Origin of the sequence: Kitasatospora sp. NBC_01300, from assembly GCF_041435235.1 — a bacterium.
Lineage (GTDB): Bacteria > Actinomycetota > Actinomycetes > Streptomycetales > Streptomycetaceae > Kitasatospora.
Genome location: NZ_CP108408.1, coordinates 2,096,728 through 2,154,398, shown reverse-complemented (window position 1 = coordinate 2,154,398; position 57,671 = coordinate 2,096,728). Strand labels below are relative to the sequence as shown.

Below are 57,671 nucleotides of genomic sequence, written 5' to 3'. Positions count from 1 at the left end.
GCAACCTCGGCAGCCTGCTGGAGACCTTCCTGCCCTGGATCGGCCTGGCCGTCCCGGTGCTGCTGGTCCCCGCGCTGCTGCGCCGTTCCGCCACCGCGCTGATCGCGCTGCTGCTGCCCGTCGCGATCTGGCTCAACCTGTTCGGCGGCCTGCTCAGCGACAAGAGCGGCGGCACCGGCGACTGGACGGTGGTCAGCCACAACGTCGCCGCCGCCAACCCCGACGTGCCGGGCACCGTCCGCGGCCTGGTGGCCTCCGGCGCCCAGATCGTCGCCCTCCAGGAACTGGCCGGCAAGCCGCTGCGCGACTACGAGAGCGGGCTCGCCGAGGCGTACCCGTACCACGAGGTGGAGGGGACGGTCGGCCTCTGGTCGAAGTACCCGATCAGCGGAGTCTCGCCGGTGGACCTCAAGATGGGCTGGACCAGGGCGTTCCGGGCCCAGGTCGCCACCCCGCAGGGCCCGGTCGCGGTGTACGTCGCGCACCTGCCGTCGGTGCGGCTGAAGGCCGAGGGCGGCTTCACCGTCGACCAGCGGGACGTCAGCGCGCAGGCGCTCGGCGACGCGATCCAGGCCGAGCCGGTGAAGAAGGTGCTGCTGCTCGGCGACCTCAACGGCACCATGAACGACCGCAGCCTGGCGCCGGTCACCTCGCAGATGCGCTCGGCCCAGGGCGCCGCCGGGGACGGCTTCGGCTTCAGCTGGCCGGCGTCCTTCCCGATGGCCCGGATCGACCAGATCATGAGCAAGGGCGGCCTCGCGCCGGTCGACTCCCGCACCCTGCCCCGGGACGGCAGCGACCACCTCGCGGTGGCCGCCACCTACCGGTTCAACTAGCTGGGTCAGCCCCGCCGCCAGCGGTTGGTGATCGGCAGGCGGCGGTCCCGGCCGAAGTTCTTGACCGAGATCTTGGGGCCCGGCGGGTACTGCCGCCGCTTGTACTCGGCGGTGTCGACCAGCCGGACCACCCGGTCCACCACGGCCGGGTCGAAGCCGGCCGCGACGATCGCGTCCCGCCCCTCGTCGCCCTCGATGTAGCGGGCCAGCACGCTGTCCAGCAGGTCGTAGTCGGGCAGCGAGTCGCTGTCCTTCTGGTCCGGCCGCAGCTCGGCGGACGGCGGCTTGGAGATGGTGTTCTCCGGGATCGGCGGCACCTCGCCGCGCCGCTCGGCCTCCTCGTTGCGCCAGTGGGCCAGCCGGAAGACCAGCGACTTGTAGACGTCCTTGATCGGCCCGAACGCGCCCACCGAGTCGCCGTACAGGGTCGAGTAGCCGACGGCCAGCTCGCTCTTGTTGCCGGGCGCGAGCACGATGTGCCCCTCCTGGTTGGAGATCGCCATCAGCAGGGTGCCGCGCAGCCGGGACTGCAGGTTCTCCTCGGCCAGGCCGGTCAGCTCGGTCGCGCCCAGGTAGGCGTCGAACATCGGGGCGATGGAGACGGTGCGGTAGTGCAGCCCGGTACGGCGGGCCAGCTCGGCCGCGTCGTCCCGGGAGTGCTGCGAGGAGTAGCGGCTGGGCATCGAGACGCAGTACACGTTCTCGGCGCCGATCGCGTCCACCGCGATGGCGGCCACCAGTGCCGAGTCGATGCCGCCGGAGAGGCCGATCAGCACCGAACGGAAGCCGTTCTTGGTGACGTACGCCCGGGTGCCGGAGACCAGCGCGGCCCAGATCTCCGCCTCGTCGGACAGCCGCGGCGCCACCTCGGGGGTCGGGGTGTCCGCGGGCGCGGCCTGCGGCTCGCCGCCCAGCTCGGTGCGGACGAGGTGCAGGCCGTCGCTCAGCAGCAGGCCGTCGGTGTGGTCGCCGCCGGCGGCCGGCAGGTCGAGGTCCAGCACCAGCAGGTGCTCCTCGAACTGCGGGGAGCGGGCCAGCACCACGCCGTCCGCGCCGACCACGATCGAGTCGCCGTCGAAGACCAGCTCGTCCTGGCCGCCGACCATGTTGACGTAGGCCAGCGGGCAGCCCGCCTCGGCGGCCCGGCGCCGGACCAGCTCCAGCCGCTGGTCGTCCTTGTTCCGCTCGTACGGCGAGCCGTTGACCACCAGCAGCAGCCCGGCCCCGGCCTCGCGGGCCGCGGTGACCCGGCCGCCGTCCTGCCAGATGTCCTCGCAGATGGCCAGCGCGACGTCCACTCCGTGCAGCCGCAGCACCGGCAGCTGCTCGCCCGGGACGAACCAGCGGTACTCGTCGAACACGCCGTAGTTGGGCAGGTGGTGCTTGGCGAAGCGGGTCACCACCTCGCCCCGGTGCAGCACGGCGGCGCAGTTCTGCGGGGAGCCGGCCGGGCGGCCGAACCTCGGCGAGGCGTGCTCGGAGCGCCCGAGGTAGCCGACCACCACCGGCACCTCGCCCAGCCCGTCGGCGGCCAGCCGCCCGGCCAGCTCGACCAGCGCGCCCCGGGACGCCTCGACGAAGGAACTGCGCAGGGCGAGGTCCTCGACGGGGTAGCCGGTCAGGGCCATCTCGGGGAAGGCGACCAACTGGGCGCCGGCCTCCACGGCCTGCCTGGTCCAGCGCACCACCTCATCGCTGTTGCGGGCGATGTCACCGACCCAGGGGTCGATCTGGCTCAGGGCGAGACGGAGATTGGGCATGCCTCCGAGTGTAATCGTCGATCTGACGCAATGTGCTGCCCGGGGGGTCGGACCGGGGTCCGGACTGCCGTCCCGCGCGGTGATCGGCCATGATGGGGGCAGTCGCGTCCGGGGGTCTTCCGGGCGTAACACGAGCGTAAAGAGCAGAGGTGAGACTGTCCCCATGGGCAAGCAGCAGCAGTTCGTGCTTCGGACGCTTGAGGAGCGTGACATCCGGTTCGTCCGGCTGTGGTTCACCGACGTGCTCGGGTTCCTGAAGTCGGTCGCGGTGGCTCCGGCCGAACTGGAGCAGGCCTTCGAGGAGGGCATCGGCTTCGACGGCTCGGCGATCGAGGGCTTCGCCCGGGTCTACGAGTCCGACATGATCGCCAAGCCGGACCCGACCACCTTCCAGATCCTGCCGTGGCGCTCGGAGACCCCCGGCACCGCCCGGATGTTCTGCGACATCCTGATGCCCGACGGCTCGCCGTCCTACGCCGACCCCCGGTTCGTGCTCAAGCGCACCCTGGAGAAGGCCTCCGCCCAGGGCTTCACCTTCTACACCCACCCCGAGATCGAGTTCTTCCTGCTGAAGAACCTGCCCGGCGACGGCACCCCGCCGATCCCCGCCGACCAGTCCGGCTACTTCGACCACACCCCGCGCGGGGTCGGCCACGACTTCCGCCGACAGGCCATCACCATGCTGGAGTCGATGGGCATCTCGGTGGAGTTCTCCCACCACGAGGGCGCCCCCGGCCAGCAGGAGATCGACCTGCGCTACGCCGACGCGCTGTCCACCGCCGACAACATCATGACCTTCCGTCTGGTCATGAAGGAGGTCGCGCTGGAGCAGGGCGTGCACGCCAGCTTCATGCCCAAGCCGTTCTCCGACCACCCCGGCTCGGGCATGCACACCCACCTGTCGCTGTTCGAGGGCGACCGCAACGCCTTCCACGAGACCGGCGCCGAGTACCAGCTCTCCAAGGTCGGGCGCTCCTTCATCGCCGGCCTGCTCAAGCACGCCGCCGAGACCGCCGCCGTCACCAACCAGTGGGTGAACTCCTACAAGCGGATCTGGGGCGGCTCCCAGCGCACCGCCGGCGCCGGCGGCGAGGCCCCGTCCTACATCTGCTGGGGCCACAACAACCGCTCGGCGCTGATCCGGGTGCCGATGTACAAGCCCGGCAAGCAGGGCTCCACCCGGATCGAGGTCCGCTCCCTGGACACCGGCTGCAACCCGTACCTCGCCTACGCCGTCACCCTCGCGGCCGGCCTCAAGGGCATCGAGGAGGGCTACGAGCTCCCGCCGGGCGCCGACGACGACGTCTGGGCGCTGTCCGACTCCGAGCGCCGCGCCCTCGGCATCCAGCCGATGCCGCAGAACCTCGGCGAGGCGATCGACCTGATGCAGCGCAGCGAGCTCGTCGCCGAGACCCTCGGCGAGCACGTCTTCGACTTCTTCCTGCGCAACAAGCGGCAGGAGTGGGAGGAGTACCGCTCCGAGGTCACCCCGTTCGAGCTGCGCAAGAACCTCCAGGTGCTGTGAGCACCTGAGGCTCCCAAACACCTCCGGGCCCGCTGTCGTTCGATCGGATGACAGCGGGCCGTCCGCTGGGGTGGGATCGCTTCCCCAATGGCGGTATGTGAAGATCCTGTGACGGACAGTTGTGGTCCGATGGGCGTGCTCGTCCGTTCCGTCCCGAGAGGATCCCATGCCCTCCTCCGCTGTCAGCCGCGCCGCCGCGGCCCGCCTGCTCGCCCGCCGGGCCGTCGTCGCGGGCGCCGCCCTCGCCGCCGTCGCGAGCCAGCTGCTGGCCACCCCGGTCGCCGACGCCCGTGGCTCCGGCTCCGGTTCGTCGAACCCGCGCCCGCGCGCCGAGACCATCGCCGAGAACCCGCTGCCGTTCACCACCCGCTTCCAGGGCGACTTCCACGGCTCCGTCACCAGGATCAGCAACTCGCTGATGACCTGTGACGAGACCAAGCCGCCGGTCGACCCGGCGCAGCCGCCCTGCGAGGACGCCCGCAAGGGCCTCGGCAGCATGCCGATCAACAACAAGTACGAGATGAAGTACATCAACATCGACCCGGGCTCCATCGGCCCGCTCGGTGACCCGATCTACTCCGCCAGCTCCGCCGACCTCGGCCTGATCGACGGCTCCAAGGTCAAGTACGCCCGGCTGTACTGGGGCGGCACCCGAGGCATCGGCGACACCGTGCTGCCGGAGAACCAGATCGACGAGGTGTACCTCAAGGTCCCGGGCGAGAAGCAGTACCGGGACATCGCCAACGACCAGCCGTCCATCGGCTACATCACCACCGACGTGGAGAGCAGCTACCAGGCCTCCGCCGACATCACCGACCTGGTCAGGAACGCCGGCAACGGCACCTACACCGTCGCCAACATGGACTCGGTGGTGAAGCCGCACAGCTGGGGCGGCTGGACGATCGTCGTCGCGTACGAGAACGACTGCAAGCCGATGCGGCACATCCACCTGTGGGACGGCTTCCAGGTCGAGCTGCCGGACAGCCCGACGCGGCAGATCAAGCTCACGGGGCTGCAGACGCCGCAGAGCGGTCAGCTCCACGGCAAGCTCGGCTGGGTGGTCTACGACGGCGACCTCAAGTGGACCGGTGACACCCTGTCGGTCAAGTCCACCAACGGGCCCGAGACGCTGTTCTCCGACATCAACCACGCGCCGGACGACGCCTTCAACTCCACCATCGAGGAGCTGACCCCGGAGGACCAGTTCGCCCGCAACCCGTACAACCGCAACAACTTCGGCTACGACTCCAACCGCTGGGACATCTCGCCGTACCTGCGCAACGGGGACACCGACCTCACCACCACCTTCAACACCCAGAAGGACGGCTACGACATCGGCGTCTTCTACGCCTACGTCAACCTGGACGGCTCCACCGACGCCTGACCGGCCGCCGCCCGGCGCCGCTGCCGACCCACCCGCACCGCGCGGGCCGGCAGCGGCGCCGCCGCGTTCCCGCCGGGCCGGCGCGGCGAGCCGCGCAGCAGCCGCTCGCACGGCCGCTCCACCCAGCGGTACAGGCCCGCCGCCACCGCCAGCGACCCCCCGGCCAGCAGCAGCCAGACCCCGAGCGCCGCCGCCCCGGGCGCCGGGCGGCCCGACTCGGCGAGCCAGCAGCGGATGCCGATCTCGTGCACCAGGTACCAGGCGTAGGACCACTCGCCGAGCCGCACCGCCGTCCGCCCGGCCAGACCTCGCCCGACCGGTCCCCGTCCGGCCGGTCCCCGTTCGCCCGGCGGCCGGGGTGCCGCACCGGCCGCGTCCCGCTGGGCCGCCGCCACCAGCAGCGCCGCGAACAGGGCCGCCGGCACCAGCTGGGAGGCGCTGTACGGGCCCCACCACAGCGCGTCCGGGACGGCCGCGTGCCAGGGCGCCAGCAGCAGGTGCCAGCCCGCCACCGCCGTGGCCGCCGCGCCGAGCCGCACCCGGGGGAGCAGCCCGTGCCGCACCGCCAGCCCGACCGCCACCCCGAGCACGAACTGCGGGGTACGGGCCAGCGGCAGGTAGTCCAGCAGCCAGCCGCGCACCGTCGGATCGGCCGGCAGCAGCGGGCCCGCCGCCCACAGTGCCGGGCCGAGCGCCGCGCACACCGCCGCCACCGGCAGCCAGGCGCGGCGGCGCGGCGCCAGCAACCGCAGCAGCAGCGGGAACAGCAGGTAGAACCAGGCCTCGGCGCCCAGCGACCAGGACGCCGGATTGCCGCCGTACACCGTCGCCTGCGCCCACGGGTGCACCAGCAGCAGCGACCAGAGCGCGGCCGCCACCGGCAGCGCCGTGCCGATCGCGGCGTCCGCGCCCAGCGACAGCACGGTGCTCAGCACGTGCAACGGCCAGATCCGGGCGAACCGGCGGCGGGCGAACGCCCCGGCGGGGACGGGCGAGCCGCCGTACGTCCAGGCCAGGACGAAACCGGACAGGACGAAGAAGAACGTCACCCCCGAGCGCCCGTACCAGGCGAGCGGATCGAGTACCGGCAGCCCTCCGACCTTGCGGGACAGGTGGTAGAGCACCACCAGCAGGGCCGCCCAGAAGCGCAGCCCGGTGAGCGAGGGCAGGCGGCTGGGCATCGGCGCTCCGGGATGGGACGGGATGGGCGGGGTGAGGCGGTCGGCGCCGGGAGAACGAGCGCGGCGGGCCCGAGGTCACGGACGGGCGGCGCGGCGCGCGGCGGCGGGCCGTCCGGTGGTCGTGTCCGGTGGTCGTGTCCGGCGCCGGGCCGTCAGGGCGCGTAACCTGCTGGGGCGGACGGATGGAGGGGCCATGGCGGTGGACGAGCAGCGGGCCGGGAGCCGGGTCAGCCGGCCGGAGATCAGGCTGGTCAGGCGCGGGTTCACCGACCCGGCGCAGGCGGTGCGGCTGCTGGCGGGCCCCGGCCTGGAAGGCCTGGCCGACGACCCCGTGCTGCTGGACGCGCTCGGCGCCACCGCCGACCCCGACCTCGCCCTGTTCGGCCTGGCCCGGCTGCTGGAGGCCGCCGACGAGGCCGAACGGCGCACCCTGCGCGACACCCTCACCACCTCCAAGCCGCTGCGCGACCGGCTGCTCGGCGTGCTCGGCGTCTCCACCGCGCTCGCCGACCACCTGGCCCGGCACCCGCACGACTGGCACATGCTGGTCACCTTCGAGCTGCGCGACATGCACCCCGGCCCGGAGGACTTCCGCCGCGCGCTCGCCGAGGGCGTCCGGCGCGGCCGGGAGGGCGGCCGCAGCCCGGCGGACGCGCTGCGCGTCGCCTACCGCCGCTGCCTGCTCGCCATCGCCGCCCGCGACCTCACCGGCACCACCGACCTCGCACAGACCGCCGCCGAACTCGCCGACCTGGCCGGCGCCACCCTGCAGACCGCCCTGGACCTCGCCGCCGAGCAGGACCAGGACGCCGCCCGGGCCTGCCGGCTCGCCGTGATCGGCATGGGCAAGTGCGGAGGCCGCGAACTCAACTACGTCTCCGACGTGGACGTCATCTTCGTCGCCGAGCCGCGCGAGGGCGTGGACGAGCACGAGGCCGTCAAGGCCGCCACCCGGCTCGCCGCCGCCCTCACCCGGCTCTGCGCGGACACCACCGGCGAGGGCACCATCTGGCCGGTGGACGCCAACCTGCGCCCCGAGGGCCGCAACGGCCCGCTGGTGCGCACCCTGGCCAGCCACCTCGCCTACTACCAGCGCTGGGCCAAGACCTGGGAGTTCCAGGCGCTGCTCAAGGCCCGCCCGGTCGCCGGGGACGCCGAACTCGGCGCCGCCTACCTGGAGGCGCTGGCCCCGATGGTCTGGCAGGCCGCCGCCCGGGACAACTTCGTCACCGACGTGCAGCAGATGCGCCGCCGGGTGATCGACTCGATCCCCGCCACCGAACTGGACCGCCAGCTCAAGCTCGGCCCCGGCGGGCTGCGCGACGTCGAGTTCTCCGTCCAGCTGCTCCAGCTGGTGCACGGCCGCACCGACCCGGCGCTGCGCAGCGGTAACACCCTGGAGGCGCTGGCCGCGCTCTCCCGCGGCGGGTACGTCGGCCGGGCGGACGCCGTCTCGCTGGACACCGCCTACCGCTTCCTGCGCTCCCTGGAGCACCGGATCCAGCTCTACCGGCTGCGCCGCACCCACCTGATGCCCACCGGCGCGGAGGACCTGCGCCGGCTGGCCCGCTCGCTGGCCGCGCTGATCAACGACGACACCCGCTCCGACCCGGTGGCCGCGCTGCAGCGCGAGTGGAAGCGGCACGCGGTCGAGGTCCGGCGGCTGCACGAGAAGCTGTTCTACCGGCCGCTGCTCGACGCCGTCGCCGAACTGCCGCCGGGCGCGGCCGGGTTGACCCCGGACGCGGCCCGGGCCCGGCTGGAGGCGCTGGGCTACGCGGACCCGGCCGCCGCGCTGCGCCACCTCAGCGCGCTCGCCTCCGGGGTGAGCCGCAAGGCCGCGATCCAGCGCACCCTGCTGCCGGTGCTGCTCGGCTGGTTCGCCGACTCGGCCGACCCGGACGCCGGGCTGCTCAACTTCCGCCAGGTCTCCGACGCGCTCGGCCGCACCCCCTGGTACCTGCGGCTGCTGCGCGACGAGAGCGCCGCCGCCGAGCAGCTGGCCCGGGTGCTGTCGGCCGGCCGGCTCGCCCCCGACCTGCTGCTGCGCGCCCCCGAAGCGGTCGCCATGCTGGGCGACCCGCAGGGCCTGGCGCCGCGCGGCCGGGCCGCCCTGGAGCAGGAGATACTGGCCGCCGTCGGCCGGGCCGGATCCACCGCCGCGGCCGTCGCCGCCGCCCGCTCGGTGCGCCGCCGGGAGCTGTTCCGGACCGCCGCCGCGGACGTCCTCGGCCGCCTCGGCGATGACCCGGCCGAGGCGCTGGACACCGCGGGGGAGGCGCTGACCGCGATCAACGCCGCCACCCTCCAGGGCGCGCTGCGCGCCTGCACGGCCGGCTGGGAGGCCGAGCACGGCGACCTGCCGACCCGGATCGCGGTGATCGCGATGGGCCGGTTCGGCGGCCACGAGCTGGGCTACGGCTCGGACGCCGACGTGCTCTTCGTCCACGAGCCGCTGCTCGGCTCGCTGGAGCAGGACGCCGCCCGGGCCGCCCAGGCGGTCTGCAACGAGCTGCGGACCCTGCTCGGCGCGCCGTCCACCGAGCCGCCGCTGCTGGTCGACGCCGACCTGCGGCCGGAGGGGCGCAGCGGCCCGCTGGTGCGCACCCTCGCCTCGTACGCGGCGTACTACCGGCGCTGGTCGCACGCCTGGGAGAGCCAGGCGCTGCTGCGGGCCGAGCCGGTGGCCGGGGACGAGGAGCTGGGCGCGCGGTTCCGGCAGCTGATCGACCCGCTGCGCTACCCCGGCGTCGGGGTGCCGGAGCGGGACCTGGTGGAGATCCGCCGGATCAAGGCGCGGATCGAGGCCGAGCGGCTGCCGCGCGGCGCCGACCCGACCACGCACACCAAGATCGGCCGCGGCGGGCTGGCCGACGTGGAGTGGACGGTGCAACTGCTCCAGCTCCAGCACGGGCACGAGCTGCCGGCCCTGCGCACCACCCGGACCAGGGCCGCGCTGGCGGCCGCCGCCGGAGCCGGGCTGGTCGGGCGCTCGGACGCGCAGGTGCTGGACGCGGCCTGGGTGCTGGCCTCCCGGGTGCGCTCGGCGGTGATGCTGGTGCGCGGGCGGCCCGGCGACAGCTTCCCCGGGGAGGCCCGGGAGCTGGCCGGGGTGGCCCGCTACCTCGGGTACGGCGCCGGGCACAGCGGCGAGCTGGTGGACGACTACCGGCGGACCACCCGGCGGGCCCGGGCGGTGGTGGAGCGGCTGTTCTACGGCGGCTGAGGCCGGCGGCCGAGGTCCGGGCACGCGAAAGGGGCCCCGGGTGGGGGCCCCTTCGGTTCGTCCGGGTCCGGCAGCTCTACCGGCGGGCGCCGGTCGCCGCGGGTTCGCTCCACTGCTCGGGGACGGTGATCGGCTCCTCCGCCGCCTCCCGGGCGGGCACCTGGGGCAGTTTGTAGACCCAGGAGTGGTACAGCCAGCGGGCGGTGAGGAAGCCCACGGCCAGGCAGAGCTCGCCGCCGACGGCGTCCATCCAGAAGTGGTTGGCGGTCGAGACGATCACCGCCAGGGTGGCCAGCGGGTAGAGCAGGCCGAGCACCCGGACCCACGTCCGGCGGGCCAGGTAGAAGATGGCCAGCCCGCACCACATCGACCAGCCGATGTGCATCGAGGGCATCGCCGCGTACTGGTTGGACACGTGCGCGGCGGGCCCGGAGGCCATCGAGCCCCAGGTGCCGTGCACCTTCACGGTGTCGATGAAGCCGCCGTCGGTCATCAGCCGGGGCGGTGCGAGCGGGAAGAAGAAGAAGCCGATCAGGGCGATCGCGGTGGTGGCGAACAGCACGGTGCGGGCGGCGACGTAGCGGCCGGGGTGGCGGCGGTAGAGCCAGACCAGCACGCCGATCGTCACGACGAAGTGCAGCGTCGCGTAGTAGTAGTTCATCCCGGTGATGAGCCACCCGACGCTGTTCGCGGCGTGGTTGATCGAACGCTCGACGGCGATGCCCAGCGACTGCTCCAGGTCCCAGATCCAGCGCGCGTGCTTCTGGGCTATCGAGGCCTGTTCCGGGACGGCGTTGCGGATGATCGAGTAGATCCAGTAGCTGATCCCGATCAGGGCCAGTTCGAACCAGATCTTCGGCCGGGCCGGTGAGCGCCGCTGGTCGCGGATGCGGCCGCGCAGTGCGGCGATACGGGACTGAGTGGCGCGGGCGGCTCCGTCGGGCAGGCGTCCCGAGGAGGCCGACCGTGCTCCGGAACCGTCACCACGCGCCGCTTCGGCGCGCTGTTCGCGGCCGTGCTGGATCTTGGTCGGTTCCCCCATGGACGAGAAGTCTGCCAGACGTCCCGTCGCCGTCCGATCATCCCCTGGCAGTGGATTCTTCACCGGCTGTCCCCCTTGAGGGCTAGGGGGCGGCTCCCACCGGGGTAGGGGGTGCGGTCGGGTCTGGTGCTTACCGGCGGGACAGGCATACGTCCCATTGTTACGCCGACCGCTCGAAGGGCGTAATCGGGGTGGCGGCAACGGTCCTGGCCTGGAGTTTCCCGGAACGAAACGGTTTCTGCATCTTGCTGAAACATATTGCAGGCCGCTAGCTTCCAGGGAACTCGCTCACCCCTTCCCCTAAGGGAGACCCTCAGTGGCCGATGTCCGGCTCCGCCCCCGGCGGAGCACCCCCCGACGCAGACCCGGCCGCACGGCCGTCCTGCTGGCCGCCGCACTGACCGCCGCCACCCTCGGCAGCGCGCCCGCGGCCCTCGCCGCCGCCCCGCCGGCCCCGCCCTCGGACGCCGCCCTGGCGGCCACCGCAGGGCGGCACGACCTCACCCGCGAGCAGTTCTACTTCGTCCTGCCCGACCGCTTCGCCGACGGCGACCCCGCCAACGACACGGGGGGCATCACCGGCGGCCGGCTGGACCACGGCTTCGACCCGGCCGACAAGGGCTTCTACCACGGCGGCGACCTGGCCGGCCTGATCCAGCGGCTCGACTACATCCAGAACCTCGGCACCACCGCGATCTGGATGGCCCCGATCTTCAAGAACAAGCCGGTCCAGGGCAGCGGCGACCAGGCCTCGGCCGGCTACCACGGCTACTGGATCACCGACTTCACCCAGGTCGACCCGCACTTCGGCACCAACGACCAGCTCAAGGACCTGATAGCCAAGGCCCACGCCCGCGGCATCAAGGTCTTCTTCGACGTCATCACCAACCACACCGCCGACGTCATCGACGACGCCGAACAGCAGCACGGCTACCGCTCCGTCGGCGCCTACCCGACCCTCGACGCCGACGGCAACCCCGTCGACGAGACCGCGATCGCCGACGCGGGCGCGCCCTGGCCGCGGCTCACCAAGGACTCCTTCCCCTACACCCCGGTCTTCCGCAAGCCCGCCGACGCCACGGCCAAGACCCCGTCCTGGCTCAACGACCCCGCGCTCTACCACAACCGCGGTGACTCGACCTTCGTCGGCGAGTCCGCCACCGAGGGCGACTTCAGCGGCCTGGACGACCTCGACACCCAGAACCCCCGGGTGGTGAAGGGCTTCGAGAAGGTCTACCAGCAGTGGGTCAAGGACGCCGGCGTGGACGGCTTCCGGATCGACACCGTCAAGCACGTCAACATGGCGTTCTGGCAGCAGTGGGCGCCCGCGCTCAAGGACTTCGCCGCCAAGCAGGGCAACAAGAAGTTCTTCATGTTCGGCGAGGTCTACTCCGGCGACCCGGCGATCACCTCGCCGTACGTCACCAAGGGCAAGCTCCAGGCCACCCTGGACTTCCCGTTCCAGGGCGCCGCCCGCAGCTACGTCTCCCAGGGCGGCTCGGCGAAGAACCTCGCCGACGTCTACGGCCAGGACTACCGCTACACCACCGCCGACACCGACGCGTACGAGCTGCCGACCTTCCTCGGCAACCACGACATGGGCCGGTTCGGCTCCTTCCTGCTCGCCGACAACCCGGGCGCCGACGAGGCCACCCTGCTGAAGAAGGACCGGCTCGGCAACGAGCTCCAGTTCCTCACCCGCGGCCAGCCCGTCGTCTACTACGGCGACGAGCAGGGCTTCACCGGCGCGGGCGGCGACCAGGACGCCCGGCAGGACATGTTCGCCTCGAAGACGCCCTCCTACAACGGCGACCGGGTGCTCGGCGGCCCCTCCGGCCCGGCCGACCGGTACGGGCAGGGCGGCGCGCTCTACCAGGACGTCGCCGCGCTGGCCAAGCTGCGCCGCGACAACCCGGCGCTCGCCGACGGCTCCCAGATCGAGCGCTACGCCGCCGACGGCGCGGGCGTGTACGCCTTCTCCCGGATCGACGCCGGGCAGCGGACCGAGTACCTGGTGGCGGTCAACAACGCCGCCGAGGCGAAGACCGTCACCCTGGACACCTTCTCCGCCGGGACGGGCTTCGACCGGATCTACCCGGCAACGGGCGGGAAGGTGACCTCCGGCGCCGACCGCAAGGTCACCGTGACCGTGCCGGCGCTCTCCTCGGTGGTGTTCAAGGCGGGCGCCGCGCTCGCACCCACCACGGCGGCGCCGCAGCTCTCCGTGCAGCCGCCGGCCGACGGTTCGAGCGGCACCGTCACCGTCGGCGCCACGACCGGCGGCGGCTTCAACCGCGTCACCTTCGCCGCCCAGATCGGCACCGGGCCCTGGCAGACCCTGGGCACCGCCGACACCGGGAGGAACCTGGTCACCCAGGACCTGGGCGCCACCGCCCCCGGCACGGTCGTCCGCTACAAGGCGGTCGTCCAGGACTCCAGCGGCCGGCTGCGCTCCGCCACCGCGAGCTTCACCACCGGCGCCCCCGCGCCCAAGCCGGTGCCCACCGCCGGCGCCCGCCCGTACGCCGTCGTGCACTACAACCGGCCGGACGGCGACTACGACGGCTGGAACCTCTACGCCTGGGGCGACCTCGCCGACGGCGAGGCCACCCCGTGGCCGGCCGGGCACGCCTTCACCGGCCGGGACGCGTACGGCGCCTTCGCCTACGTGAAGCTCAAGCCGGGCGCCTCGGACGTCGGGTTCGTCGTCGAGAAGAACGGCGTCAAGGACGTCGACGCCGACCGCCACGTCGACGTCGGCGCCACCGGCGAGGTCTGGCTCCGGCAGGGCGACCCGGCCGTGCGCACCGCGAACCCGGGCCCGGCGAACACCCAGCCCGCCAACACCGCCGTCCTCCACTACAACCGGCCCGACGGCGACTACGACGGCTGGGGCCTGCACGACTGGACCGGCGCCGCCACCCCCACCGACTGGGGCAAGCCGCTGATGCCGGTGCGCCACGACGCCTTCGGCGCCGTCTTCGAGGTGCCGCTGGCCCCCGGCGCGACCAGCCTCAGCTACATCCTGCACAAGGGCAACGACAAGGACCTGCCCACCGACCAGTCCCTGGACCTCGCCGTCGACGGCCGCGAGGTGTGGCTGCTCGGCGGCCGCGAGGGCCACCTGCTGCCGCAGAACGCCGCCGCCTCCGCGCAGGTGGACCTCGGCACCGCCAAGGCCCAGTGGATCGACGCCAGGACCGTCGTCGTCCCGGCGGCCTACGGCGCGGGCGACGCCGCCCTGGCCGGCGGCACCAGCGCCCAGCTGGTGTACGACCCCGAGGGCGGCATCCGCGCCGACAAGGGCGTGCTGACCAAGCCCGGCCGGTGGATCCGGCTCAACGCCGCCCAGGGCGGCCTGACCGCGGCACAGAAGGCCGCGTTCCCGCACCTGGCGGGCTACCGGGCCTTCACCGTGGACGCCCGGGACACCGCGCGCGTCCCGGCCGCGCTGCGCAGCCAGCTGCTGTTCACCGAACACCTGCCCAGCGGCGCCGTGCTGGCCGCCACCGGCGTGCAGACCCCCGGCGTGCTGGACGACCTCTACGCGCGCCGCACCGGCCGGGTGGACTTCGGCCCGGCCTACTACAACGGCAAGGTGGCGCTGTCGGTGTGGGCGCCGACCGCGCAGGAGGTGTCCGTCCAGGTCTTCGACGGCGCGACCGGCGGCACCCCGAAGACGCTGCCGCTGAAGCTGGACGACGAGACCGGCGTCTGGGAAGTCGTCCGCGACAAGGGCGAGTTGGACGGCAAGTACTACCTGTACCAGGTGAAGGTCTGGGCGCCCTCCGTCCAGCAGGTGGTGGTCAACACCGTCACCGACCCGTACTCGGTCGCGCTGTCCACCGACTCCAGGCGCAGCCTGGTCGCCGACCTCGCCGCCAAGGAGCTCAAGCCCGCGGGCTGGGAGGAGCAGAACGTCCCCGAGGCCGTCCCGCCGGCGCGGCAGCAGATCCAGGAACTGCACGTCCGGGACTTCTCGGTGGAGGACACCACTGTCCCGGCCGCCGAGCGCGGCACCTACCTGGCGTTCACCGAGTCGCAGTCGGCCGGCATGCGGCACCTGCGGGAACTCGCCCAGGCCGGGGTGACCACCGTCCACCTGCTGCCGACCTTCGACATCGCCACCATCCGGGAGAACCGGGCCGACCAGAAGCTGCCGGCCTGCGACCTCAAGTCCCTGCCCCCGGACGGTCCGAAGCAGCAGGAATGCGTGGCGGCCGTCGCCGCCGACGACGCGTACAACTGGGGCTACGACCCGTTGCACTACACCGTGCCGGAGGGGTCCTACGCCACCGAGCCTGGGGGCACCTCCCGCCCGGAGGGTGGGGGAGGCACGGCGCGCACCGTCGAATTCCGGCGGATGGTGCAGGCGATGCACGAGGCCGGGCTGCGGGTGGTGCTGGACGTGGTCTACAACCACACCGCCGCCGGCGGCCAGGCCGAGCACTCGGTGCTGGACAAGGTCGTCCCCGGCTACTACCAACGGCTGGACGGCAACGGCAAGGTCACCGCGGACAGCTGCTGCGCCGACACCGCGCCCGAGCACGCCATGATGAACCGGCTCGTGGTCGACTCGGTGACCACCTGGGCCCGCGAGTACAAGGTCGACGGCTTCCGCTTCGACCTGATGGGCCTGGACCCGAAGTCCACCATGCTGGACGTGCAGGCCGCGCTGCGGAAGATGACGCCCGCCTCGGACGGCATCGACGGGAAGAACGTCTTCCTCTACGGCGAGGGCTGGAACTTCGGCGTCGTCGCGAACAACGCCCGGTTCGAACAGGCCACCCAGCTGAACCTGGCCGGCACCGGCATCGCCACCTTCGACGACCGGATGCGCGACGCCGCCCGCGGCGGCAACTTCATGCTGAACTCCGCCCCGCAGCAGGGCTTCGCCTCGGGCCTGTACACCGACCCCAACGGCTCGCCCGCCAACGGCACCCCGCAGGAGCAGAAGGACCGGCTGCTGCACCAGATGGACCAGCTGAAGGTCGGACTGACCGGCAACCTGGCCGGCTACTCCTTCACCGACAGCTCGGGCCGGGCCGTCACCGGCGCGCAGGTCGACTACAACGGAGCCCCGACCGGGTACGCGGCCAAGCCGGGCGAGGCGGTGGAGTACGTGGACGCCCACGACAACACCGACCTGTTCGACGCGCTCGCGTACAAGCTGCCGACCGGCACCACGCCCGCCGACCGGGCCCGGATGCAGGCGCTCGGGCTCTCGCTCACCGCGCTCACCCAGGGCGCGGGCTTCGCCCAGGCCGGCAGCGACCTGCTGCGCTCCAAGTCGCTGGACGCCAACTCCTACGACTCGGGCGACTGGTTCAACGCCATCCACTGGGACCCGTCGCAGGGCAACGGCTGGGGCCGGGGCCTGCCGCCGGCGACCGACAACAAGGAGATGTGGCCGACCGCGCAGTCCCTGCTGGCGAACCCGCGGCTGACCGTGGGGGCGGCCGACATCCGCGCGACCTCCGCGCAGTACCAGGAGTTCCTGCGGATCAAGCAGTCCTCGCCGCTGTTCTCGCTGCCCACCCTGGCCGCCGTCCAGCAGCGGCTGTCCTACCCGCTCTCCGGCACGCCCGGTGAGACGCCCGGGGTGATCACCCTGCACCTGGACGGCGCCGGGCTGAAGGGCGCCGAGAAGGGCGTCACCGTGGTGTTCAACGCCACGCCCACCGCGCAGACGCAGACCGTGGCGGCCCTGAAGGGGACGGGCCAGGCCCTGCACCCGGTCCAGGCGGGCGGCGCGGACGCGGTGGTGAAGCAGTCCGGCTTCGACGCCGTGACCGGCACCTTCACCGTGCCGGGCCGCACCGTGGCGGTGTTCGTCCAGGGCTGATCGACGAACGCCGGAACCCCCGGGTCCCGCACCGCCGTCGTGGCGGTGCGGGACCCGTTTCGTTTTGGCCGCCCGATGGCCGGAAAGCACCGATGGCACGGCCGGAAGCGTGATGTGCCGCCCCCGCCCGGCGCCGTCGGCCACCGGGTGGTGCGGGCGGGGACCCTGAGCGCTGGTCAGTGACTTCCGGAAGTGATCGAACATTCCCCGGATCATGAAAACCGTGTTCATGAGTTCTCAAAGGGGTAACACAACTGATGAACAGTCGTGCATACGGTTTCGGTAATGAATCGGCCATTCCGTGGCATGCATCTGTCATTAACGACTCGTTTGCTGCCACGATTCCTGCGGCTGCAGACGAGGGGGCCCCACCCCCCGGTGCGGCTGACCAGTTCAGGTGCAGCGCGTCCCAAACCTGCCACGACTTGTGAGCACCGCAATCGCACCCCCGTCGCACACCGCGGGCGGGGGCCCCCACTGCGCCGCAACCCTGCGGCCCAGGTTTCTCTCCACCGGTGCGAACCCGCGCCGGTCGGAAAAGGAGTCCGCATGTCCCGTTACGCTCACGCCCGGAAGGCCGCGGTTGTCATGGCCGCAACCACCGCGCTGCTGGTGACCGGCATACCGGTCATCGCGCAGGCCGCGACGCCCGACGCCCCGTCCGCCGTCGCCGCCCAGCAGTCGGACCGGGCCGCGCTGATCGCCTCCGCGACCCAGCAGTCCGCGTCCTTCGCCCAGGCCCTGGGCCTGAGCAGCCAGGAGAAGCTGGTCACCAAGGACGTCGTCCAGGACACCAACGGCGGCCGCCACCTGCGCTACGAGCGCACCTACGCCGGACTCCCGGTGCTCGGCGGCGACCTGATCGTCCACCAGGACGCCGCGGGCGCCACCAAGAGCGTGACCAAGGCCAGCGAGGCCGACCTCAGCGGCGTCAGCACCACCCCGGCCCAGGCCGCCCCGAAGGCCCAGGCCGCCGCGCTCGCCGCCGAGCAGGGCGCCGCCGTCGACACCGCGCCGCGCCTGGTCGTCTGGGCCGCCGACGGCACCCCGAAGCTCGCCTGGGAGACCGTCGTCTCCGGCCGCGAGTCCGACGGCACCCCGAGCAAGCTGCACGTGGTCACCGACGCCGCGACCGGCGACGTGCTCAGCAAGGCCGACGGCATCAAGCGCGGCTCCGGCAACGGCGTGTTCGTCGGCAACGTGCCGCTGACCACCACCCAGAGCGGCTCGACGTACTCGCTGAAGGACGCCACCCGCGGCGGCCAGTACACCACCGACATGAAGAACGGCACCTCCGGCAACGGCACGCTGTTCAGCAAGTCGAGCGACACCTGGGGCAACGGCCAGGCCAGCAACCGCGAGTCCGCCGCCGTGGACGCCCAGTTCGGCGCGGCCGCCACCTGGGACTTCTACAAGAACACCTTCGGCCGCAACGGCATCCGCAACGACGGCGTCGGCGCCATGAGCCGGGCCCACTACGACACCGGCTACGTCAACGCGTTCTGGGACGACAGCTGCTTCTGCATGACCTACGGCGACGGCTCGGGCGACACCCACCCGCTCACCGAACTCGACGTCTCCGGCCACGAGATGAGCCACGGCGTCACCTCGGCCACCGCCAACCTGAACTACTCGGGCGAGTCCGGCGGCCTCAACGAGGCCACCTCGGACATCTTCGGCTCGATGGTCGAGTTCTACGCCAACCTGCCCGCCGACAACCCGGACTACCTGATCGGCGAGCTGATCGACATCAACGGCAACGGCACGCCGCTGCGCTACATGGACAAGCCCTCCAAGGACGGCACCTCCGCCGACTCCTGGTACTCGGGCGTCGGCAACCTGGACGTGCACTACTCGTCCGGTGTCGCCAACCACTTCTTCTACCTGCTGGCGGAGGGCAGCGGCGCCAAGGTGATCAACGGCGTCAGCTACAACAGCCCGACGGTCAACAACATCACCGTCGGCGGCATCGGCCGGGACAAGGCCCAGCAGGTCTGGTACAAGGCGCTGACCGCGTACATGACCTCCACCACCAACTACGCCGCCGCCCGCACCGCGACCCTGAACGCGGCCACCGACCTGTACGGCGCGAACAGTGCCGAGTACAACGCGGTCGCCACGGCCTGGGCCGCCGTCAACGTCGGCTCGCTGCCCAACCCCGGCGGCATCACCGTCACCAGCCCGGGCAACCAGTCCACGGCGGTCGGCGGTGCGGTGAACCTCCAGATCAAGGCCTCCGGTGGTACGGCGCCGCTGTCGTACAGCGCGACGGGTCTGCCGGCCGGGCTGGCGATCAACGCCTCCACGGGTGCGATCACCGGTACCGCCACCACGGCGGGTTCGTCGAACGTGACGGTGACGGTGAAGGACTCGGCGGGCAAGTCCGGTACGGCGAGCTTCACGTGGACGGTGACCGGTGGCGGTGGCGGCACCTGCACGCCGGCGCAGCTGCTGGGCAACGCGGGCTTCGAGACGGGCTCGGCGGCGCCGTGGACGACCAGCTCCGGCGTGGTGGACAACAGCTCCTCGCAGGCGGCGCACGGTGGTTCGTGGAAGTCGTGGCTGAACGGCTACGGTTCCTCGCACACCGACACGCTGGCGCAGACGGTGACGATCCCGGCGGGCTGCAAGGCGACGCTGAGCTTCTGGCTGCACATCGACACGGCTGAGTCGGGCAGCACCGCGTACGACAAGCTGGCCGTGTCGGTGAACGGCACCACGCTGAAGACGTACTCCAACGCGGACGCCGCGGCGGGCTACCAGCAGCGGACCTTCGACCTCTCGTCCTACGCGGGCCAGACGGTCACCCTGAAGTTCACCGGCACCGAGGACGCCTCGCTGCAGACGAGCTTCGTGATCGACGACACCTCCATCCAGACCGGCTGAGTCCGGACCGGGCCCCCGCGGGCCCGGTGAACCAGGACAGGTGAGGGGCCCGGCGGCTACGGCTGCCGGGCCCTTGTCGTGCGTCCGGGCCCAGGCGGTGCAGAAACGTTCCTCCCGAGCCCTTGACGCTCTCTCCCGGCGGCCCTAGGTTCAGCGCTGCAAGTTTCCGGCAAGTTACAGAAACTTCCTGCATAGCTCTTCCCGCACGGCTCACCCCCGGCTGCCCCCACCCCAGCCACCCCCAGGAGACGACGTGGTCACCACCGCCCCCACCCGCCGGACCGCCCGCGCGGCCGGCGCCCTCGCCGCCTCGGCGGCCCTCGCGCTCTCGCTCGCCACCTCCCTCGGCGCCCCCGCCGCCCAGGCCGCCCCACCCGCCGACAACGGCAAGGACGTCACCGCCACCCTCTTCGAGTGGCGCTTCGACTCGGTCGCCCAGGCCTGCACCTCGACGCTCGGCCCGAAGGGCTACGGCTTCGTCGAGGTCTCGCCGCCCCAGGAGCACATCCAGGGCCCGCAGTGGTGGACCTCCTACCAGCCCGTCAGCTACCGGATCGCCGGGCGGCTCGGCGACCGGACGTCCTTCAAGAACATGGTCGACACCTGCCACGCCGCCGGGGTCAAGGTCATCGCCGACGCCGTCGTCAACCACATGACGGCCGGCTCCGGCACCGGCACCGGCGGCACCGCGTACACCAAGTACACCTACCCCGGCACCTACCAGGACCAGGACTTCCACACCTGCCGCCAGCCGATCACCAACTACCAGGACCGCTCCAACGTGCAGAACTGCGAGCTGGTCAACCTCGCGGACCTGGACACCGGCAGCGCGTACGTCCAGCAGACCATCGCCCGCTACCTGGACGACCTGGGCTCCCTCGGCGTCGACGGCTACCGGATCGACGCCGCCAAGCACATCGCCGCCGGCGACCTCGCCGCGATCAAGGCGAAGACGGCCAACCCCAAGGCCTACTGGGTGCAGGAGGTCATCTACGGCGCCGGCGAACCGGTCCAGCCCACCGAGTACACCGGCACCGGCGACGTCGACGAGTTCCGCGTCGGCACCGACCTCAAGCGGATGTTCACCAGCGACAAGCTCGCCAACCTGTCCGGCTGGGGCGCCTCCTGGGGGTACCTGCCGAGCGGGCAGGCGCGCTCCTTCATCGACAACTGGGACACCGAGCGCAACGGCTCCACCCTCAACTACACCTACGGCAACACCTACACGCTGGCCAACGTCTTCCTGCTCGCCTCGCCGTACGGCGCGCCCAACGTCTACTCCGGCTACGCCTTCACCAACAACGACGCCGGCCCGCCCAACGGCGGCACCGTCAACGCCTGCTACCAGGACGGCTGGAACTGCACCCACGCCTGGCGGCAGATCGCCAACATGGTCGGCTTCCGCAACGCCGTCGCGGGCACCGGCGTGACCAACTGGTGGTCCAACGGCAACAACGCGATCGCCTTCGGCCGCGGCAACAAGGGCTACGTCGCGCTCAACCACGAGAGCGGCCCGATCACCCGGACCTTCCAGACCGGGCTCGCGGCCGGCACCTACTGCGACGTCCAGCACGGCGACCCGCAGCCGGGCGGCGGCTGCACCGGCCCGACCTACCAGGTGGGCGCCAACGGGCAGTTCACCGCGACGGTCGGCGCGGGCGACGCGATCGCGCTGTACGTCCCGGGCGGGTCGGCGAACGCCTCCGGCGCCTCGTTCAACGTCAACGCGACCACCGTCAACGGCCAGAACGTCTACGTGGTCGGCGACATCGCCGCGCTCGGCGGCTGGGACCCGGCCAAGGCGCTGCCGCTCTCCTCGGCCGGCTACCCGGTCTGGTCGCTGTCGCTCGCGCTGCCGGCCGGCACGGCCTTCCAGTACAAGTACGTCCGCAAGGACGCGAGCGGCGCGGTGACCTGGGAGTCCGGGGCCAACCGGACGGCGACCGCGCCGGCCTCGGGCCTGGTCACCCTGAACGACACCTGGCGGCCGTAGGGCCCCGGGCGGCGCGCCCGTGACACCTCCGCGACACCTCCGGGCCGCCCTCGGGCCGCCCCTGGACCCCCGTCAGCCTGGCCTGACGGGGGTCCCTCGTGCGAGTGGCCGTGCCGGTTCAAACCTCGGCCGGCGAAGCGGCGCTGACACGATCGCGGGATGAGAACCACCCCCCTCGTCCTCGACCTCGAACTGTGCGGCGGCCGCTGGGACGGCCACCGCAAGCGCGTCAACGCCGCCGCCCCGCCGCCCGCACTGCGGATGCTGCTCCGGGCCCGCCTACCCGCCGCGGAGAGCGGCGAGTACTGGCCGACCACCAGCGTCTACCGGCTGGACGGCGACCGCGCCGGCTCGCTCCGCTACCGCCACTCGCACGACGAGTGATCACCATCGGGTATAACTCCCGGCCCTGGAAAAGGGGTTGGGTTAGGGTGGGGACATGGTTGCGAACTGCAAGGAAGAAGTGGCCGTGAACGAACCGGAGTTCGTCAGCGCTCCCGCCCTGATTCTTCAGTCCCTCGCCGCCGACCCCGACCGACGGGCCATCACCACCGCCGACGGCGTCGAACTCACCGCCGGCGACTTCGCCGCCGCCACCTACCGCCTCGCCCACGAGCTCGTCGCCCGGGGCGTGGTGCGCGGCGACACCGTGACCCTGCTCGCCGGCAACACCGCCGAGGCGCTGAGCGCCCGTTACGCGGCAGGCCTCGCGGGTGCGCGGGTGGTGAACCTCTACGACGGCATGAGCGCCTCGACCCTGGCCGAGATCGCGACGAGCGTCGACACCGCCGTCCTGCTCGTCGACGCCGAACGGTACCCGGTGGCCGCCGAGTTGCTGCCCCTGATCGACGTGCCGGCCGTCCTGCGTCTCGGCCCCGGGCCGGACGCGATCGGCGAGGACGTGATCGCCGCCTCCGCCCACCGGCCCGCCGAGCCGCCGGCCGTCCGGGTCGGCCCGGACGACGACTGGGGCATCCGGCACACCGGCGGGACCACCGGAATCCCGAAGGGCATCCGGAGCCTGCACGGCGCCTACCGGAAGGTCTTCGACGCCCCCGGCCGCATGGCGAGCGGCGCGCCCCGCTTCCTCGCCGCCACCTCGCTCGCCCACCTCGCCGGGCTCTTCTCCGACCTGACGCTCCACCACGGCGGTGCGGTCGTCCTCCAGCGCTCCTTCGACCCCGGCGCGGTGCTGGCCGCGATCGAGCGCGAACGCATCACCGACCTGTGGGTGCTGCCGCCGCTGCTCTACCAGCTGCTCGACCACCCGGCGATCGGCCGCACCGACCTGTCCAGCCTGCGCCGGGTCTCGTACGGCGGCTGCGCGGCCTCGCCCACCCGGGTGCGCGAGGCGCTCAAGGTGTTCGGGCCGGTCCTGTGGAGCGGCTACGGGCAGTCGGAGGCGCAGAACATCTGCATGCTCGCCCCGCACGAGCACGACCGGGTCGGGCACGGCGGCCAGATCGCGGTCGGCCGACCCCTCCCGGGCATCGAGGTGGTGATCCGGTCCGCCGACGGCGCCGAGCTGCCCACGGGGGAGCAGGGCGAGATCCACGTCCGCTCGGACACCGTCATGGCCGGGTACTGGAAGCGGCCCGACCTGACCGCCGAGGTGCTGCGCGACGGCTGGCTGAACACCGGCGACATCGGCTACTTCGACGCGGACGGCTACCTCTACCTGGCCGACCGGCTCAAGGACAAGATCATCGTGGTCGGCGGGCACGTCTACCCGTCCGAGGTCGAGGACCTGCTGCTCACCCACCCGGCGATCGCGCAGTGCGCGGTCTTCGGGGTGCGCGACGCGCAGGAGGCGGAGCACGTCCACGTCGCCGTCGTCGCCGCGTCGGGGCAGCGGCCGGACCTGGAGGAGGTCCGCGCGTTCGTCACGGCCCACAAGGGGCGGATCTACGCGCCGGAGGCCCTGCACGTCGTGGCCGCGATCCCGCTGACGGCGGTGGGCAAGCCGGACAAGAAGCGACTGCGCGAGTCCGTGGCGGACTGATGGCGGGAGGCCGACGGCGGACCTCCGGCGGGCAGCCCGGGGACAGGGCCCTAGCCCCGCCCGACGTACGGCATGGCGGTCGCCATCACGGTGGCGAACTGCACGTTGGCCTCCAGCGGCAGTTCGGCCATGTGTCGGACGGTGCGGGCCACGTCGGCCACGTCCATGGTCGGCTCGACCGCGATCCGCCCGTCCGCCTGCCGCACCCCGGTGTTCATCGCGGCGGTCATGTCGGTCGCCGCGTTGCCGATGTCGATCTGCCCACAGGCGATCCGGTACGGGCGGCCGTCCAGCGACAGCGACTTGGTCAGCCCCGTGACCGCGTGCTTGGTCGCGGTGTAGGCGATCGAGTGCGGGCGCGGGACGTGCGCCGAGATCGAGCCGTTGTTGATGATCCGGCCGCCCTGCGGGGCCTGCGCCTTCATCTGCCGGAACGCGGCCCGGGCGCAGAGGAACGCCCCGGTCAGGTTGAGGTCGACCACCGCCCGCCAGGCCTCGACCTCCAGGTTCTCCACCGGCACGGCCGCGCCGAAGGTGCCGGCGTTGTTGAACAGCAGGTCCACCCGGCCGAAGCGCTCGACGGCTCCGGCGAACAGCGCGTCCACCGCCGCCGGGTCGGTGACGTCGGTCGGCACCACCGCGGTCGGGGTGCCGCCCAGGCGGGCGGTCTCCCGCAGCGGCTCGGCCCGCCGGCCGGCCAGCACCAGCCGCCAGCCGGCCGCGGCCAGTTCGGCCGCCACGGCCCGGCCGACTCCGCTCCCGGCTCCGGTGACGACGGCGATCTGCTGGGGCATGGCGTTCTCCTGGGTCTGCTCGGGTCTGCTCAGGTCTGGTGGGCTTCGGCTTCGGCTTAGGCTGGGCGCGGGTCGGTCGGGGCGTGAGCCGATCGTTGCGGATGCGGCGGCTGCCGTCACTGGTCGAAGGCCCCAAAATTCGCACCCCCGGACAGGTCTCGGACCGTGCTCCCCGCCGTCCGGCCCCCGCCGACCGGGGGGAGCGGTGAAGGCCTTTACCTGATCGCGAACAAACATTGGATTTCCGGTGGCCACCGCGCAACCGGGCCACCCCGGTCCACGTCATAAGATCGCAGGAAGGCGCGCCACCGCGAGGGAGGACGCGCCGCCACCCCGGGGACCGCAGCAGCGCCGCGCCCCCGGCCTGTCCGGCCCCACCGGGGGGCCACAGCCCGGTCAGACGGACCGGGCGTGTCATCGGTCGGAGAGTCCTCACCGTGCTTAGGCAGTCGTCCCGTTCCCGCGCCGTCCTGACCGGCGCCGCCGTGCTCGCCCTGGCCGCCTCGCTGGCGGCCTGTGGGAGTTCCGGTGGCGGGAAGGGGGACAGCGCCAAGGCGGCCGGCACCCCGGGTGCGACCGGTACCGGCGCCACGGGGGGTTCGCCCAGCGCCGGTGGCGGCGGTACGCCCGCGCCCACCACCGCGGAGCCCGCGGCCGCCACCGGGAAGGTGCTGATGCCCACCGGTCCGGCCGCCACCCTGAGCAAGGCCCGGGACACGTCCGCCGGTCCGATCATGGTGACCACGGTGACCGGCGCGAAGTCCGGCGTCTCCGGCAAGGTCTGGGTCTGGCTGCCGCCCGAGTACAACGACCCCAAGTTCGCCAAGACCGGTTTCCCGGTGCTCACCCTCTTCGCGGGCGGCCAGAGCAACGGCTACAACACCTGGACCGACAACCAGCTGCCGATCCAGGAGGAGAACGAGCAGCTGGTCAAGGCGGGCAAGTCCCACCCGTTCATCATGATCATGCCGGTGCAGAACTTCAACAGCGACGAGCACAACGCGCTGGACTGCTCCGACATCCCGGGCCAGCCCAAGATGGGCACCTGGATGTCCCAGGACCTCCCGGACTTCGTCCGCGCCAACTTCCGCACCGTGAAGGGCCGCGACGGCTGGGGCGTGATGGGCGCCTCCACCGGCGGCTTCTGCAGCGCCAAGCTCGCCCTCCAGCACCCGGACGTCTACAAGGCCGCCGTCCCGATCGACGGCTACTACGTTCCCGACTCGGGGCTGTGGAAGGGCCACGACGCCGAGCGGCAGGCCAACAACCCCGACGTGCTGGTCGCCCAGGGCAAGGCCGACGTGAAGATGCTGGTCACCGCGGGCGGCGCCAACCCGTACGAGACCAAGCTGGTCAAGGGCTGGGTCGCCAAGGCCGCCCCGCCGGTGTCGCTGGAGTACTACGAGCAGCCCGGTGGCAAGCACCTGACCTCGGACTTCAAGAAGATGATCCCGGACACGCTGCAGTGGCTCACCAAGAACCTGGCGGGCCCGGAGGCCGACTGATCCCAGCCGCACGACGACCCGCGCGGCCGTCCGCACGACGCGCCGTACGACGACCCGCAGGCCGTGGGCCCGGGGCACCCAGGTGCCCCGGGCCCACGGCGTTCCGGCAGCGTCCGGAGGCCGGGGCGGGCGATCGCGGGGCGGCACCCGCGCAGCGCGGCTTCCCCCGCGCATATGCCTGTGACCTGCGCGTCAATCGGACATTGATTCACTTTTGATCGACTGTGAGCACCTTGGATGGGGCCGCTCCACCGGCTGGCCCCGCCCGCCCCACGACGTCGTGAAGAGAGTGCCATGCCGATCCATCTACTGCCCCAGCCGTCCCCCTCCGTGCCCGAGCAAGCGGGGTCCGGGGTCGACACCCGGGGCGCGGCCGTGCCCGTGCGGGCCGTCGGCGAGGAGCCGGCGACGGCCCGCTTCGCCGGACTGCGGCTGGTGCACGCCGCGCTGCGCCGGGACCTCGCCCGGCTGCCCAACGCCCTGCGGCTGCTCCAGCCCGGCGAGGACGACGCCGGCGAGGCGCTGCTGCGGCACTGGAGCTTCGTGACCGCGATGCTGACCTGCCACCACGAGCAGCAGGACAGCCGGATCTGGCCGATCGTGCGCCGCTTCGCCCCCGAGCTGCGGCTGCTGCTCAACTGGCTGGAGGCGGACCACCACAACCTCGACCACTCGTTCACCCGGGTCACCACGCTGGTGCGGATCGCCAGCCGGGACACCGGCAGCGCCTGGCCGGTGGCGTACGCGATGGAGGACCTGGCAGCCCGGCTGGAGACGCACCTGCGGATCGAGGAGCGCCAGTTGCTGCCCCGGATGGAGCGGGTGGTCCCGGAGGGCTCCCGGCTCGGCGGCCTGGGCGAGCTGATGGACCTGCTGCGCTCGGCGGACGGCCCGGGGACGGCGGACGCGCTGGCCTGGCTGCTGGAGGGTGTGGAACCGGCGCTGGTGGAGCGGCTGTTGGCCGAGTGCGACGACGACGTGGCCCGCAACTGGCCGCACTGGCAGGCCACCTACCAGCGCTGCATGGCGCCGCTGTGGGGTCCGGCCGGTGCGCGGGGCAGCGACCTGGGCGGTGTCGCCGACTGACCGCCGGTCCTTTTCGCGGCCCGTCGATCTACGCGCGTGGCATACCTCTGAGGCATATGCCGAGCCTTTCCGGAATCCGATCCAGCAGTTCCAACTCCCCTCGTCCCCTAGGGGATTCGACCCATCGCCCTCGGGGTCGCGATCGTTCGGGCGCTCCGGGGCCGGCCAGGGGGTGCGTACCGCCGACGGCCGATGGCGGGGCGCGTGCGGGCGCCTACCGTCGACGCCATGACCACAGCGAGCACCCCGAACTCCCACCGAACCCCTGCCCGGCGCCGTTTCGGGCCCGCCGTCCGCCGCCCGGCGCTCCTCGCCGCCGGCGCCGTCCTCACCCTCGGCGCCGGACTGACCGCCTGCGACGGCGGTGTCGCGCTCTGCCTCGACGACGACAGCTGCGACGTCGTCGTGCGCACCGATGACGCCGAGGCCTCCAAGACCCTCCAGGTCTTCGGCGGCGACCGCACCGTGAAGATGACCGTCAGCCACATCACCGACAGCACGGTCGAGGTCGTGGTCGGGGACGAACGGAAGACCGTCGGCAAGGGCGCCGAGGCCGCCGTCGGCACGGCGAAGGTCACCCTGCGCAAGGCGGACAAGGGCGACCGCTACGCCGAACTGCACGTCACCCGCGGCTGACGTTCACCGCCCGCACGCCCGCACGCCCGCACGTTCACCGTCCGCACGCATGGACGCCCACCCGACGCCTCCCCGGTGCCCGCTCGGGTCCGTACCGACCGGCCGGGGGTGCGACTCAGTCCGAGGCGAGCCGGAACTCCAGGTTCCCGAACCGGACCTGGTCGCCCGGCCGGACCCGCACCCCGCCCGCGATCCGGCGCCCGTTCACATGCGTGCCGTTGGTCGAGCCCAGGTCGTACAGCACCCAGCCGCCGCCCTCGCGCCGCAGTTCGGCGTGCCGTCGGGACACCGAGGCGTCGTGCAGCCGCAGCCCCGAGCCGGGGAACCGACCGATCGTCAACTGCCCGGCCCCGGTCTCCGGCAGGCTCAGCCCGGGCAGCCGTTCGGTGCGCCAGGCCCGGCGCAGCCGGTCCCCGAACGCGGAGACCCGGCCGACCGTCCGCAGCAGGAAGCGCTCGACCGGGCTCCCGGTCGGCAGCCCGGTCATCGCCTCGTCCAACTCGCCCCGGCTGGTGGCGTGCAGGACGATCTCCATCCGGCCGAGGAAGGTGTCGTGCGACAGCCGTCCGCTGCCCGCTCCGTCCTTGAGCACCCCGAGCGCCTGGTCCCGTTCGGCGTCCGAGGGGCGGACCGCGCCGGAGGGCCGGACGGCGCCGGTGCGGAACTCAGGAGACGTCATGGCCCGATTGTCGGCTCGGCCGGCTCGGACTGTCCAGATCACGCCGGGTGCCGGCGCGCGGTGAGTACGTCACTGCACTCCAGACGCCCGGTGCGCCACCGCGGTTCCGGGTGGCCGGGTGGCCGGGTTGCCTGGTGCCGGGGTGGCCGGTGCGCGGATGTCAGGAGGTCAGCCCTTCCGGGCGGCCGCCAGGATCTTCTCGGTGGTGTGCAGGAACCGGGAGGTGACCGCACCCCGGTAGGCCTTGCCGAACAGTTCCCCGGTGACCCACTTGCCGTCCCGCAGGTGGACCACCACGTACGCGGCGCCCGGGTCGGCGCCGACCACCTCGTGGTCGCCCTTCGGCGAGAGGCGGGGGAGGGCGAGGTCGGCGGGCAGCGGCTCGGAGAGGAAGGCCACCACCAGCCGGACGTCGGGCGTCACCTCGACGCTCTTGAACGGCTCGGCGGCCAGCAGCGCGGCCACCTCGTCGACCGTCCGCAGCAGCGTGGGCACCGGGTAGCCGAGGGACCGTTCCAGGTGCTCCTCGATGCGCCGGGTGAGGGCGGCGCGGTCCGGCTCGTCGGTGGTGAAGAAGACGTTGCCGCTCTGGATGTAGGAGCGCACGCCCCCGAGCCCCAACTCGGCGAAGAGCGCCCGCAGCCGCTCCATCCGCACCGTCCGGCCGCCGACGTTGATCGCCCGCAGGAACGCGATGTACGTGGTCGTGGTGGTCACTCCGCCAGTCTGGCACCGGCCCCTGACACCCGGCGGTTGTCGGTGCCCGGTGCCAGACTGGCGCCATGGCCACCTGGCAGGATTTCGAGCAGCAGGCACCCGAGCTGGCGCCCCTCGTGCGGGCCCGGTTCGAAGCCGAGAAGCACCACGTCCTGGCGACGCTGCGCAAGGACGGGTCGCCCCGGGTGAGCGGTACGGAGGTCGACTTCGTCGGCGCCGACCTGATGCTCGGGTCGATGTACGGCTCGGCCAAGGCGCGCGACCTCCAACGGGACGGCCGCTTCGCGCTGCACGCCCATCCGGGGGACGAGACGATGGCCGGCGGGGACTCCAAGGTCTCCGGCCGCGCGGTCGAGATCACCGACGAGGCCGAACTTTCCGCCTACGCGGCCGATCTGCCCGAGCCGCCGCCGACCGCCTTCCACGCCTTCCGGCTGGACCTGGAGCAGGTGGTGCACACCGCCGTGGGGGAGGGCCACCTGTGGGTCCTCAACTGGCACCCGGGCCGGCCGGTGCAGCGGATCCAGCTGCACTGACCGGCCCCGGACGCCCCGGACGCCTCGGAGGCTCCGGACACCTCGGAGGCTCCGGACGCGCCGCTCCTACGGCAGGACGGACTTGACCGCCTCGGGGGTGCGGGCCACGACGGCGTGGCCGTCGTCCGCGGTGATGATCGGGCGCTGGATCAGGATCGGGTGCTCCGCCATCGCCGCGATCCAGCGGTCCCGGTCCGCCGGCTCCCGGGACCACTTCCGCATCCCCAGGTCCTTGGCGACCTGCTCGTCGATGCGGGTGATGTCCCACGGCTCCAGGCCCAGCCGCTCCAGCACCTGCTCCAGCTCGGCCGCGGTCGGCGGATCCTCCAGGTAGCGCCGCACGGTGTACTCGGCCCCGACGGCCTCCAGCTCGCCGAGCGCCGACCGACACTTGCCGCAGCGCGGGTTGATCCAGATCTCCATACCGGCAACCCTACCGAGCCGCCCGACGGCCGGGCGCCAACCCGCCCGGCCCGGCGCCCCCGCCGGACGCGCACCCGGGCCTCCGCCGGTCGAGCCCCCGGTCCGGCCCGGCGCCCCCGCCGGACGGGAACTCCGCTGCACCCTCCGGTGGTTCACGCAGCAGGAACGTGGCCTCTGGGAGGGGAGCACCGGATGGACGGCGCGGCGATCATCGAGGAACTGCTGACCAGCGAGGGCCGGGCCGACCCGTACCCGCTGTACGCGCGGGCACACGCGCTGGGCGCGGCGGTGCCCGCCGGGCCGGACACCTTCCTGGTGGCCGGCCACGCCGCGGCCGACAAGGTGCTGCGCACCCCCGCCTTCGCCGTCGCGACCGCCGACATGATGGCGGAGCTGACCCCGGAGTTCGCCGAGCACCCGTCGCTGGCGCTGTTCGGCCGCTCGATCCTGCAGCGCAACGCGCCCGACCACCCCCGGGTCCGCTCGCTGATCGCCTCGGTCTTCACCGCCCGCCGGGTGGCCGCGCTGCGCCCGGCGGTGGAGGAGGCGGTCGCCGGGCTGCTGGACGGGATGGCCGAGCAGGGCGCCGACGGCTCGCCGGTGGACTTCATGGACGCCTTCGCCTTCCGGCTGCCGGTCGGGGTGATCTGCGAACTGCTCGGCGTCCCCGAGCGGGACCGCTACCGCTTCCGCGACCTCGCCTCCGACCTCACCGTCGCCCTGGAGTTCATCGACGACCGCTCCGAGCTCACCGAGGCGGACGAGGCCGCCGACGAACTGGCCGGCTACTTCACCGAGCTGGCCGCCGAGCGCCTCGCCCGCCCGCAGGACGACCTGGTCACCGACCTGGCCCGGATCGCCGTCGACGACCCTGAGCGGCTGCCCGCCCGGGAACTGCTGGCCAACCTGGTGCTGCTGCTGGTGGCCGGCTTCGAGACCACCACCAACCTGCTCGGCAACGGCCTGGCCCTGCTGTTCCGCCACCCGGAGGCCGCCGCCGGGCTGCGCAGCGGCGCGATCACCCCGGCCGGCTTCACCGACGAGGTGCTGCGCTTCGACTCCCCGGTCCAGCTCACCTCCCGGGTGGCGCTGGCCGAGGGGCTGGCCGTCGACGGGCTGCCCGTGCCGGTCGGCAACGTGGCGCTCCTGCTGCTCGGCGCGGCCAACCACGATCCGGCCCGGTACGACCGCCCGGAGGTGTTCGACCCGACCCGCCGGGACAGCCAGCCGCTGAGCTTCGGCGGCGGCCCGCACTACTGCCTGGGCGCCCAGCTGGCCCGACTGGAGGCCGAGGTCGCGGTGCCCGCCCTGCTCGACCGCTTCCCCCGGCTGGCCCCGGGCGGCGTGCCGGCCCGGCGGGACCGCCTGGTCCTGCGCGGCTTCGAGACCCTGCCGGTGATCGTCCGCTGATGACCGTCTCGCCGCTGACCGCCCACCCGGCCCGGTTGTCGGCGCGCCCGCCGACCCGTCCGCCGGCCGGGGCCGGGTCGGTCACCGTCCGCCGACCGGCCCTGACGCCCCGCTTCCGGGCCCGGCCGGCCCCGGAAACCGGGACGTTCGGCCGTTCGTGGCCGGGTCCTCCGTAGGAGAGCATGGAGGGACGAACCGGTCATACCGACCGGTCGGCCAGGAGGACCCCACCGTGCCCGTAGCACCCCGCCCGGAGCATCCGGCGGCCGTGGAACCCCGGGCACCGCGCTGGGTGCCCTGGCTGCCGGTGCTCCTCCTGCTGCTCGACCTGGCCGCCGAGGCGGTCGTCCCGGACGCCGTCGCGGCCGGCTTCCTGCTGACCGCGCTGCCCGTGGTGGCGGCGTTCAGCTACGGCCCGGTGCTCACCGCCACCACCACGGTCGGCGCCCTGGCGCTGCAACTGGTGCTGGCCGTGCGGGCGGGCCACATCGACGAGCAGCACCACGTCTGGGTCTACATCGCCACGCTGCTCTCCGGGGTGATGGGCACCGCCCTGTCCTGGCAGCGGACCCGGCAGAACCGCACCCTGCTGCACGCCCGTACCGTCGCCGAGACCCTGCAGCGCACCGTGCTGCGCCCGGTGCCCGAGCGGGCGGGCGGTCTGCGGGTGGCCGGCCTCTACCGCCCGGCCCAGGCCGAGGTCCTGGTCGGCGGGGACCTGTACGAGGTGTGCGACACCCGCTTCGGCGTCCGGGTGCTGCTCGGCGACGTCCGCGGCAAGGGCCTCGGCGCCGTCCGTACGGTGGCCGACGTGCTCGGCGCCTTCCGGGCGACCGCGCACGACACCCCCGACCTGGTCGACCTCGCCGACCAGCTGGACCGTGCCGTCCTGCGCGACGCCGCCGACCGGGGCGACGACGAGCTGTTCGTCACCGCCGTCCTGCTGCAGTACCGGCCGGGCTCCGACTGCGTGGAGATCGTCAACCGGGGCCACACCACCCCGCTGCTGCTCACCGAGCACACCATCACCCCGGTGTCCTGCGCGGACGAACTCCCGCTCGGCCTGGCCCACCTCGGGCCCCCCGACGAACGCGGCAAGCCGACCGCCGTCGCGCTGCCCCCGGGCCACACCGTCCTGCTCTACACCGACGGTGTGAGCGAGGCCCGGGACGCCACCGGTGCCTTCTACCCGCTGGCCCCCCGCCTGGCCGCCCTCGGCACCACCTCGCCCGACCGGCTGGTCTCCTTCCTGGCCCAGGACGTCCACGAGTACGCCGGCCTGCTCGCCGACGACCTCGCCGTCCTGGCGCTGACTCCGGAGCGCCCGTAGGCCTTCCCCGGGTGAACTCCCGCAGCCCGAGCCCCCGGTTCCAGCCCTGCCCGCCTGCCCGCCTGCCCGCCTGCCCGCCTGCCCGCCTGCTCGTCTGCCCGCCTGCTCGTCTGCTCGCCTGCTCGTCTGCTCGCCTGCCCGCCTGCCCGCCTGCCCGTCTGCTCGCCCGCCTGCCTGCCCGTCCGCCTCCGACAACGCGCCAGTGGCGCCGCTGGGGGCGGCGCCACTGGTGTCGATCGGTGTTCAGTTGTCCGTCGTCGGTGTCAGCTGTGTCGTCCGGGCCGCCGGTAGACCACCGCGCACAGCGCCACACCGCCCAGGACGGCGAGGGCGCCGAGGGCGGCGATCAGCGCGTCGGGCGCCGAGCCGCCGGTGTTGGGCAGCGTCCCGCCGCTCGCCGACGGACTCGCGCTGTGGGTCGGGCCGGCGGTCGGGGTCGTACTGCCGGACCGGGTCGCGGTCGGCGAGGGGGACGTCGACGGCGTCGGCGAGGACGTCGGCGACGGGGACGACGTCGGGGAAGGCGAGGAGGTCGGGGACGGGGACGGCGACGGGGACGGCGACCCGGTGGGGGTGGTCGGCAGGATCACGCCCATGTCGAGGTCGAGGTCGCGCTGCCCTCCGCTGAGCGTGACGGTCTGGGTGATGCCGGTGGCCGGGTCGGCGTCCGAGTCCTTGGCCGGATCGGTGCCGACGCCCCGCTTGGTGACGACGGCGCCGTCGGGCAGGGTGGACAGGTCGAACTGCACCGCGTAGCTGCCGTCGGGCAGGTGGTCGAAGAGGTAGTGGCCGTTCCGGTCGGTCACCGTGGTGACCGGCTTGCCGTTCTTGTCGCGGACGGGCTGGCCGTTGCCGTCGAGCAGCTTCACCGTGACGCCGGCGATGCCCGGGTCGCCGGGCTTCTGGATGCCGGAGCCGTCCACGTCCTGCCAGACGAAGTCGCCGAGCGCGTTGTCGGAGGGCTTGGTCTGCTTGACGGCGACGCCGACCTTGGCCGGCTCGGCGGGCAGCAGCTGGCGGCCGCTGGCGTCGGTGGCGGTGAAGGCGAAGCTGTTCCAGGCGTACTCCCCGTCGGGGGCGTCCACCGAGGCGACCATGGGCCAGGTCAGGGTGAAGGCCTCGCCGGAGGCCAGGCTGCCGGGGCGGCGGACCCGGAACCAGGTGGCCGTTCCCGGGCCGGGGAAGGTGCTGCTCCAGGTGGCGCTGCTGTTGCAGCCGGTCCGGTTGACCAGGGCGGCGTCGACGCACGGGTTGGGGTCGGTGGTGTACTCGATCCCCACGGTCGGGTCGCTGGTGGTGATCGGCTGGCTCAGCGACGGGGTCCAGGCGCTGCCGCGCGGAGCGTCCTGGGTGAGGACGTAGTTGTCGCCCGGGGTGGGGAGCTTGTCGTAGGCGATGAAGTCGGTGACCGGGTCGGGCGAGTCGTTGCGGACGGTCATCCGGTAGGAGATCCGGCCGCCGGGGGTGGCGCTGCCGATGCTGACGTAGTCGGCGTCCAGGTCGCCCATGACCTCCTTGTACGAGCGCAGCACGCTCGGCACGTCCACCTGGATCCGGGAGGAGGCGTGGCACATGAGCTCGGAGGTGTCGCCGTTGCCGTTGAGGTCCAGCACGTCCGGCGTGCTGCCGCTGTCGGAGCCGGAGAACATGCAGGAGACCGGCGCGGTCGGCTGGTCGACGGTGACGTAGATGTCGTTGGTCAGCTCGCCGGAGCGGATGCTGCTGGCCACCTGGACGTCGAAGAGCATCCGGTAGGCCAGCGCGTCGTGCAGGTACGTCATGTCGGGCGCGCCGGGCGGCCATTCCATCCGGACGATCTGGCGGCCGTCCGGGCCGGGGGTGACGGTGATCGACTGGGGGGCCTTGGCGTCCGGGTAGTTCGGGTCCGGGCGGGCGGAGCCCTCGACGTAGACGACACCGGCCGGGAGCACGTCGTACAGCACGAGCGGGCGGGTCAGGTCGCGGCCGCTGCGGTTGTACGGGATCACCTGGAAGGTCGCCATGCCGCCGGGTGCGGAGAGCTCGCCGGCGACGGTGGTCTTGGCCGCGCCCAGGTTGGTCGCGGCGGTGACGGTGGTCGAGGCGCAGGCGTTGGCGGCGGAGGTGCTGGTGCCGTCGCCGGCGGTGGTGTCCAGACAGTTGGTCAGCGGGCTGGGGGCCGGGCGCCCGTCGTGGCCGGGGGTGACGACCTGGGTGATCACCTGCACCGAGTTGCCCGGGCTCCAGCCGGTCGGGATGGGGCCGTCCCAGGTGAACCTGAGGCCGTCGAGCCGGCGGCCGGCCGGGATGCCCAGCTCGTCGAGGGTCGGGTCGCCGGCGCCCTGGACGAAGGTGATCCGGCGGGCGCTGGACCCGTCCAGCGGGCTGGACGGGCTGAAGGTCAGCCAGGTCGGGTCGCCGTCGAGGCGGTACTGCAGGGTGAGCCCGATGCTGGTCGGGTTCCACGGCTCCAGCTGGAGGGACTGCGGGAAGAGCCAGTTGTACAGGCCGTCGGTGGTGCCGGCGCCGGGGTCGGTCATGGTCAGGCTGGTGGCCGGGCCGGAGGTGTTGGTGGCCGACAGGCTGAAGGAGTCGAGGTCGCCGGAGACGACGCTGTCGCGCCACACCTTGCTGGCGGTCACCATCACACCGGTGGCCGGGGGCCGGAACTGACCGGTGGTGGTACTGGCGGTGTCGAGCTCGCGCTCGGCGTCCGGGCCGATCGGGTCGCCGTACAGGTCCACGGTGTTGTCGGAGGTCGTCCCGTCCGGGAAGTCGGCCTCCGGGTAGTTGACGACCAGCACACCCGGCAGTTGGCAACCGCCGCGGCCGTTGCCGGAGCGGAACTCCCCGATGTCGTAGCCCCAGGTGTTGGGGCCGGGCGCGACCTGGCTCCAGCCGGGCGAGCGGCCGGTGTCCACCACGGCGCCGGGCGGCAGGGTGTCCAGCAGCCGGCTGGTGTCCAGGTCGACGTTGGGCACCAGGTCGGTGGCGCAGGCGCTGAACTGGTAGGTGACGGTGCGCCCGTCGCTGCTGGAGGTCTGGATGCCCTTGGTCACCGTGTACTGCGGCTGCACCTGGGCCTTGGTGTCGGCGGTGGCGGTCTGGCTGGGCTCACCGGTGGCCGTCATGGTGGCCGAGTTGGTGGAGGCCGCCCCGTCGGGGGTGGTGAAGTTCGGGTACTTCATCGTCACCGTGATGGTGGCGGTGGTGCCCGGGCTGAGGTCCTTGAGCCTGATGTCCATGGTGCCGCCCATCGCGCCCGCCGCGGGCACCGTGGAGGCGGCCTGGTCCACCGAGGAGGGGTCGGGCGTCCAGCCGACGAACTGCATGTTCGACGGCAGGGTGTCGGTGATCCGCCCGTCGGTGCACTCGGTGATGGAACAGGTGTACCGGAGGGTGTAGGTGACGTTCTCCCCCGGGGAGGCGGTCGCCTTGTCGACGGATTTGGTGAAAGAGATCGCGGCCTGGGCCGGCGGCGCCAGCACGCTGCTGCCGAGCAGCGAACCGGCCAGCAGGGCCAGCACCGAGGCGATCCGCCCGGTCCGGAAGTGAATGCGCATCTCGGAAGTTCATCCGACCGTCCGACCGTCCCTCCCCCGACGCAACGCACAACCCCACACTTCCACCCGATCGGCCCCACCCGCCGAGAGGGCCCCGCCGCGCTCGAGAAGAGCGCGACGGGGCCCTGAACAGGCTTCGTGCCCGCACCGGCAACCGCGATTTAGAGGTCGTAGTACAGCTCGAACTCGTGCGGGTGGGGGCGGAGGGCGATGGGGGCGATCTCGTTGGTGCGCTTGAAGTCGATCCAGGTCTCGATCAGGTCCGGGGTGAAGACGTTGCCGGCGAGCAGGTACTCGTGGTCGGCCTCCAGGGCGTCGAGGACGGCCGGGAGGGAGGCGGGCACCTGCGGGACGTTGGCGTGCTCCTCGGGGGCCAGCTCGTAGAGGTCCTTGTCGACGGGCTCCAGCGGCTCGATCTTGTTGCGGATGCCGTCGAGGCCGGCCATCAGCATGGCGGAGAAGGCCAGGTACGGGTTGGAGGAGGGGTCGGGCGCGCGGAACTCGATGCGCTTGGCCTTGGCGTTGGAGCCGGTGATCGGGATGCGGATCGCGGCCGAGCGGTTGCGCTGGGAGTAGACGAGGTTGACCGGCGCCTCGAAGCCCGGGACCAGGCGGTGGTAGGAGTTCACCGACGGGTTGGTGAAGGCCAGCAGCGAGGGGGCGTGCCGGAGCAGGCCGCCGATGTAGTAGCGGGCGGTGTCGGAGAGGCCGGCGTAGCCCTGCTCGTCGTAGAAGAGCGGCGAGCCCTCGGTCCACAGCGACTGGTGGACGTGCATGCCCGAGCCGTTGTCGCCGAAGATCGGCTTGGGCATGAAGGTGGCCGTCTTGCCGTTGCGCCAGGCGACGTTCTTGATGATGTACTTGAACAGCATCAGGTCGTCGGCGGCGTGCAGCAGGGTGTTGAACTTGTAGTTGATCTCGGCCTGGCCGGCCGTGCCGACCTCGTGGTGCTGGCGCTCGACCTCTAGGCCGGACTTGGCCAGTTCGAGCGACATCTCGGCCCGCAGGTCGGCGAAGTGGTCCACCGGCGGGGTGGGGAAGTAGCCGCCCTTGTACTTGACCTTGTAGCCGCGGACGTCGCCCTCGGCGGCGCCGGAGTTCCAGGCGCCGGCCTCCGAGTCGATGTGGTAGAAGGACGCGTTGGCGCTGGTCTCGAAGCGGACCGAGTCGAAGACGTAGAACTCGGCCTCGGGCCCGAAGAACGCGGTGTCGGCGATGCCGGAGGAGGCGAGGTAGGCCTCGGCCTTCTTGGCGACGTTGCGCGGGTCGCGGCTGTAGGCCTCGCCGGTGACCGGGTCCTGGATGAAGAAGTTGATGTTGAGGTGCTTCTCGACCCGGAAGGGGTCGAGCCGAGCCGTGGCGAGGTCCGGGACCAGGGCCATGTCGGACTCGTGGATGGCCTGGAAGCCGCGGATCGACGAGCCGTCGAACATCAGGATCTCGGACGGGTCGAAGGTCGCCGCAGGTACGGAGAAGTGCTGCATGACGCCAGGCAGGTCGCAGAAGCGGACATCGACGAACTTCACGTCGTTGTCCTGAATGAACTGCTTCACTTCGGCGGCGTTGTTGAACATCCATCCTCCTCGGCGTGCGAATGGGGCTCACCCTAGGAACGGGCCGTTTCCGGCCGGTGACCCGGTCGTTTCATAAATGTTAACCACGCCCGCCGATCGGGTGGCAAAGCTGTACGGGACGGGGCAAAACGCACCGCCGTCAGGCTCGGCTCTTTCCAAGTGGTCTGGACCACTTGGAAAGCTCCGGCGGCACGATTCACCCGCCCGTGGCGTTCGGGGGAGCCGGTGGCGGTGCGGACGGGTCGCCCGGTTAGTGTGGATTCGTGGACACCAGAGAAGCGTTGGGATCGTGGATCGACGGCCCGAAGGCGGCCGCCGAGAAGATGGGAGCCGACTTCGGCTTCCGCGGCGAGCGCCTCGGCCTCCCCAAGGAGGGCCCCGGCTCGATCGCGGGCCCCGGCCGCCGGATCGGCGCCCTGTTCGTGGACGGCTGGCTGGTCGCGCTGATCGCCTACGGGCTGATCGGCAAGGGCAGCCCGGCCGAGGCGAACCTGTGGACCAGCCCGCTCTACTTCCTGGTCGCGGCGGTGCTGCTCGCCACCACCGGGACGACCGTCGGCAAGCGGCTGTTCGGCCTCCGGGTGATCCGCCTGGACGGCGGCCGCGCGACCATCCCGCAGGTGCTGCTGCGCACCCTGCTGCTCTGCCTGGTGGTACCGCCGCTGGTCTGGGACCGCGACACCCGCGGTCTGCACGACAAGGCGGTCGGCACCGTCGAGGTCCGGATCTAGTCGGGATCCGGTCCGGATCTGTCGAGGCCCGGACCCAGGCCGGACCCAGGCCGGACCCAGGCCGGATCCAGTCCGGCCCCAGGGCCGGACGACCTTGCCGCACAACACTGAACGGCCCCGCCGCGGGATCTCCGCGGCGGGGCCGTTCAGTGTTGTGGTCGGGGGAGCGTCAGCGGGCCTGGCCGCCCTTGGGCATCCGGGCACCCTTGGGCATCGGGCCCTTGGGGATCGGCGCCTTGGAGAGCAGGTCGCCCAGGGCGCGCAGACGGTCGTTGGTCTCGGTGACCTGGGAGGCGGTGATGGCGCGGGGCAGTCGCATCAGGTGGATCTGCAGCTTCTTGAGCGGGATCTCGCCCTCGCCGGTACCCACCACGATGTCGTGCACCGGCACGTCGCCGACGACCCGGGCCATCTTCTTCTTCTCGGAGGCCAGCAGCTGGCGCACCCGGTTCGGGTTGCCTTCGCCGATCAGCGCGATTCCGGCCCGGCCCACCGCACGGTAGACCGCGTCCTGGTTGCGGGTGACCGCGACCGGGGTGGAGTTGGAGCTCCAGCCGCGTCGGATGTTGTTCAGCACCGCCGCAACGGCGCCCGGCTGCCCCTCCATCTGTCCGAACGCCGCGCGTTCGGCCCGGCGCCCGAAGACGATCGCCATGGCCAGGAAGGCCACGATGAAGCCCAGGATGCCCAGGTAGATCGGGTGGTCGATTGCGAAGCCGATGGCGAGGAACACGCCGAAGGTCAGCAGGCCGACGCCGGCGATGATCAGGCCGATCTTGGTGTCGACCTTCTTGGTCATGGTGTAAGCCAGGCGGATCTGCTTCAGTCGCCCGGGGTTCTCGGATGTTTCCCTCGCCATAACGCTCATGGTACGTGGCACGGGTACGGGATATCCAAGCCCGGGTACCCGTTCGCCTCGATCCGTGACTCGTGTGCCCTGTGCCGTCGCACACAGCGACCGTCGGCCACGGTGGACGGCCCCCGGCGCGGTCGCGTCGGGAGCGTCACCGTCGTGGCGGTGACGTCGCCGCCCGGGCGTCGTGGCGGCGGTCCGCCGCGTACTGGCGGTTCTCGCAGACCGCCGCCCAGGCGTTGCGCCGGGCCTGCTGCTGGCCACTCGCCAGCAGGACGCTCTCGGCGAGCCGCAGCGCGACCCCCACCGACCGGATGCGCATCCGCATGCCGAACAGCTCCCCTCGTGGCTGAGAAGAATCGAACGATCGCAACGAGTCCATCGTCACCATCCCGTGTTACCAGGCGGTGACCAGGCAGTCAAAGTGCGGTGAAACCGAAAGGGCGGAGCCGAGGCCCCGCCCTTCGCTTGCGCACCGGATGGCTCAAAAGCACCGGATCAGCAGGATCTGCCGGCTCAACCAGCCCAACCGACCCGACCGGCCCCACCGGACCAGCCGACCCGACCGGCCCAACCGACCGGACCAGCCCAGTAGATCCGACCGGATCAGACCGCGGCCTGCGCGCGCCGCTCCAGCGCCTGCCGGTACAGTCGCCCGGCCCGGTAGGAGGAGCGCACCAGCGGGCCCGACATGACCCCGGCGAAGCCCAGCTCCTCGGCCTCCTGCTGGAGCTCGACGAACTCGTGCGGCTTGACCCAGCGCTCCACCGGGTGGTGGCGCAGCGAGGGGCGCAGGTACTGGGTGATGGTGATCAGCTCGCAGCCGGCGCCGACGAGGTCGGCCAGCGCCTGGCTGACCTCCTCGCGGGTCTCGCCCATGCCGAGGATCAGGTTGGACTTGGTCACCAGCCCGGCCGCGCGGGCCTGGGTGATGACGTCGAGCGAGCGCTCGTAGCGGAAGGCCGGGCGGATCCGCTTGAAGATCCGCGGCACCGTCTCGACGTTGTGCGCGAGCACCTCGGGGCGGGAGGAGAAGACCTCGGCCAGCTGCTCGGGCACCGCGTTGAAGTCGGGGATCAGCAGCTCGACGCCGGTACGGCCGCTCTCGCGGTCGGCGGTCAGCGCGTGCACCTGGCGCACGGTCTCGGCGTACAGCCAGGCGCCGCCGTCCGGCAGGTCGTCGCGGGCGACGCCGGTGATGGTGGCGTAGTTGAGGTCCATCGTGACGATGGACTCGGCGACCCGGCGCGGCTCGTCGCGGTCGAAATCGGCGGGCTTGCCGGTGTCGATCTGGCAGAAGTCGCAACGGCGGGTGCACTGGTCACCGCCGATGAGGAAGGTCGCCTCGCGGTCCTCCCAGCACTCGAAGATGTTGGGGCAGCCGGCCTCCTGGCAGACGGTGTGCAGCCCCTCCTTCTTCACCAGCGACTGGAGGGCGTTGTACTCCGGCCCCATCTTCGCGCGGGTCTTGATCCACTCGGGCTTCCGCTCGATGGGGGTCTCGCTGTTGCGGACCTCCAGGCGGAGCAGCTTCCTGCCGTCGGGCGCGACAGCGGACACGTGCGACTCCTAGAACTAGACGGGGTACCCCCAGGGTACGCCTGTGGTTGTAAGGCCTTTGCGCGGCCTGTTGCCCTGCAATCGCAGGGCAACAGAGCTACTGGCCGGTAGATTCCCGGGGGAGAACCCGGAACAGGACACGGGGAAGATTCCGGAGCAGGACCCGAGCACGGGCCTGCGGGCGGACCCGGGCGAGGACCCGGGCCCGGGTCAGCGGGTGAGCGCGGGTTCGGGCAGCTCCGCGAACACGTCCGCCAGGTGCCGCTCGACCATCGGCAGCGCCTCGCCGACGGTGAAGTCGCGCCCCAGCTCGCCGGCGAGCGAGGCGACACCGGCGTCCCGGATGCCGCACGGCACGATCCGGTCGAACCAGGTCATGTCGGGGTCGCAGTTGAGCGCGAAGCCGTGCATGGTGACCCCGCGGGCGACTCGGACGCCGATCGCGGCGAGCTTGCGGTCGTCGCCGCGCTGGCCGGCGTTGGACGGCGCGTACTCGGGGCCGGCCAGCCGCGGGTCGATGCCCAGCGGCAGGCCCATCCGCAGGGTCAGCTTGCCGATGTCCACCACCTGCGCCGGGTCCACCACGGCGTCCGGGATGGAGTCGCCCAGCACCCAGACGCCGCTGCGGCCCTCGACCCGGGTGGTTCCGACGCCGAACCCGGCGCAGGCGCGGATCAGCGCCTCCTCCAGCCGGCGGACGTAGGCGACCACGTCGATCGGGTCGGGCAGCTTGACGATGGGGTAGCCGACCAGCTGGCCGGGGCCGTGCCAGGTGATCTCCCCGCCCCGGTTGACCTCGACCACCGGGGTGCCGTCCAGCGGCAGGTCGGCGGGGTTGGTGCGCTTGCCCATCGTGTAGACGGGCTGGTGCTCCAGCAGCAGCACGGTGTCGGGGATCTCGTCCGCGACCCGCAGCGCGTGCAGGCGCTGCTGCTCCTCCCAGGCCTCCTGGTAGGCGATGGCGCCCTCGCCTGTCCCCATTCGAACGAAACGTACGTTCTCGCTCACCGCTGCCGCTCCTTGCCAGGCGTTCGAGACCAACCTCGCCACTGTACGCCCACGCCCGTACGGACGGTTCAGCCGCCCGTACGGGCCGTTCAGGCGGCCGCACGGGCCGCGCCCGCGAGGACTGTTCGGCCCCCCGCAAGGGCTGCTCAGCTCCCCCGCGAGGACCGTTCAGCCCCTGCGAGGACTGCTCGGCCCCCGCAAGGACCGCTCAGCCCCCCGCGAGCAGCTGCAGCCGCAGCGCCAGCTGGAGTTCGAGCGAGCGCTCGGGGTGGTTCCAGTCCGGGCCGAGCAGCGCCTCGACCCGGTCCAGCCGCTGGACGACGGTGTTCACGTGGACGTGCAGTTCGTCCTTGGCGCGGGTGAGGCTGCCGCCGCAGTCGAAGTAGGCGCGCAGGGTGCGGACCAGTTCGGTGCCGCGCCGGGCGTCGTAGGCGAGCAGCGGGCCGAGCGCCGAGCCGACGAAGCCGTCCACGTCGTGCCCGTCGCCGAGCAGCACCCCGAGGAAGCCCAGCGCGCGGGCCGAGGCGCCCTCCCCGGCGCGGCCGAGCACCCGCAGCGCCCGGACGCAGCGCAGCCCCTCGGCGTACGAGGCGGCCAGCGCGGGCGGGCCGGCGGCCGGGCGGCCGGCGCCCACGGTGACCGGGAACCCGGCCAGCCGGGCCAGCCGCTCGGCGGCCTGCCGCGCGGCCTCCTCCGGGTCGCCGGCCTCCGGGACCAGCAGCACGACCGCCTCGCCGTGCTCGGCGCTGACGCCCCGGGAGCCGAACAGGTACCGGCGGGCGGCGCCGGCCAGTCGGCCGCGGTCGGGGACGGGGGGCCCGGCGGGTTCGGCCGGTTCGGCGACCAGGACCAGGTGCGGGCGGGCGAGGTCGACGCCGAGCCGGCGGCCGCGCGCGGTGAGCCCGGCCGGATCGCGGTCGGGGGCGGTCAGCAGGTCGGTGAGCAGCTCGCCGCGGACCCTGTTCTCGGTCTCGGCCACCGAACGGCGCAGCAGCAGGAGCAGCGCGGTGACCACGCTGGCCCGCTCGAACAGCCGCCGGTCCGCGTCGTCGAGGCCGGGGCGTCCGCGCAGCACCAGGGTGCCGAGGGCGTCGTGCCCGGCCAGCACCGCGCACACCCACAGCTCGCCGTGCCGGACGGACCGCCCCTCGGCCCGGGACGCGGCGACCGCCTCCGCCAGTTCGCCGGCGGGTGCGGACCGCCCGGCCAGCGGCTCGCCCTCGGCGTCGAGGACCGCTATCTCGCCGCCCAGCAGGGCCGCGACGGCGGCGGCGACGTCCGGGACCTCGGCGCCGCGCAGCACCAGGTCGGTGAGCCGGTCGTGGGCCTGCTCGGCGCGCTGGACGGCGGCCGAGTGGGCGCGGACCAGTTCGTTGGCGCTGTTCAGTTCGGCGAGCGCGGCCCGGGTGTCGGCCAGCGACTTGGCAGTGTCCAGGGCGATCGCGGCGTGCGCGGCCAGTGTGCACAGCAGCGCCACCTCGTCGGGGGAGAAGGCGCGGGGCGAGCGGTCGGCGGCGAACAGCACCCCGATGACCTCGCCGCCGAGCAGCAGCGGCACCCCGATGATCGCCACCAGGCCCTCGTCGAGCACGCCCGCGTCGATCGTGCCGGTGTGGTGGAACCGTTCGTCGGTGCGGTAGTCGGGGGTGGCGTACGGGCGGGCGGTCTGCGCGACCAGGCCGCCCAGGCCGTGCCCGAGGCTGAGCCGCAGGGTCTGGAACAGGACGGAGACCGAGCCGTCGGTGACCCGCATGTAGGTGTCGCCCGCGGCCTCGTCCGGCAGGGTCAGGTACGCGGTGTCGGTGCCGAGCAGCATCCGGGCGCGGCGGACGATCGCCTGGAGGACGGTGTCCAGCTCCCGGGAGGCGGCGAGGTCCCCGGCGGTGTCGAACAGCGCGGTCAACTCCGCCTCCCGGCGCCGGTGCTGACGCAGCGTGCGGTGCACCCGCAGGGCCTGCCAGGTGGCGTCGTCGATCTCGGCGAGGACGGCGGCCGGCGCCCCGCGGCGGCGGGCGTCGGCCAGCACGTCGGCGAAGTCCTCGGTGGCGGCGCCGGAGGCGAGCAGGTCGAGCAGCCGCCGCAGCGCGGGCGCGGCGCTTTCGTGAGGGTGGTTCATGGTGCGTGCCGCCAATCGGCGTCGGGTCCGGCGGAAGCGCGATCGTAGCGGCTCCGCCGTCAGGCGGTGGCGGGCTTGGCCGCCACGGCGGCGGCCTCCGCCTCCACCGCCGTCTCGACGTCCGCCAGGTCGCTGCCCCTGGTCTCCCGCCCGCACAGCACCGCGAGCACGGTGATCGCCGCCGCGATCGCCACGTACACGGAGATCGGGGTGGCGTTGCCGTAGTCCTTGAGCAGCGCGGTCGCGATCAGCGGCGCGGGCGCGCCGGCGGCCACCGAGGCGAACTGGGCCCCGATCGAGGCGCCCGAGTAGCGCATCCGGGTGGCGAACAGCTCGGAGAAGAACGCCGCCTGCGGTGCGTACATCGCGCTGTGGAAGACCAGTCCGACCGTCACCGCGACCAGCAGCTGTCCGAACGACCTGGTGTCCACCAGTCCGAAGAAGACGAACGCCCAGACGCCCACCCCGACGGCGCCCACCAGGTACACCGGCTTGCGTCCGACCCGGTCGGACAGTGCTCCGAACAACGGGATCAGCCCGAACTGGATCGCCGAGCCGATCAGTACGGCGTTCAGCGCGGTCTGCTTGGAGAAGTGCGCGTGGGTGACGGCGTACGTCAGGACGAACGTGGTCATCACGTAGTACGAGATGTTCTCCGCCATCCGTGCGCCCATCGCCACCAGCACCTCCCGCCAGTGGTTGCGCAACACCGCCACCAGCGGCGGCTGTTCGGCGGTCTTCCGCTGCTGCTGGGCCGCCAGCGCCTGCTTGAACAGCGGCGACTCGTCCACCGCCAGCCGGATCCACAGCCCGACCCCGACCAGCACCGCCGACAGCAGGAACGGCACCCGCCACCCCCACGACAGGAACGCGTCCTCCGACAGGACCGCCGTCAGCAGCGACAGCACCCCCGCCGCCAGCAGGTTCCCGGCCGGCGCCCCGCCCTGCGGCCACGACGCCCAGAACCCGCGCCGCCGCTGGTCCCCGTGCTCCGACACCAGCAGCACCGCCCCGCCCCACTCCCCGCCGAGCGCGAAGCCCTGCACCAGGCGCAGCACCGTCAACAGCACCGGCGCCGCCGCCCCGATGGAGCTGTAGGTGGGCAGCACCCCGATCAGCGTGGTCGACCCGCCCATCAGCAGCAGGCTGACGACGAGCAGCTTCTTCCGCCCGATCCGGTCGCCGAAGTGCCCGAACACCAGGGCCCCGATCGGTCGCGCGGCGAACCCGATCGCGTAGGTGAGGAAGGACAGCAGCGTCCCCGTCAGCGGATCGGTGTTCGGGAAGAACAGCTTGTTGAACACCAGCGCGGCCGCTGTTCCGTACAAGAAGTAGTCGTACCACTCGATGGTGGTCCCGATGAGGCTGGCGGCCACGACCCGAGGGAGTGAGCGGGTGGCTGCCGTGGCTGGTGCGGAGGCGTTCATGGTCACCACTTCCGGGCGGGGGGAGGATGTCGCCCCCGGGGCGGCGCCCCCGGGGAATGTCGTCCCCGGGGGCGCCGCCCCGGGGGACGTCGCCACAAGGTAGGGAGGCGCGTTCCCCGGGACTATGTGGGCCGCCCACATAGTCCCGGGGGTCGGCCTGGGGAGGACGGCCAGGTGCCGTCGCTCAGTGCGCCGTCCAGCCGCCGTCGACGGGGAGGCTGGCGCCGGTGATGTAGGAGGCGGGCGGGGAGCAGAGCCAGAGGGCGAGTTGGGCGATCTCCTCGGGCTCGATGAGGCGCTTGACGGCCGTGCGTTCGAGCATGATCTGCTCGACGACCTCGTCCTCGCGGATGCCGTGGGCGAGCGCCTGGCTCGCGATCTGCTTCTCCACCAGGGGAGTTCGGACGTAGCCCGGGTTGATGCAGTTGCTGGTGACGCCGTAGGGGGCACCCTCCAGGGCGACGGTCTTGCTGAGGCCCTCCAGCGCGTGCTTGGCGGTGACGTAGGCGGACTTGAAGGGGCTGGCCCGCAGTCCGTGGACGGAGGAGATGTTGACCACCCGGCCCCACTCCTGCTCGTACATGTGCGGGAGAGTGCGGCGCAGGATGCGGAACGGCGCCTCGACCATGACGCGTTGGATGAGGGTGAAGCGGTCGGGCGGGAACTCGTGGACGGGCGCGACGTGTTGGAGGCCGGCGTTGTTGACCACGATGTCGGCGTCGGCCGGCAGGGCCTCCACGGCCTCCGGGTCGGCGAGGTCCGCGACGACGGCGTGGCCGCCGATCCGCTCGGCCAGCTCCCGGGCCGGGCCGGCCGCGAGGTCGACGACGTAGACCCGGGCGCCGGCCCCGGCGAAGGCCTCGGCGCAGGCCCGGCCGATGCCCGAGGCGGCCCCGGTGACCAGGGCCGTCCGGCCGTCGATCGGGCGGGCTGTAGTGGTGTCCATGGCCGAGAACGCTAGGAAATCCGGGGGCCCGGCTCCCATGTGGTGGTCCACCACAGCATCCGGGTGGTCTGTGGTGTTCACCGCCATGACGGGCGATCGACGGTTCGACCGCGGAAGGCCAAACCCGCGCCGACCGCGCTTCCCCACAATGGGCGCGGTTGCTTCACCCGTTCGGAGGATTGCTCGGTCAGATCCACCCATAGCGCCCGAATGCTCGCTACATTCACGCCGATTCCCGACAGGGGGCGCCGCCCCAGGCAGCCGAAGTGCTGGTAGAGCCCGGTGCGACGTCCGAGAGGTGTTGACTGACATGCCCCAACGGCCTGCAACCGACAGCCCGGCGTACGGACCGCTCGACCCGCTCGGCCACCACCGAGGCCCGGTCGGCCGGAACCTGCCGGACGCCCCCGACGCCCTGACCGCCGACGCCCCGACCGCCGACGAACTGCGGCTGCCCGCGCAGGCCACAACCGACCGGCACGAACCCGCCGTCCCCGCCCCCGGGCCGGTCGGCGGCCACTCCGGGCACTCCGGCCCGGCCCCGCAGAACGGCCAACTCGCCGCGCTCATCGAGGAGGCCGGCTTCTCGCACGCGGGCCTGGCCCGCCGGGTCGACCAGCTCGGCCTGGAGCACGGCCTCGACCTGCGCTACGACAAGACCTCGGTCACCCGCTGGCTGCGCGGCCAGCAGCCCCGCGGCGCCACCCCCGCGCTGATCGCCGAGGTCTTCACCCGCCGCCTCGGCCGCCGCCTCACCGCCCAGGACCTCGGCCTGGACGCCTGCGCCCCGGTGTACGCGGGCCTGGAGTTCGCCGAGACCCCGCAGGAGGCGGTGGACATCGTGGCGAGCATGTGGCGCAAGGACAACGGCCCGCAGTCCGAACTGCGCCGGATCGCCTTCACCCCGGCCGGCCTGGTCGTCCCCAGCCGGGACTGGCTGATCGGCCGCACGGACGAGCGCGTCGCCCGGGACGGCTCGACGATGGCCCGCCCCGACGTCGCCACCGGTCCGCCCACCGGTCCGCCCGCCGCCACCGCCGGTACCGCCGGTACCGCCGGCACCGCGGCATCCACCGCGCCCGCCCAGAGCGTGCCCCCCGCGCCGGGCGCTCCCCCTCCGAGCCCGGCGCGCGGCCAGGCCCACCACGGGGCCCCCGGCATGCGCCCCGTCCCGGGCGCGGCCGTCCCCGCCGGGCCCACCATCGGCCGGGTGCCCACCCAGAGCCGGCGCCCGCCGACCGCCGTCGAGCCGCCGTACACCGAACCGGCCCGCGAGTCGCGCCCCGCCCTGCGGGTCGGCCGCGGCGACATCGCCGCCATCCGTGCCGTCGGCGACCTCTTCCGGGCGCTCGATCACGCCTACGGCGGCGGGCATGCCCGGCAGGCGCTGGTCCGCTACCTGGAGAGCGAGGCCGAGCCGATGCTGCGCGGCCGCTACGGCGAGCAGATCGGCCGGGCGCTGTTCGGCGCCGTCGCCGACCTGACCAGGCTGGCCGGCTGGACGTCCTTCGACATCGCCGCGCACGGCCTCGCCCAGCGCTACTTCGTCCAGGCGCTGCGCCTGTCCCAGGCCGCCGGGGACCGCGCGCTCGGCGGGTACGTCCTGGTGACGATGAGCCAGCAGGCCGTCCACCTGGGCCACGGCCGGGAGGCCGTCCAACTGGCCAGGGTCGCCCAGCAGGGCGTGGGAACCGCCGTGCCGCCGGTGGTCCAGTCGCTGATGCACGCCGCCGAGGCGCGCGGACACGGCCTGCTGGGCGACGTCCGGGCCTGCACCACCGCGCTGGTGCGCTCCGAGCGGGCACTCGCAGCGGCCCGGGTCGGCGACGAACTGCCCTCCTGGGCCCGGTACTTCGATGAGGCCCAGCTCTCCGACGAGTTCGCCCACTGCTACCGCGACCTCCAGCAGTGGCGCACCTCCGCGCAGCACGCCGAGAAGTCGCTGCGGCTGCGCTCACCCGCCTACGCGCGCAGCCGGATCTTCTGCCGACTGGTGCTGGCCACCGCCCGGCTCGGCATGGGGGACCTCGACGAGGCCTGCACCATGGCCACCGACGCGCTGCGGGCGGCGGGGGAGATGCGCTCGGCCCGCTCGCTGGAGTACGTCCGGGACTTCCACCGCCGCCTCACCCCCTACCGGGGCAGTCCGGTGGCCCGTGCCTTCGAGGAGACGGCCCGCCAGGCCGGCGTGATCTGAGGACCCGTCGAAGAGGGGCCGGCCGGGCGAGCCCCGGCGGCCCTGGAAACCCGTCCGGCCCGGGCCCGCCCCGGGCCGAAGGGCCCGTCCGCCCGGCACCGGCACCGGCTCCGAGTGCCCCGGCGGCGGGTGGGACCGCCCCGGCGGCGGGCGGGAGCGAAGCGGCTCACCAGCTCTCGGCCCGGACGCGCGGCTGCCCGGCCTCCGGCGCGGCCGGCCGGACGCTGCCGCCGCGCACCCGCTGCGCCACCAGCGGGAACACCAGCACCGAGAGCATGCCGGCGCCGACCAGTGCGGCCGCCGTCGAGGACGGCAGGTGGCCGTCGTCCACCTCGATGGTGGTGATCACCACGACCAGCGGCAGCGCCGTCGCGCCGTAGAGCCCGAGCGCCGTGCGGTCCCGCCGGCCGAGCCCGGCCGGGGCGAGCAGCCCGGCGGGCAGCCCGCGCACGGCCAGGAGCAGCAGCAGGAACACCGGGACGAGCAGTATCGTGCCGGGATCGTCCAGCAGGGCGGCCAGGTCGAAGTTCATCCCGCTGACCACGAAGAACACCGGCACCAGGAAACCGAAGCCGATGCTCTCCAGCTTGGCCTCGATCACCTCCTCCTCGGCCCGGCGGATGTCGGAGAGCAGCAGCCGGGAGACGATCCCGGCGGTGAAGGCGCCGAGCAGCATGTCCAGGTCGAGCCAGATCGCGGCGGCCACCATGACGGCGAGCACCAGGATCACGGCCCGGACGGCGAACTGCCCGGAGGTGCGCAGGGTGCGCTTGATGAGCCGGGTGGCCCAGGCGGGCCGGGGGCGGCGTGCGCCGAGGACCGCGACGGCGGTGATCACCGCGAAGGCGCCGAGGATGACGGCCGTCCGGACCGGGGAGTTGCCGCTGAGCAGGATGGCGATCGCGATGATCGGCCCGAACTCGCCGACCGCCCCGGTGGCCATCACCAACGAGCCGAAGGGGGTGGGGAGTTCGCCGGAGTCGCGGAGGATCGGCAGGATGGTCCCGAGGGCGGTGGTGGTGAGCGCGAGCCCGGCGAAGGCGCCGTTCAGCGGGTCCCGGTTGACCAGCGCGCCCACGCCGAGCGCCACCACGAGCGAGACCAGCCACGCGGTGCCCGCCCGTTTCAGCGGGCCGCCGCGCAGCTTGGCGAAGTCGATCTCGTACCCGGCCAGGAACATCAGCATGGCCAGGCCGAACTGGGAGAGCGCGTTGACCAGTTCGTCGACGTGCGCCCAGTTCAGGACGTCGGGGCCGATCAGGACGCCGAGCAGGATCTCGAACACGACGGTCGGGACGGCGATCCACCGCAGCAGACGGTCGGCGAGCAGCGGCGCGGCGACGGCCGCGGCGGGGATCAGGATCAGGGCCACCGGCTGGACGGCGGCGCTCACCGCGCAGCCGGCCGTACGGTGTAAATCATCCGATGAGCGGTCATGTCGGCATCCTGGCACGTCGCCGCTCCGTCGCCCATCGGCAGGTCGTCAGCGTGTCCCGGGAGCCAAGAGCCGAGAGCCGAGAGCCGGCCGGGCTCAGGCCGCCGCCTCGGCCTCCCGGGCGTCGGCCGGGACGCCGAAGTCGCGCAGCACCGCCTGCGCCGCCCGCCGCCCGGAGACCAGCGCCCCCTGCACGGTGCTGGTGTCCCGGTGGTCCCCGGCGACGTACAGCCCGGCCAGCACCCGCACCGGGCGCCGGGGGTTGTGCGGCGGCGGCATCGCGGGCAGCGCGTCCGGGACGTGCCGCACGTTCAGGAACTGCCAGCCGGTGGTCGAGGTGCCGTACAGCTCGGCGAGCCGGGCCCGGACCGCCGGTTCCAGCCCGGCCGGGCCGCCCGCGTCGAAGGAGCGCCGCGCGAGCACGGTGGTGGCGATCAGTGCCTGCCCGGCGGGGGCGTAGGAGGGGTGCAGTTCGCTGAGCACCAGCGAGTGCGAGACCAGCGGCGGCTGCCCGCCGGGCCGGTCGCCGTCGAGCAGCAGGACGGCCTCGCCCAGCGGGGTGCGGTCGGCCGCGTGGTAGAAGGTCGTGACGGGGTGGAAGTCCGGCAGCCGTAGCCCGGGCAGCAGTTCGGCGGCGGAGCGGGCGTCGGTGGCGAGGACGACGGCCTGGGCGCCGATCCGCCCGTGGGCGACGGTCTCCACGCCGTCGGCGGTGATCGAGGTGACCTGCACCCCGGTGCGTACGGTGCCGGCGGGCAGGGTGGTGGCCAGCTGGGCCGGCACGGCCGCGATCCCGCCGGCGGGCAGACAGAGCCGTCCGCGCGCGTAGGAGCGCAGGACCAGGTCGGCGATCCGGCTGCTGGTGCCGAGGGCGGGGTCGCTGAGCAGCGCGCTGAGCAGTGGCCGCAGGAAGCCGTCGAGGGTGCGCGGGGCGAGCCCGTGGCCGGCCAGTGCGCGGGCGGTGGTGGTCTCCGGGCGGGCCTTGAGGCGGCTGGCGGGGGTGGTGGCGAGCCGGCCGAGCCAGCTGCCGAGCCGGGCCTTGTCCAGCGGGCTGCCGAGTGGGGCGCGGGTGGCGGCCTGCCGGGCGGTGGTGAGCTGTGGGTCCCCGGTGCGGTAGCGGCGGCCGGCGCTGTGCACGAGGACTCCGGCGGCGAGCGGGCGCAGGTCGAGGCGGTCGAGGTCGAGGACGCGGCGGAGTTCGGGGAAGGCGGTGTTCAGCAGGTGGCTGCCGTCGTCGAGCCGGAATCCGTCCAGTTCGCGGGTGGCCATCCGGCCGCCGATCCGGTCGGTGGCCTCCAGGATCTGCACGGTGAGGCCGCGACCGGTGAGCGTGCGTGCGGCGGCCAGGCCGGCGAGTCCGGCGCCGATGACGATGACGTCAGGGTCGGACGGGCGGCGGGCGCGGCGGGTGAAGTCGTATGTGGGCACTGGCGTGCTCCCTCCCTGGTCCCGGGGCTCCGGCCGACGCAGGCAGCGGGGTGCCGGGACACGGTCCGACGGTGTGATGCCCAGTCAGTGTGAGCATCAGACAAGCGCATCGGGCCCGATCCAAGGGGCGAGAGGGGGCGTGCGGCACCGGACGGGAGCGCGGTCACGGACAGTGCGCCGTTGGGGCCGGGTTCCGGGGTCGGCGGGCGCGCACGGTCACCGGGGGCGTGCGACGCGCCTGGTGTGTGCTCCCGTGCGCCCCCTCCCGGAGCCCCGTCCGACCCCCACCCGATCTCCGCCCGGCATATGCCCCTGGCCAGCGCGAATGCCGTAGCCGCCGTACGCAGCGGGACGTACCGGAGCCCTGCGGCGGAGCCCGTGGCGGAGCCCCGCGGCGGACCGCAGGGCTCCGCGACGCCGGTCACCCCCGGCGTCACTCACAGCACCGTGCGCACCATCCCAGCACCACTCCCCGCGCCGCGCACACCGCCACTCACAGCGTCGCGAGTACCGCCACTCACAGCGCCGCGCGCACCGCCGAGTCCACGTCCGGGTGCGCGAAGCGGAAGCCCGCGTCCAGCAGCCGCCGCGGCACCACCCGGTGGCTGCCGACCACCTCGACCGCCAGCTCGCCGAGCACGAGCTTGAGCACCGCCTCCGGCACCGGGAACGGGGTCGGCCGCCGGAGCACCCGCCCGAACGCCGCCGTCAGCTCGGCGTTGGTGACGGGGTCGGGCGCGGTGAGGTTGACGGCGCCCGAGAGGTCGTCCCGGTCGATCAGGAACCGCAGCGCGGCGACCTGGTCGGCCAGCGAGATGAAGCTCCAGTACTGCCGCCCGTCGCCGAGCCGCCCGCCCAGCCCCAGCTTGAACAGCGGGAACAGCCGCGCCCCGGCCCCGCCGGCCGCGGACAGCACCATCCCGGTGCGCGGGTGGACGACCCGGATGCCGGCCAGCTCGGCCGGCCGCGCGGCCGCCTCCCACTCCACGCAGACCTCGGCCAGGAAGTCGTCGCCGGCGGGGGAGTCCTCGTCGATCACCCGGTTGCCGGTCTGCCCGTACCAGCCGACGGCGGAGGCGCTGACCAGCACCCGGGGCGGCTTCTTGAGCGCGGCCAGTGCGACGGCCAGCGTCTCGGTGCCGAGTGCCCGGCTCTCCCGGATCTCCCGCTTGTAGGCGTCCGTCCAGCGGTGGTCGCCGACTCCGGCGCCGGCCAGGTGCACGACCGCCTCGACCCCGGCCAGTCCGTCCTGATCGACCTGGCCGAGCAGCGGGTTCCAGCCGATGGCCGTGCTGCCGTCGGGCTGCGGGCCCGTCCTGGAGCGGCGCCGGACGAGCCGGACCACCTCGTGGCCGTCCGCCAGCAGGGAGCGGACGAGAGCCGAACCGATCAATCCCGTGGAGCCCGTGACAGCGATGCGCATGCGTCCATCCTCCCAGTTCCCGAAGCCCTGTCATGTCGGCATGCGTCTCATTAGCATGACGCGCATGCACGAGGACAATCTGATCATCCGCCCAGCTCAGCCCGAGGACGAGGGTGAACTCGCGGTTCTCAACCGTGCCGCCTGGTCCCCGCTGGCCGACGTCTCCCCGCAGCCGCCCGAGGAGGACGGCCTCTTCGACGAACGGCACACCCCGGAGCAGTACCTGGTCGCCCTCCTGGCGGGCCGGGTGGTCGGCTACGTCCGCCAGGTCCCGCCGACCCCGCTGGCCAGCAACCGGCACGTCCGGCAGATCCAGGGCCTGGTCGTCGACGGCACGGTCCGCGGCCGGGGTGTCGGCCGGCGCCTGGTCGAGGCGGCCTGCGAGGCCGCCCGGGCCGCGGGCGCGCGCAAGCTGACCCTGCGGGTGCTCGGCTGGAACACCCCGGCCCGCCGCCTCTACGAGGGCTGCGGCTTCGTCGTCGAGGGCTCGCTGGCGGAGGAGTTCCTGATCGACGGGTCCTACGTGGACGACATCTGGATGGCCCGCCGCCTGGCGGACTGACCCGCCCGACCGGCCTTGCCACCCGCCATATCTGACGATCAGTCAGGTACGGCGGGTGGTGCAGAGTCGTGACCGATCCGCTCTGTCTGGACCAGCACCCCGCCGGGTACCGTACGGCCGTGAGCAACTCGACGCCCCCCGGGTGGTACCCGGTCCCCGGTGCGGACGGCACCCCCGGTCACGAGCGCTGGTGGGACGGCAACGCCTGGACCAGCGAGGTACGCCCGCTCCAGGGCGGCGTCGGCCACCTCGCCGACGCCCCCACCCAGGGCTGGCAGCCCCCCGGCCGGCAGCCCGGGTACGGCTACGGCGGCCCGCAGGACGCCCCCGGCTACGGCTACCCGGGCAGCGCTCCCGCCCCGGGCTACGGCTACCCGGGCCAGGACGGCTACTACCCGGCCCAGGACGGCTACCCGGCCCAGGGCGCGGGCTACGGCTACCCGGCGCCGGGCTACCCGCAGCAGCCGGCGCCCCGCCGGATGAGGCCCGGCCTGGTCGTCGGCATCGCGGTCGCCGTCCTCGCCGTGGGCGGGATCGTCGCCGGGATCGCGCTCAGCGGCGGCTCCCCGCAGGCCGACCCGGTCCCGAACCCGACCGTCACCATCACCCGGGGCGCCGGCCCCGCCCCGAGCCCCACGGCGGGCACGCCCGCCCCGACGCCCACCCCGACGCCCGCGCCCAAGCCGGCGCCGACCGTCAGGAGCACTGTCCCGGACACCCAGCACGCGATCACCGTCCCGGTGTTCGACGGCTGGGACGTGGCGCCCAACTCCCCGCACTCCACGGTCTACCTGGGCACCGGCCGCTACTCCTGCCCGGACGGCAGCTCCTGCATCCGCGGCCAGTTCTCGGTCGAGAAGGACACCGTCCAGGGCGTCACCGCCAAGGCGGCCGCCGAGGCCACGATGCCCGCGTACGCCGGCCAGATCTTCACCGGGATCAGCTCGCACACCGACTCCGGCTCCGGCTACACGAGCGTCGCGGGCGTGGCCGGCTACGCCGTGCGCTGGCACATCCGCACCGCGGACGGCACCCAGGGCTACGTCCTGCTGGCGGCCGTCCCGGCCAAGGGCGGCGGCTTCGTGGTGTTCGAGGGCGGGGTGGACGACACCCCGAGCGCGCCGGACGCGGCCGTGCTGGACCAGATCCTCAAGGGCGTCAGGCAGGACGGCACGTCCGGCGGCGGCAGCACCGCCTGACGCGTCCGGCCCCGCTCATGCCGTGGGCGTGTCTGACACGCCCTAATCCCCGTAGCGCTCCCAGAGCTTGGGAAACCGTTTCGCCATGACGTCCGGGTCGTCGAAGTCCAGCGCGGCCCCGGCCGGTCGGCCGGACTGTCGCCCGCCCACCTCGGGCAGCGGCAGCCCGGTCAGCTGCTCGTACGCCTCGTCGGCGGCGTAGCCGAGGTCCTCGGCCTCGCCGTCCTCCTCCTCGTCGAACTCGGGCAGCAGGTCCGCCAGGTCGTCCGGTTCGAACAGAGCGCCCTCGAAGACGTCCCGGCCCTGGCCGATCAGCCAGCAGCGGAAGTAGTCGAAGGTGTCGTCGGAGGCGCCGTCGAGCAGCAGGTAGGCGGCGCCCCAGAGGTCGTGGCGGTAGGCCCGCTGGAACCGGGCCTCGAACAGCCGGGCGAAGTCGATGACGTCGTCCGGGGTCAGCTGGACCAGCCGTTCCACCAGCCGGTCGGCCTGCTCGTCCGGATCGCCGTCGGCGTCCTCCCGGGTCTCGTCGATCATCTGCCAGAAGTCGGTCTCGTCCATCACCGCTCCAGCATCCCCGTTCGCCAGCCCCCGCGCATGCCATGGCCCGGCGAAACGCTGGTGATGTTCGACGCAGCCAGGCGCGGTCGTCGCAGCCCGAGACGAGCGGGCGCGGCCGGAAGCAGGCGCACGACGGGCGGCCCCGGGCAACGGCGGAGCCCCGCGCCGTCCGGGGACGACGCGGGGCTCCGTGCAGCCGAAACCGCGGACCAGCAGTGGTGCCTTACAGGCCGAGCTCGACCTCGAACTCGCCGGCCTCCAGGATCTCCTTGACCGCGACCAGGTAGCGGGCGGCGTCGGCGCCGTCCACCAGGCGGTGGTCGTAGGAGAGCGACAGGTAGGTCATGTCGCGGATGCCGATGGCGGTGCCGCCGTCGGCCTCGATGACCACCGGGCGCTTGACGGTGGCACCGATGCCCAGGATGGCGACCTGGTTCGGCGGCACGATCACGGTGTCGAACAGCGCACCGCGCGAGCCGGTGTTGCTGATGGTGAAGGTGGCGCCGGACAGCTCGTCCGGGGTGATCTTGCTGTCGCGGACCTTGGCGGCCAGCTCGGCGGTCTTCTTCGAGATGCCGGCGATGTTGAGGTCGCCCGCACCCTTGATGACCGGGGTCATCAGACCCTTCTCGGAGTCCACCGCGATACCGATGTTCTCGGTGTCGAAGTAGGTGATGGTGCCCTCGGCCTCGTTGATCCGGGCGTTGACGACCGCGTGGGTCTTCAGCGCCTGGGCCGCGGCCTTGACGAAGAACGGCATCGGGGACAGCTTGACGCCCTCGCGGGCGAGGAAGCCCTCCTTGGCCTTGCCGCGCAGCGACATGATCTTGGTGACGTCCACCTCGACCACGCTGGTCAGCTGGGCCTGCTCGTGCAGGGCCTTCAGCATGTTGTCGCCGATGACCTTGCGCATGCGGGTCATCTTGACCGTCTGACCGCGCAGGGCGGACGGCGCGGCGGCGGCCTTCGGCGCAGCGGCCGGAGCGGCGGCGGCGACCGGGGCCGGGGCGGCCTTGGCGGCCTCCGCGGCGGCGACGACGTCCTGCTTGCGGATGCGGCCGCCGACGCCGGTACCGGCGACGGAGGACAGCTCGACACCGTGCTCGGCGGCGAGCTTGCGCACCAGCGGGGTGACGTAGGCGTCACCGGCGTCGGCCACCGGGGCAGCCAGCGCGGCCGGGGCGACGGGGGCCGGAGCGGCGACCGGAGCGGGCGCGGCCGGGGCCACCGGGGCCGGAGCGGCGGCGACGGGAGCCGGAGCAGCCGGGGCGGCCGGAGCCGCCGGGGCGACGGGGGCCGGAGCAGCGACCGGAGCGGGCGCGGCGACCGGAGCCGGAGCGGCCACCGGGGCCGGGGCGGCGGCGACGGCACCCGCGGCGCCGATCAGCGCGAGCTGGGCGCCGACCTCGGCGGTCTCGTCCTCGCCGACCAGGATCTTCACCACGACACCGGCGATCGGCGACGGGATCTCGGTGTCGACCTTGTCGGTGGAGACCTCGAGCAGCGGCTCGTCGACCTCGACCGTCTCACCCTCGGCCTTCAGCCAGCGGGTGACGGTGCCCTCGGTGACCGACTCGCCCAGCGCGGGCAGCAGGACCGGGGTGGCGTCGGCGGCCGGAGCGGCAGCCGGAGCCGCCGGGGCGGCAGCGGCGACCGGGGCGGGGGCGGCGGGCGCCTCCACGGCCGGGGCCGGGGCGGCGACGGGCGCGGCCTCGGCGACCGGGGCCGCAGCGGCGACCGGGGCACCGGAGCCGTCGTCGATGATCGCCAGCTCGGCGCCGACGTCGACGGTCTCGTCCTCGCCGACCTTGATCGAGGCCAGGATGCCGGAGGCCGGCGACGGGATCTCGGTGTCGACCTTGTCGGTCGACACCTCGAGCAGCGGCTCGTCGACCTCGACACGCTCACCCTCGGCCTTCAGCCAACGGGTGACGGTGCCCTCGGAAACGCTCTCGCCCAGCGCGGGCAGTGTTACTGAGACCGCCATGGTTTCAGCGACTCCTATCAAGTCTTGCGTACTGGAAATGGGGGGTGGTGGCGTGATCAGTCGTGCGCGTGCAGCGGCTTGCCGGCCAGCGCCAGGTGCGCCTCGCCCAGGGCCTCGGACTGGGTCGGGTGCGCGTGGATGAGCTGCGCGACCTCGGCCGGCAGGGCCTCCCAGTTGTAGATCAGCTGAGCTTCGCCGACCTGCTCGCCCATGCGGGCGCCGACCATGTGGACGCCGACCACGGCGCCGTCCTTGACCTGGACGAGCTTGATCTCGCCGGCGGTCTTCAGGATCTTGCTCTTGCCGTTGCCGGCCAGGTTGTACTTGAG

41 protein-coding genes (2 of these 41 only partly in view) are annotated in these 57,671 nt (G+C 73.0%); 19 read left to right on the top strand and 22 right to left on the bottom strand.

The genetic code is table 11. From position 1 onward, the window contains the following. Positions 1 to 836, top strand: the 3' portion of a protein-coding gene (locus OG556_RS09575; protein WP_363580978.1) for an endonuclease/exonuclease/phosphatase family protein. Its footprint begins 34 nt before the window's first position; the window shows 836 of its 870 coding nt (coding positions 35-870); the start codon falls outside the window, past its left edge; its stop codon occupies positions 834 to 836. A gap of 5 nt (positions 837 to 841) precedes the next feature. Here the strand turns inward: OG556_RS09575 and OG556_RS09570 are convergent, their stop codons facing one another. Further along, positions 842 to 2,596 carry an NAD+ synthase gene (locus tag OG556_RS09570; RefSeq protein ID WP_363622309.1) on the bottom strand — a complete coding sequence of 585 codons (1,755 nt, stop codon included), beginning with the start codon at positions 2,594 to 2,596 and terminating at the stop codon, positions 842 to 844. A 163-nt stretch (positions 2,597 to 2,759) separates the two neighbouring features. On the opposite strand from OG556_RS09570, the gene glnA (OG556_RS09565) reads away from it, so the two are divergent. Both glnA (OG556_RS09565) and OG556_RS09560 read left to right on the top strand, forming a co-directional pair. After that, complete coding sequence (glnA, locus tag OG556_RS09565) at positions 2,760 to 4,121, top strand: type I glutamate--ammonia ligase (RefSeq protein WP_363580876.1); 1,362 nt, start codon at positions 2,760 to 2,762, stop codon at positions 4,119 to 4,121. A 166-nt stretch (positions 4,122 to 4,287) separates the two neighbouring features. Next, positions 4,288 to 5,505 carry a hypothetical protein gene (locus OG556_RS09560; RefSeq protein ID WP_363622307.1) on the top strand — a complete coding sequence of 406 codons (1,218 nt, stop codon included), beginning with the start codon at positions 4,288 to 4,290 and terminating at the stop codon, positions 5,503 to 5,505. On the opposite strand, the gene OG556_RS09555 is transcribed toward OG556_RS09560, so the two are convergent. Further along, positions 5,472 to 6,686, bottom strand: coding sequence for an acyltransferase family protein (locus tag OG556_RS09555; protein WP_371516739.1), 1,215 nt, complete (start codon positions 6,684 to 6,686; stop codon positions 5,472 to 5,474). The two genes, OG556_RS09560 and OG556_RS09555, sit on opposite strands and share 34 nt — an antisense overlap. Positions 6,687 to 6,879: 193 nt before the next feature. Here OG556_RS09555 and OG556_RS09550 point away from each other — a divergent pair, with 193 nt between their 5' ends. Then, on the top strand, positions 6,880 to 9,912 hold the full coding sequence (locus OG556_RS09550) for a bifunctional [glutamine synthetase] adenylyltransferase/[glutamine synthetase]-adenylyl-L-tyrosine phosphorylase (RefSeq protein ID WP_371516738.1): 3,033 nt from the start codon (positions 6,880 to 6,882) through the stop codon (positions 9,910 to 9,912). 76 nt (positions 9,913 to 9,988) lie between these two features. Here OG556_RS09550 and OG556_RS09545 read toward each other — a convergent pair whose 3' ends face one another. Further along, on the bottom strand, positions 9,989 to 10,954 hold the full coding sequence (locus OG556_RS09545) for a phosphatase PAP2 family protein (protein WP_363622301.1): 966 nt from the start codon (positions 10,952 to 10,954) through the stop codon (positions 9,989 to 9,991). A gap of 316 nt (positions 10,955 to 11,270) precedes the next feature. Between OG556_RS09545 and pulA the strand changes: the two genes are divergently transcribed. From pulA to OG556_RS09520, 5 genes are all read left to right on the top strand, one after another. Then, complete coding sequence (pulA, locus tag OG556_RS09540; protein WP_371516737.1) at positions 11,271 to 16,799, top strand: pullulanase-type alpha-1,6-glucosidase; 5,529 nt, start codon at positions 11,271 to 11,273, stop codon at positions 16,797 to 16,799. A 549-nt stretch (positions 16,800 to 17,348) separates the two neighbouring features. Next, the gene (locus OG556_RS09535; RefSeq protein ID WP_371516736.1) at positions 17,349 to 19,685 is read left to right on the top strand and encodes a M4 family metallopeptidase; all 2,337 of its coding nucleotides are present in this window, start codon (positions 17,349 to 17,351) and stop codon (positions 19,683 to 19,685) included. A 253-nt stretch (positions 19,686 to 19,938) separates the two neighbouring features. Continuing rightward, entirely contained in the window at positions 19,939 to 21,678 is a 1,740-nt protein-coding gene (locus OG556_RS09530) for a carbohydrate-binding module family 20 domain-containing protein (RefSeq protein ID WP_363622295.1), read from the top strand. Between the two features lie 159 nt (positions 21,679 to 21,837). After that, on the top strand, positions 21,838 to 22,062 hold the full coding sequence (locus OG556_RS09525; RefSeq protein WP_363580892.1) for a hypothetical protein: 225 nt from the start codon (positions 21,838 to 21,840) through the stop codon (positions 22,060 to 22,062). Between the two features lie 55 nt (positions 22,063 to 22,117). Then, a complete protein-coding gene (locus tag OG556_RS09520) occupies positions 22,118 to 23,680 on the top strand; it encodes an AMP-binding protein (protein ID WP_371516735.1) in 1,563 nt (520 codons plus the stop codon). 50 nt (positions 23,681 to 23,730) lie between these two features. On the opposite strand, the gene OG556_RS09515 is transcribed toward OG556_RS09520, so the two are convergent. Then, entirely contained in the window at positions 23,731 to 24,474 is a 744-nt protein-coding gene (locus OG556_RS09515; RefSeq protein WP_363622291.1) for an SDR family oxidoreductase, read from the bottom strand. A gap of 437 nt (positions 24,475 to 24,911) precedes the next feature. Between OG556_RS09515 and OG556_RS09510 the strand changes: the two genes are divergently transcribed. The 3 genes from OG556_RS09510 to OG556_RS09500 all read left to right on the top strand — a co-directional run bounded on the left by OG556_RS09510 (position 24,912) and on the right by OG556_RS09500 (position 27,701). Then, a complete protein-coding gene (locus tag OG556_RS09510) occupies positions 24,912 to 25,979 on the top strand; it encodes an alpha/beta hydrolase (protein WP_371516734.1) in 1,068 nt (355 codons plus the stop codon). Between the two features lie 294 nt (positions 25,980 to 26,273). Continuing rightward, a complete protein-coding gene (locus OG556_RS09505; RefSeq protein ID WP_363580900.1) occupies positions 26,274 to 27,065 on the top strand; it encodes a hemerythrin domain-containing protein in 792 nt (263 codons plus the stop codon). Between the two features lie 228 nt (positions 27,066 to 27,293). Beyond that, complete coding sequence (locus OG556_RS09500; RefSeq protein WP_371516733.1) at positions 27,294 to 27,701, top strand: hypothetical protein; 408 nt, start codon at positions 27,294 to 27,296, stop codon at positions 27,699 to 27,701. A 115-nt stretch (positions 27,702 to 27,816) separates the two neighbouring features. Here OG556_RS09500 and OG556_RS09495 read toward each other — a convergent pair whose 3' ends face one another. Beyond that, positions 27,817 to 28,380, bottom strand: coding sequence for a DUF1707 and FHA domain-containing protein (locus tag OG556_RS09495; protein WP_063347333.1), 564 nt, complete (start codon positions 28,378 to 28,380; stop codon positions 27,817 to 27,819). A gap of 168 nt (positions 28,381 to 28,548) precedes the next feature. Next, a complete protein-coding gene (locus OG556_RS09490) occupies positions 28,549 to 29,097 on the bottom strand; it encodes a DUF1697 domain-containing protein (protein ID WP_371516731.1) in 549 nt (182 codons plus the stop codon). 65 nt (positions 29,098 to 29,162) lie between these two features. Here OG556_RS09490 and OG556_RS09485 point away from each other — a divergent pair, with 65 nt between their 5' ends. Next, complete coding sequence (locus OG556_RS09485) at positions 29,163 to 29,633, top strand: pyridoxamine 5'-phosphate oxidase family protein (protein WP_363580906.1); 471 nt, start codon at positions 29,163 to 29,165, stop codon at positions 29,631 to 29,633. Positions 29,634 to 29,699: 66 nt separating this feature from the next. Here the strand turns inward: OG556_RS09485 and OG556_RS09480 are convergent, their stop codons facing one another. Beyond that, positions 29,700 to 30,056, bottom strand: a complete 357-nt coding sequence (locus OG556_RS09480; RefSeq protein WP_363580907.1) for an arsenate reductase family protein — start codon at positions 30,054 to 30,056, stop codon at positions 29,700 to 29,702. Between the two features lie 192 nt (positions 30,057 to 30,248). On the opposite strand from OG556_RS09480, the gene OG556_RS09475 reads away from it, so the two are divergent. Both OG556_RS09475 and OG556_RS09470 read left to right on the top strand, forming a co-directional pair. After that, positions 30,249 to 31,466 (top strand): cytochrome P450, encoded by a 1,218-nt coding sequence (locus OG556_RS09475; protein ID WP_363580908.1) that lies wholly within the window; start codon positions 30,249 to 30,251, stop codon positions 31,464 to 31,466. Between the two features lie 232 nt (positions 31,467 to 31,698). Next, entirely contained in the window at positions 31,699 to 32,796 is a 1,098-nt protein-coding gene (locus OG556_RS09470; RefSeq protein WP_363580909.1) for a PP2C family protein-serine/threonine phosphatase, read from the top strand. A gap of 263 nt (positions 32,797 to 33,059) precedes the next feature. Here the strand turns inward: OG556_RS09470 and OG556_RS09465 are convergent, their stop codons facing one another. Both OG556_RS09465 and glnA (OG556_RS09460) read right to left on the bottom strand, forming a co-directional pair. Then, positions 33,060 to 36,338, bottom strand: coding sequence for an SdrD B-like domain-containing protein (locus tag OG556_RS09465; RefSeq protein ID WP_371516730.1), 3,279 nt, complete (start codon positions 36,336 to 36,338; stop codon positions 33,060 to 33,062). A gap of 161 nt (positions 36,339 to 36,499) precedes the next feature. Continuing rightward, a complete protein-coding gene (gene glnA, locus OG556_RS09460; protein WP_371516729.1) occupies positions 36,500 to 37,912 on the bottom strand; it encodes a type I glutamate--ammonia ligase in 1,413 nt (470 codons plus the stop codon). A gap of 263 nt (positions 37,913 to 38,175) precedes the next feature. On the opposite strand from glnA (OG556_RS09460), the gene OG556_RS09455 reads away from it, so the two are divergent. Further along, positions 38,176 to 38,643 carry an RDD family protein gene (locus tag OG556_RS09455; protein ID WP_350885262.1) on the top strand — a complete coding sequence of 156 codons (468 nt, stop codon included), beginning with the start codon at positions 38,176 to 38,178 and terminating at the stop codon, positions 38,641 to 38,643. A gap of 169 nt (positions 38,644 to 38,812) precedes the next feature. On the opposite strand, the gene OG556_RS09450 is transcribed toward OG556_RS09455, so the two are convergent. From OG556_RS09450 to OG556_RS09420, 7 genes are all read right to left on the bottom strand, one after another. Next, the gene (locus OG556_RS09450; protein ID WP_063347321.1) at positions 38,813 to 39,502 is read right to left on the bottom strand and encodes a DUF4191 domain-containing protein; all 690 of its coding nucleotides are present in this window, start codon (positions 39,500 to 39,502) and stop codon (positions 38,813 to 38,815) included. A gap of 145 nt (positions 39,503 to 39,647) precedes the next feature. Continuing rightward, positions 39,648 to 39,824 carry a hypothetical protein gene (locus OG556_RS09445; RefSeq protein WP_371516728.1) on the bottom strand — a complete coding sequence of 59 codons (177 nt, stop codon included), beginning with the start codon at positions 39,822 to 39,824 and terminating at the stop codon, positions 39,648 to 39,650. A 278-nt stretch (positions 39,825 to 40,102) separates the two neighbouring features. After that, positions 40,103 to 41,056, bottom strand: a complete 954-nt coding sequence (lipA, locus tag OG556_RS09440; RefSeq protein WP_363372114.1) for a lipoyl synthase — start codon at positions 41,054 to 41,056, stop codon at positions 40,103 to 40,105. 210 nt (positions 41,057 to 41,266) lie between these two features. Further along, complete coding sequence (gene lipB / locus OG556_RS09435) at positions 41,267 to 42,037, bottom strand: lipoyl(octanoyl) transferase LipB (RefSeq protein ID WP_371516727.1); 771 nt, start codon at positions 42,035 to 42,037, stop codon at positions 41,267 to 41,269. A gap of 235 nt (positions 42,038 to 42,272) precedes the next feature. Next, complete coding sequence (locus OG556_RS09430) at positions 42,273 to 44,180, bottom strand: GAF domain-containing protein (protein WP_363622279.1); 1,908 nt, start codon at positions 44,178 to 44,180, stop codon at positions 42,273 to 42,275. A 59-nt stretch (positions 44,181 to 44,239) separates the two neighbouring features. Further along, positions 44,240 to 45,607, bottom strand: coding sequence for an MFS transporter (locus OG556_RS09425; protein ID WP_371516726.1), 1,368 nt, complete (start codon positions 45,605 to 45,607; stop codon positions 44,240 to 44,242). Positions 45,608 to 45,791: 184 nt separating this feature from the next. Beyond that, on the bottom strand, positions 45,792 to 46,553 hold the full coding sequence (locus tag OG556_RS09420) for a 3-hydroxybutyrate dehydrogenase (RefSeq protein ID WP_371516725.1): 762 nt from the start codon (positions 46,551 to 46,553) through the stop codon (positions 45,792 to 45,794). A 310-nt stretch (positions 46,554 to 46,863) separates the two neighbouring features. On the opposite strand from OG556_RS09420, the gene OG556_RS09415 reads away from it, so the two are divergent. After that, entirely contained in the window at positions 46,864 to 48,750 is a 1,887-nt protein-coding gene (locus OG556_RS09415) for a regulator (RefSeq protein ID WP_371516723.1), read from the top strand. Positions 48,751 to 48,916: 166 nt separating this feature from the next. Here OG556_RS09415 and OG556_RS09410 read toward each other — a convergent pair whose 3' ends face one another. From OG556_RS09410 to OG556_RS09400, 3 genes are all read right to left on the bottom strand, one after another. Next, complete coding sequence (locus tag OG556_RS09410; RefSeq protein ID WP_371516722.1) at positions 48,917 to 50,143, bottom strand: cation:proton antiporter; 1,227 nt, start codon at positions 50,141 to 50,143, stop codon at positions 48,917 to 48,919. Positions 50,144 to 50,281: 138 nt separating this feature from the next. Further along, on the bottom strand, positions 50,282 to 51,613 hold the full coding sequence (locus OG556_RS09405; RefSeq protein ID WP_371516721.1) for an NAD(P)/FAD-dependent oxidoreductase: 1,332 nt from the start codon (positions 51,611 to 51,613) through the stop codon (positions 50,282 to 50,284). Between the two features lie 517 nt (positions 51,614 to 52,130). Further along, positions 52,131 to 53,036: a TIGR01777 family oxidoreductase gene (locus OG556_RS09400; RefSeq protein WP_371516720.1), complete on the bottom strand. Its 906-nt coding sequence runs from the start codon at positions 53,034 to 53,036 to the stop codon at positions 52,131 to 52,133. Positions 53,037 to 53,100: 64 nt separating this feature from the next. Between OG556_RS09400 and OG556_RS09395 the strand changes: the two genes are divergently transcribed. After that, a complete protein-coding gene (locus tag OG556_RS09395; protein ID WP_371516719.1) occupies positions 53,101 to 53,598 on the top strand; it encodes an N-acetyltransferase family protein in 498 nt (165 codons plus the stop codon). Positions 53,599 to 53,717: 119 nt separating this feature from the next. After that, positions 53,718 to 54,797, top strand: coding sequence for a DUF2510 domain-containing protein (locus OG556_RS09390; RefSeq protein WP_371516718.1), 1,080 nt, complete (start codon positions 53,718 to 53,720; stop codon positions 54,795 to 54,797). A gap of 42 nt (positions 54,798 to 54,839) precedes the next feature. On the opposite strand, the gene OG556_RS09385 is transcribed toward OG556_RS09390, so the two are convergent. From OG556_RS09385 to lpdA, 3 genes are all read right to left on the bottom strand, one after another. After that, a complete protein-coding gene (locus OG556_RS09385; RefSeq protein ID WP_350885237.1) occupies positions 54,840 to 55,355 on the bottom strand; it encodes a DUF4240 domain-containing protein in 516 nt (171 codons plus the stop codon). Positions 55,356 to 55,578: 223 nt separating this feature from the next. Then, on the bottom strand, positions 55,579 to 57,342 hold the full coding sequence (gene sucB / locus OG556_RS09380) for a 2-oxoglutarate dehydrogenase, E2 component, dihydrolipoamide succinyltransferase (RefSeq protein ID WP_371516717.1): 1,764 nt from the start codon (positions 57,340 to 57,342) through the stop codon (positions 55,579 to 55,581). Between the two features lie 56 nt (positions 57,343 to 57,398). Beyond that, a protein-coding gene (lpdA, locus tag OG556_RS09375; protein ID WP_363580954.1) for a dihydrolipoyl dehydrogenase crosses the window boundary here: on the bottom strand, positions 57,399 to 57,671 show its final stretch. 1,116 nt of this gene lie beyond the right edge of the window; 273 of the gene's 1,389 nt are visible here — the last part of the coding sequence; its start codon lies beyond the right edge, outside the window — the gene reads right to left on this strand; it ends in the stop codon at positions 57,399 to 57,401.

Excerpts from the sequence above, each read along its gene's own strand:
- OG556_RS09515 (WP_363622291.1), bottom strand. The coding sequence starts at position 24,474 with ATGCCCCAGCAGATCGCCGTCGTCACCGGAGCCGGGAGCGGAGTCGGC.
- lipB (WP_371516727.1), bottom strand. The coding sequence starts at position 42,037 with ATGGGGACAGGCGAGGGCGCCATCGCCTACCAGGAGGCCTGGGAGGAG.
- OG556_RS09520 (WP_371516735.1), top strand. The coding sequence starts at position 22,118 with ATGGTTGCGAACTGCAAGGAAGAAGTGGCCGTGAACGAACCGGAGTTC.
- glnA (WP_371516729.1), bottom strand. The coding sequence starts at position 37,912 with ATGTTCAACAACGCCGCCGAAGTGAAGCAGTTCATTCAGGACAACGAC.
- OG556_RS09420 (WP_371516725.1), bottom strand. The coding sequence starts at position 46,553 with ATGGACACCACTACAGCCCGCCCGATCGACGGCCGGACGGCCCTGGTC.
- OG556_RS09385 (WP_350885237.1), bottom strand. The coding sequence starts at position 55,355 with ATGGACGAGACCGACTTCTGGCAGATGATCGACGAGACCCGGGAGGAC.
- OG556_RS09570 (WP_363622309.1), bottom strand. The coding sequence starts at position 2,596 with ATGCCCAATCTCCGTCTCGCCCTGAGCCAGATCGACCCCTGGGTCGGT.
- OG556_RS09480 (WP_363580907.1), bottom strand. The coding sequence starts at position 30,056 with ATGGAGATCTGGATCAACCCGCGCTGCGGCAAGTGTCGGTCGGCGCTC.
- glnA (WP_363580876.1), top strand. The coding sequence starts at position 2,760 with ATGGGCAAGCAGCAGCAGTTCGTGCTTCGGACGCTTGAGGAGCGTGAC.
- OG556_RS09395 (WP_371516719.1), top strand. The coding sequence starts at position 53,101 with ATGCACGAGGACAATCTGATCATCCGCCCAGCTCAGCCCGAGGACGAG.
- OG556_RS09495 (WP_063347333.1), bottom strand. The coding sequence starts at position 28,380 with ATGACGTCTCCTGAGTTCCGCACCGGCGCCGTCCGGCCCTCCGGCGCG.
- OG556_RS09535 (WP_371516736.1), top strand. The coding sequence starts at position 17,349 with ATGTCCCGTTACGCTCACGCCCGGAAGGCCGCGGTTGTCATGGCCGCA.
- OG556_RS09430 (WP_363622279.1), bottom strand. The coding sequence starts at position 44,180 with ATGAACCACCCTCACGAAAGCGCCGCGCCCGCGCTGCGGCGGCTGCTC.
- OG556_RS09545 (WP_363622301.1), bottom strand. The coding sequence starts at position 10,954 with ATGGGGGAACCGACCAAGATCCAGCACGGCCGCGAACAGCGCGCCGAA.
- OG556_RS09550 (WP_371516738.1), top strand. The coding sequence starts at position 6,880 with ATGGCGGTGGACGAGCAGCGGGCCGGGAGCCGGGTCAGCCGGCCGGAG.
- OG556_RS09465 (WP_371516730.1), bottom strand. The coding sequence starts at position 36,338 with ATGCGCATTCACTTCCGGACCGGGCGGATCGCCTCGGTGCTGGCCCTG.
- OG556_RS09555 (WP_371516739.1), bottom strand. The coding sequence starts at position 6,686 with ATGCCCAGCCGCCTGCCCTCGCTCACCGGGCTGCGCTTCTGGGCGGCC.
- OG556_RS09500 (WP_371516733.1), top strand. The coding sequence starts at position 27,294 with ATGACCACAGCGAGCACCCCGAACTCCCACCGAACCCCTGCCCGGCGC.
- OG556_RS09505 (WP_363580900.1), top strand. The coding sequence starts at position 26,274 with ATGCCGATCCATCTACTGCCCCAGCCGTCCCCCTCCGTGCCCGAGCAA.
- OG556_RS09485 (WP_363580906.1), top strand. The coding sequence starts at position 29,163 with ATGGCCACCTGGCAGGATTTCGAGCAGCAGGCACCCGAGCTGGCGCCC.
- OG556_RS09415 (WP_371516723.1), top strand. The coding sequence starts at position 46,864 with ATGCCCCAACGGCCTGCAACCGACAGCCCGGCGTACGGACCGCTCGAC.
- OG556_RS09525 (WP_363580892.1), top strand. The coding sequence starts at position 21,838 with ATGAGAACCACCCCCCTCGTCCTCGACCTCGAACTGTGCGGCGGCCGC.
- OG556_RS09560 (WP_363622307.1), top strand. The coding sequence starts at position 4,288 with ATGCCCTCCTCCGCTGTCAGCCGCGCCGCCGCGGCCCGCCTGCTCGCC.
- OG556_RS09400 (WP_371516720.1), bottom strand. The coding sequence starts at position 53,036 with ATGCGCATCGCTGTCACGGGCTCCACGGGATTGATCGGTTCGGCTCTC.
- OG556_RS09445 (WP_371516728.1), bottom strand. The coding sequence starts at position 39,824 with ATGCGGATGCGCATCCGGTCGGTGGGGGTCGCGCTGCGGCTCGCCGAG.
- OG556_RS09450 (WP_063347321.1), bottom strand. The coding sequence starts at position 39,502 with ATGGCGAGGGAAACATCCGAGAACCCCGGGCGACTGAAGCAGATCCGC.
- OG556_RS09475 (WP_363580908.1), top strand. The coding sequence starts at position 30,249 with ATGGACGGCGCGGCGATCATCGAGGAACTGCTGACCAGCGAGGGCCGG.
- sucB (WP_371516717.1), bottom strand. The coding sequence starts at position 57,342 with ATGGCGGTCTCAGTAACACTGCCCGCGCTGGGCGAGAGCGTTTCCGAG.
- OG556_RS09425 (WP_371516726.1), bottom strand. The coding sequence starts at position 45,607 with ATGAACGCCTCCGCACCAGCCACGGCAGCCACCCGCTCACTCCCTCGG.